This window comes from Runella zeae DSM 19591 (genome assembly GCF_000423565.1).
Classification (GTDB): Bacteria; Bacteroidota; Bacteroidia; order Cytophagales; family Spirosomataceae; genus Runella; species Runella zeae.
This window is the reverse complement of record NZ_AUIF01000029.1, coordinates 1-57,671: the sequence shown is the minus strand read 5'-3', so window position 1 is coordinate 57,671 and position 57,671 is coordinate 1. Positions and strand designations below refer to the sequence as shown.

Annotated in this window: 47 protein-coding genes (1 of these 47 running past the window's edge); 22 read left to right on the top strand and 25 right to left on the bottom strand. The window is 42.7% G+C overall.

Features of this window, described 5'->3' with window-relative positions; genetic code table 11:
* Both G563_RS0106505 and G563_RS33875 read left to right on the top strand, forming a co-directional pair.
* Positions 1–312 carry the final stretch of a sensor histidine kinase gene (locus tag G563_RS0106505; RefSeq protein WP_211235256.1) on the top strand. It extends 1,311 nt beyond the left edge of the window, so the window shows 312 of its 1,623 coding nt (coding positions 1,312–1,623); its start codon lies off the left edge, out of view; it ends in the stop codon at positions 310–312.
* Positions 313–318: 6 nt separating this feature from the next.
* Positions 319–1,008, top strand: coding sequence for a LytR/AlgR family response regulator transcription factor (locus tag G563_RS33875; protein ID WP_051210797.1), 690 nt, complete (start codon positions 319–321; stop codon positions 1,006–1,008).
* 39 nt (positions 1,009–1,047) lie between these two features.
* Here the strand turns inward: G563_RS33875 and G563_RS0106495 are convergent, their stop codons facing one another.
* Positions 1,048–2,286: a M16 family metallopeptidase gene (locus tag G563_RS0106495; protein ID WP_028664602.1), complete on the bottom strand. Its 1,239-nt coding sequence runs from the start codon at positions 2,284–2,286 to the stop codon at positions 1,048–1,050.
* A 129-nt stretch (positions 2,287–2,415) separates the two neighbouring features.
* On the opposite strand from G563_RS0106495, the gene G563_RS0106490 reads away from it, so the two are divergent.
* Complete coding sequence (locus G563_RS0106490) at positions 2,416–2,955, top strand: RNA methyltransferase (protein ID WP_028664601.1); 540 nt, start codon at positions 2,416–2,418, stop codon at positions 2,953–2,955.
* 156 nt (positions 2,956–3,111) lie between these two features.
* Positions 3,112–3,597, top strand: a complete 486-nt coding sequence (locus G563_RS0106485; RefSeq protein WP_028664600.1) for a hypothetical protein — start codon at positions 3,112–3,114, stop codon at positions 3,595–3,597.
* A 5-nt stretch (positions 3,598–3,602) separates the two neighbouring features.
* Here the strand turns inward: G563_RS0106485 and G563_RS0106480 are convergent, their stop codons facing one another.
* The 12 genes from G563_RS0106480 to G563_RS0106425 all read right to left on the bottom strand — a co-directional run bounded on the left by G563_RS0106480 (position 3,603) and on the right by G563_RS0106425 (position 16,866).
* The gene (locus G563_RS0106480; RefSeq protein ID WP_028664599.1) at positions 3,603–4,820 is read right to left on the bottom strand and encodes a 4Fe-4S binding protein; all 1,218 of its coding nucleotides are present in this window, start codon (positions 4,818–4,820) and stop codon (positions 3,603–3,605) included.
* A gap of 42 nt (positions 4,821–4,862) precedes the next feature.
* Complete coding sequence (locus G563_RS0106475) at positions 4,863–5,798, bottom strand: 1-phosphofructokinase family hexose kinase (protein WP_037326034.1); 936 nt, start codon at positions 5,796–5,798, stop codon at positions 4,863–4,865.
* Complete coding sequence (gene yihA / locus G563_RS0106470; protein WP_028664597.1) at positions 5,795–6,394, bottom strand: ribosome biogenesis GTP-binding protein YihA/YsxC; 600 nt, start codon at positions 6,392–6,394, stop codon at positions 5,795–5,797. Before yihA ends, G563_RS0106475 begins: the two co-directional genes overlap by 4 nt.
* A gap of 34 nt (positions 6,395–6,428) precedes the next feature.
* The gene (gene gloA2, locus G563_RS0106465) at positions 6,429–6,818 is read right to left on the bottom strand and encodes an SMU1112c/YaeR family gloxylase I-like metalloprotein (protein ID WP_028664596.1); all 390 of its coding nucleotides are present in this window, start codon (positions 6,816–6,818) and stop codon (positions 6,429–6,431) included.
* A gap of 15 nt (positions 6,819–6,833) precedes the next feature.
* Positions 6,834–7,715 (bottom strand): serine hydrolase, encoded by an 882-nt coding sequence (locus tag G563_RS0106460; RefSeq protein ID WP_028664595.1) that lies wholly within the window; start codon positions 7,713–7,715, stop codon positions 6,834–6,836.
* A gap of 98 nt (positions 7,716–7,813) precedes the next feature.
* Positions 7,814–9,652 carry a lectin-like domain-containing protein gene (locus G563_RS0106455; RefSeq protein ID WP_028664594.1) on the bottom strand — a complete coding sequence of 613 codons (1,839 nt, stop codon included), beginning with the start codon at positions 9,650–9,652 and terminating at the stop codon, positions 7,814–7,816.
* A 146-nt stretch (positions 9,653–9,798) separates the two neighbouring features.
* Complete coding sequence (locus G563_RS0106450) at positions 9,799–10,566, bottom strand: NIPSNAP family protein (RefSeq protein ID WP_028664593.1); 768 nt, start codon at positions 10,564–10,566, stop codon at positions 9,799–9,801.
* A gap of 80 nt (positions 10,567–10,646) precedes the next feature.
* Positions 10,647–11,693, bottom strand: coding sequence for a serine hydrolase domain-containing protein (locus G563_RS0106445; protein WP_028664592.1), 1,047 nt, complete (start codon positions 11,691–11,693; stop codon positions 10,647–10,649).
* A 107-nt stretch (positions 11,694–11,800) separates the two neighbouring features.
* A complete protein-coding gene (locus G563_RS0106440; protein ID WP_028664591.1) occupies positions 11,801–13,540 on the bottom strand; it encodes a patatin-like phospholipase family protein in 1,740 nt (579 codons plus the stop codon).
* Between the two features lie 183 nt (positions 13,541–13,723).
* Positions 13,724–15,127 carry an NAD(P)(+) transhydrogenase (Re/Si-specific) subunit beta gene (locus G563_RS0106435; protein WP_028664590.1) on the bottom strand — a complete coding sequence of 468 codons (1,404 nt, stop codon included), beginning with the start codon at positions 15,125–15,127 and terminating at the stop codon, positions 13,724–13,726.
* Positions 15,128–15,233: 106 nt separating this feature from the next.
* Positions 15,234–15,542 carry an NAD(P) transhydrogenase subunit alpha part 2 gene (locus G563_RS0106430; RefSeq protein WP_028664589.1) on the bottom strand — a complete coding sequence of 103 codons (309 nt, stop codon included), beginning with the start codon at positions 15,540–15,542 and terminating at the stop codon, positions 15,234–15,236.
* A gap of 196 nt (positions 15,543–15,738) precedes the next feature.
* Positions 15,739–16,866, bottom strand: coding sequence for a Re/Si-specific NAD(P)(+) transhydrogenase subunit alpha (locus tag G563_RS0106425; RefSeq protein ID WP_028664588.1), 1,128 nt, complete (start codon positions 16,864–16,866; stop codon positions 15,739–15,741).
* Positions 16,867–17,065: 199 nt separating this feature from the next.
* Between G563_RS0106425 and uxuA the strand changes: the two genes are divergently transcribed.
* Complete coding sequence (uxuA, locus tag G563_RS0106420) at positions 17,066–18,253, top strand: mannonate dehydratase (RefSeq protein WP_028664587.1); 1,188 nt, start codon at positions 17,066–17,068, stop codon at positions 18,251–18,253.
* Between the two features lie 60 nt (positions 18,254–18,313).
* Here uxuA and G563_RS0106415 read toward each other — a convergent pair whose 3' ends face one another.
* Together G563_RS0106415 and hslU are read right to left on the bottom strand one after the other, a co-directional pair.
* The gene (locus G563_RS0106415) at positions 18,314–19,747 is read right to left on the bottom strand and encodes a S41 family peptidase (RefSeq protein ID WP_028664586.1); all 1,434 of its coding nucleotides are present in this window, start codon (positions 19,745–19,747) and stop codon (positions 18,314–18,316) included.
* Positions 19,748–19,944: 197 nt separating this feature from the next.
* Positions 19,945–21,381 (bottom strand): ATP-dependent protease ATPase subunit HslU, encoded by a 1,437-nt coding sequence (hslU, locus tag G563_RS0106410; RefSeq protein ID WP_028664585.1) that lies wholly within the window; start codon positions 21,379–21,381, stop codon positions 19,945–19,947.
* Positions 21,382–21,477: 96 nt separating this feature from the next.
* Between hslU and G563_RS0106400 the strand changes: the two genes are divergently transcribed.
* From G563_RS0106400 to G563_RS0106390, 3 genes are all read left to right on the top strand, one after another.
* A complete protein-coding gene (locus G563_RS0106400; RefSeq protein ID WP_028664584.1) occupies positions 21,478–21,768 on the top strand; it encodes a hypothetical protein in 291 nt (96 codons plus the stop codon).
* 88 nt (positions 21,769–21,856) lie between these two features.
* Complete coding sequence (locus G563_RS0106395; protein ID WP_028664583.1) at positions 21,857–22,315, top strand: hypothetical protein; 459 nt, start codon at positions 21,857–21,859, stop codon at positions 22,313–22,315.
* A gap of 39 nt (positions 22,316–22,354) precedes the next feature.
* Complete coding sequence (locus G563_RS0106390) at positions 22,355–22,609, top strand: hypothetical protein (protein WP_028664582.1); 255 nt, start codon at positions 22,355–22,357, stop codon at positions 22,607–22,609.
* 65 nt (positions 22,610–22,674) lie between these two features.
* Here the strand turns inward: G563_RS0106390 and G563_RS0106385 are convergent, their stop codons facing one another.
* Complete coding sequence (locus G563_RS0106385; RefSeq protein ID WP_028664581.1) at positions 22,675–23,685, bottom strand: S1C family serine protease; 1,011 nt, start codon at positions 23,683–23,685, stop codon at positions 22,675–22,677.
* Positions 23,686–23,762: 77 nt separating this feature from the next.
* Between G563_RS0106385 and G563_RS0106380 the strand changes: the two genes are divergently transcribed.
* From G563_RS0106380 to G563_RS0106370, 3 genes are read left to right on the top strand one after another with little or no spacing between them, the layout of a single operon-like run.
* Positions 23,763–23,945, top strand: coding sequence for a hypothetical protein (locus G563_RS0106380; RefSeq protein ID WP_028664580.1), 183 nt, complete (start codon positions 23,763–23,765; stop codon positions 23,943–23,945).
* Positions 23,946–23,998: 53 nt separating this feature from the next.
* Positions 23,999–25,342, top strand: a complete 1,344-nt coding sequence (locus tag G563_RS0106375; RefSeq protein WP_028664579.1) for a sulfatase family protein — start codon at positions 23,999–24,001, stop codon at positions 25,340–25,342.
* A 60-nt stretch (positions 25,343–25,402) separates the two neighbouring features.
* Positions 25,403–26,806 carry a sulfatase family protein gene (locus G563_RS0106370; RefSeq protein ID WP_028664578.1) on the top strand — a complete coding sequence of 468 codons (1,404 nt, stop codon included), beginning with the start codon at positions 25,403–25,405 and terminating at the stop codon, positions 26,804–26,806.
* On the opposite strand, the gene cdaA is transcribed toward G563_RS0106370, so the two are convergent.
* Together cdaA and G563_RS0106360 are read right to left on the bottom strand one after the other, a co-directional pair.
* Complete coding sequence (gene cdaA, locus G563_RS0106365) at positions 26,803–27,609, bottom strand: diadenylate cyclase CdaA (protein ID WP_028664577.1); 807 nt, start codon at positions 27,607–27,609, stop codon at positions 26,803–26,805. The genes G563_RS0106370 and cdaA overlap by 4 nt on opposite strands.
* Before the next feature lie 33 nt (positions 27,610–27,642).
* On the bottom strand, positions 27,643–28,287 hold the full coding sequence (locus G563_RS0106360) for a DedA family protein (protein ID WP_028664576.1): 645 nt from the start codon (positions 28,285–28,287) through the stop codon (positions 27,643–27,645).
* Between the two features lie 216 nt (positions 28,288–28,503).
* Here G563_RS0106360 and G563_RS0106355 point away from each other — a divergent pair, with 216 nt between their 5' ends.
* Positions 28,504–28,911 (top strand): response regulator, encoded by a 408-nt coding sequence (locus G563_RS0106355; protein ID WP_028664575.1) that lies wholly within the window; start codon positions 28,504–28,506, stop codon positions 28,909–28,911.
* Between the two features lie 4 nt (positions 28,912–28,915).
* Here the strand turns inward: G563_RS0106355 and G563_RS0106350 are convergent, their stop codons facing one another.
* The 3 genes from G563_RS0106350 to G563_RS0106340 form a co-directional block, all read right to left on the bottom strand.
* Positions 28,916–30,784: an ABC-F family ATP-binding cassette domain-containing protein gene (locus G563_RS0106350; protein ID WP_028664574.1), complete on the bottom strand. Its 1,869-nt coding sequence runs from the start codon at positions 30,782–30,784 to the stop codon at positions 28,916–28,918.
* A 73-nt stretch (positions 30,785–30,857) separates the two neighbouring features.
* A complete protein-coding gene (locus tag G563_RS0106345) occupies positions 30,858–32,870 on the bottom strand; it encodes a tetratricopeptide repeat-containing sensor histidine kinase (protein WP_084650779.1) in 2,013 nt (670 codons plus the stop codon).
* 228 nt (positions 32,871–33,098) lie between these two features.
* Positions 33,099–33,800 (bottom strand): LytR/AlgR family response regulator transcription factor, encoded by a 702-nt coding sequence (locus tag G563_RS0106340; protein WP_028664572.1) that lies wholly within the window; start codon positions 33,798–33,800, stop codon positions 33,099–33,101.
* A 543-nt stretch (positions 33,801–34,343) separates the two neighbouring features.
* Between G563_RS0106340 and G563_RS0106335 the strand changes: the two genes are divergently transcribed.
* Positions 34,344–40,235 (top strand): SdrD B-like domain-containing protein, encoded by a 5,892-nt coding sequence (locus G563_RS0106335; RefSeq protein WP_084650778.1) that lies wholly within the window; start codon positions 34,344–34,346, stop codon positions 40,233–40,235.
* 216 nt (positions 40,236–40,451) lie between these two features.
* On the opposite strand, the gene G563_RS33870 is transcribed toward G563_RS0106335, so the two are convergent.
* Positions 40,452–41,807 carry a chloride channel protein gene (locus G563_RS33870; protein WP_037326031.1) on the bottom strand — a complete coding sequence of 452 codons (1,356 nt, stop codon included), beginning with the start codon at positions 41,805–41,807 and terminating at the stop codon, positions 40,452–40,454.
* Between the two features lie 158 nt (positions 41,808–41,965).
* Here G563_RS33870 and G563_RS0106320 point away from each other — a divergent pair, with 158 nt between their 5' ends.
* From G563_RS0106320 to G563_RS0106310, 3 genes are all read left to right on the top strand, one after another.
* Positions 41,966–43,198 (top strand): porin family protein, encoded by a 1,233-nt coding sequence (locus tag G563_RS0106320; RefSeq protein ID WP_028664570.1) that lies wholly within the window; start codon positions 41,966–41,968, stop codon positions 43,196–43,198.
* 92 nt (positions 43,199–43,290) lie between these two features.
* Positions 43,291–43,575 (top strand): GNAT family N-acetyltransferase, encoded by a 285-nt coding sequence (locus G563_RS0106315; RefSeq protein WP_028664569.1) that lies wholly within the window; start codon positions 43,291–43,293, stop codon positions 43,573–43,575.
* Between the two features lie 15 nt (positions 43,576–43,590).
* Positions 43,591–44,490, top strand: coding sequence for a pirin family protein (locus G563_RS0106310; RefSeq protein ID WP_028664568.1), 900 nt, complete (start codon positions 43,591–43,593; stop codon positions 44,488–44,490).
* A gap of 4 nt (positions 44,491–44,494) precedes the next feature.
* Here G563_RS0106310 and G563_RS33865 read toward each other — a convergent pair whose 3' ends face one another.
* Positions 44,495–47,611: a cyclic nucleotide-binding domain-containing protein gene (locus tag G563_RS33865; RefSeq protein ID WP_037326028.1), complete on the bottom strand. Its 3,117-nt coding sequence runs from the start codon at positions 47,609–47,611 to the stop codon at positions 44,495–44,497.
* Positions 47,612–47,779: 168 nt separating this feature from the next.
* On the opposite strand from G563_RS33865, the gene G563_RS0106300 reads away from it, so the two are divergent.
* The 3 genes from G563_RS0106300 to G563_RS38805 are packed head-to-tail and all read left to right on the top strand — an operon-like array spanning position 47,780 to position 53,616.
* The gene (locus G563_RS0106300; RefSeq protein WP_028664567.1) at positions 47,780–49,168 is read left to right on the top strand and encodes an ATP-binding protein; all 1,389 of its coding nucleotides are present in this window, start codon (positions 47,780–47,782) and stop codon (positions 49,166–49,168) included.
* 18 nt (positions 49,169–49,186) lie between these two features.
* Positions 49,187–51,391 (top strand): ATP-binding protein, encoded by a 2,205-nt coding sequence (locus G563_RS38810; protein ID WP_028664566.1) that lies wholly within the window; start codon positions 49,187–49,189, stop codon positions 51,389–51,391.
* Positions 51,392–51,423: 32 nt separating this feature from the next.
* Entirely contained in the window at positions 51,424–53,616 is a 2,193-nt protein-coding gene (locus G563_RS38805) for a sensor histidine kinase (protein ID WP_051210796.1), read from the top strand.
* Here the strand turns inward: G563_RS38805 and G563_RS0106285 are convergent.
* Positions 53,593–54,177, bottom strand: a complete 585-nt coding sequence (locus tag G563_RS0106285) for an HD domain-containing protein (protein WP_028664565.1) — start codon at positions 54,175–54,177, stop codon at positions 53,593–53,595. The genes G563_RS38805 and G563_RS0106285 overlap by 24 nt on opposite strands.
* Before the next feature lie 82 nt (positions 54,178–54,259).
* A complete protein-coding gene (locus tag G563_RS0106280; protein WP_028664564.1) occupies positions 54,260–55,726 on the bottom strand; it encodes an aminotransferase-like domain-containing protein in 1,467 nt (488 codons plus the stop codon).
* Between the two features lie 104 nt (positions 55,727–55,830).
* Here G563_RS0106280 and G563_RS0106275 point away from each other — a divergent pair, with 104 nt between their 5' ends.
* From G563_RS0106275 to G563_RS33855, 3 genes are all read left to right on the top strand, one after another.
* Positions 55,831–56,475, top strand: coding sequence for a pyridoxamine 5'-phosphate oxidase family protein (locus G563_RS0106275; protein ID WP_028664563.1), 645 nt, complete (start codon positions 55,831–55,833; stop codon positions 56,473–56,475).
* A 12-nt stretch (positions 56,476–56,487) separates the two neighbouring features.
* Positions 56,488–57,015 (top strand): DinB family protein, encoded by a 528-nt coding sequence (locus G563_RS0106270; protein ID WP_028664562.1) that lies wholly within the window; start codon positions 56,488–56,490, stop codon positions 57,013–57,015.
* Positions 57,016–57,183: 168 nt separating this feature from the next.
* The coding region (locus G563_RS33855; protein ID WP_037326025.1) for a hypothetical protein at positions 57,184–57,671 on the top strand (488 nt) is incomplete at its 3' end.

The following is a 57,671-nucleotide window of genomic DNA, read 5'->3' as shown; positions in this document are numbered from 1 at the left end:
GATTGCGATATAGAAAAAATGTCGATTGAAAAAGCACTTCCTGTAGGTCTTATTATTGTAGAGTTGGTTAGCAATAGCATGAAACATGCTTTTAAAAGGCGTTCTATTGGAGTGATTGATATTGCACTTACCAAAGAAGAGAACAAAAAAAATAAGTTGTATTATGCCGATAACGGTATCGGGTTTGATTTCAAAAAAAATAATGAAAAAGGACTAGGTATGGAAATCATAAAAGGTTTGATAGAACAATTGGACGCTAGCATTGAAAGTAGTCAGCATGGTGGCTTTGAACTTACACTCTCTTTTAAATAATTGCTTATGGAAACACAAACGGTTTTGTTGGTAGAAGACGATTTTCTTAATCGAAGACTTTCTAAAAAAATACTTTTAGAAAATGGATATAAGATTTTGGAAGCGAAAAACACGCATGAAGCTTTTGAAATACTAAAAAAAGAAGAGGTGCATATTGCGGTTTTGGATATTAACTTAGGCGAAAATGAACAAGACGGAATAAGCCTCGGAAACGTGCTTCATGACAAATATGATGTTCCTTTTATATATTTGACAGCTTACGATACTACCGATATTATTAAGAAGGCGGTAGCCACTGCACCAAATGCCTTTATTACAAAGCCTTTCAAAAATATTGATTTAATAACGGCGGTGACACTTGCCCTGCGTCAGGTTTCTAAACACCCTCGTAAGCCTTCTATTTTGGTGAAGGATAGAGAATATAATGTGGAGTTGTCAATAGAAGAAATTGACTATGTAGAATCTGAAGGAAATTATCTTTTATTTTATACTTCCAATAAAGTATATAAAAGTCGCTCTACTCTCAAACAAGTATTAGAGGTACTCCCCCCAACGATCTTTATACAAACTCATCGAGCCTATGTCGTGAATAAAACCAAAATAGAGAAATTTAGCCTTAAGAGTTTGATTATCAACAATAACGTTATCCCAGTTTCTAAAAACTATATCGATGATATAAGCATGGTTTATCAATAAAATCTATGTTTGGGCAAAAAGGCCTTAGTCAAACGGTTATTACTCAGCTTCGGGCAAAAATGTAAGAGTACTCCACTGCCGCTCGTCAAACATCTCTTGGGCAATGTCTTGTAGTTGAGAGGCTTGTACTGCTTCGATTTCGGCAAAGAGTTCGGGCAAAGAATCCACCTTGCCGGTATCTAAGATACTTTTTGCCATCATCAGCATAAAACTCTGATTCCCTTCTTCCGACATCGCTAGTTGCCCCATTAGTTGTACTTTTAAATTATGTAACTGAGTAGTAGTAAGGGGTTTTTCTCTTAGTTGGCGTAATTCGCGGTAGATGAGTGAGGTCGCTTTGTCGAGGTTTTTGGGTTCTGTTCCAAAAAATACTCCCAAAAAACCGGTATCTAAATAAGGTGAATAGTTGGCTTCTATCGAATAAACCAGCCCGTATTTTTCGCGCAGGGTCATGTTGAAACGCGAATTGAGACCCGGCCCACCGAGCAAATTGACCAGCATAAAAAAGGGAAGGCGCTTATCGTCCATGAGGGCATAAGAAGGTCGTCCCATTGCTACTTGGGCTTGGGTCATGCCACGGGCTACTTTCAATGATTGAGGAATGTAGATTTCGGGCGAAGTACGGATGCGGGTGGTGGTACGATATGGCAAATCATACAAGTATTTTTCGGCCTGTTTGATGGCTTTTTTGAAAGGCAAATTGCTGACCAATGATACCACAATGCGTTCAGTGTCAAGATTTTCGGAGATGAAATTCTGAAAATCTTCTCTTCTGAAAGAATTGACACTTTCGGGCGTACCCAGAATATTGCGTCCTAGTTGATGATTTTGAAAAACCACTTCATCAAACTCATCCTGAATCGCATCTTCGGGAGAGTCGTAGTACATGGCCATTTCTTCTAAGATAACTCCTCGCTCTTTTTCGATTTGTTTTTCGGGAAAAATCGAGTGAAATGCAATGTCAGACAAAAGCTCGATTGCTTTGTCGCTGTGCGATGCTAGCAATGAAGCATGAAAACATACTTTTTCTTTGGTAGTGTAAGCATTGAGCTCGCCGCCCACCGTTTCGAGACGATTGATGATGTGGTACGACTTGCGTTTTTGGGTGCCTTTGAAGGCCATATGTTCCCAAAAATGAGCTAATCCTTGTTGGTGTGCTTGTTCATCTCGACTACCAATGTCGAGCATAATGCCCCAATGGGCGATTTGGGTATGAGGTACTTGTTTATGTACGACACGTATGCCATTGGGCAAAGTGTGTAAGCGGTATTCTTCCATTCTACGTTTTTAATCACTAGTACAAAGGTAACAGTTTTTGACGGATGCTAGTTTCCGACTGTGATATTCTGCCTACTTTTGTAGCTTCAGACTCTGGGTCAGAATTTACTAACTTGTAATTTTTCAAAAATGTCTCCTCGTAAATTGTCCATGGATGACCTCAATCGATTGTCGGTTGAAGATTTTAAAAACGTCGAAAAAAATCCTTTTGTATTTGTATTAGATGATATTCGGAGCTTAAACAATGTGGGCTCGGTATTTCGCACCGCTGATGCTTTTAGGGTTCAGAAGATATACCTATGTGGCCTCACCGGAACACCACCACATCGAGATATTACCAAGACTGCCCTCGGTGCAGATGAGTCGGTAGAATGGGAACATAGCTCGGATGCGCTCGCCCTTGTCCAAAAATTAAAATCAGAAGGATACAAAATCGCCGCTTTGGAGCAGGCTGAGGGAAGTGTAATGCTCAATGATTTTGACCCACATGTGTCGGATAGATATGCTTTTGTGCTTGGAAATGAGGTGTTTGGAGTGAGTGACTCGCTTATTGAGCAATGTGATGTATGTCTGGAAATTCCGCAGTTTGGTACCAAACATTCCCTCAATGTATCGGTAAGTGCAGGGATTGTGGCGTGGGATTTTGTTTCGAAAATCCTGAAAAAATAAACTTGAAAATGAGTCTCTACTTTGGTAGGAAGGAAAAATAACGGAACCTTTGGCGATATTTTGCTTCACTTTTTATACTTTAACATCAATAAAAGACGCTGACATGTTTGGGGGTCAGGTTTTTTCTCAAAATCAATTACATAAAACAGTATCAAGATGAAATCAGACAAGAAAAAAAGCACGAGTGAGATTGCGGAGAAAATTGCAGCCGCGATTGTGGGCGAAAGCACCTCAAAAAAAATTGCAAAGGCTATCAAAAAGACTGCGGAAAAGTTGGCTAAAAAGTTAGAGAAAATAAAGAAAAAAGAAACCAAAAAAGCAGACCAAGAGGCTAAGAAAAAGGTGAAGCAAGAAAAAGAGAAGGAGAAAAAAGCCAAGGTCAAAAAAACAGATAAAAAAGCAAAGGAAGGGAAGGTGAAAGAAGTGAAGGAAAGCGCGCCTGTGGAGGTACCGACCAAAGCGGTGGAAGCAACTCCCGAAAAGGTGGAAGAAGCTCCCGTAGCCAAGCCTGCTCCTAGGCCAAAAGCCGCTAAACCAGCACCTGCGGCGGCTCCAGCTCCTAAGCAAGCAACTACTAGAAAAACACCGGAAGCACCCAAAACAGCACCTGCTAGCGAGCAAGAAACAAATCCTGAAGGGTAACCGGATTACTCTTCTTTTTTGGGCTTCATGGTAGGCTTAAACACCGGTTTAGAACGAGGTTTTTCTGGTTCTGAATCGGTGTTTTTATTTACTGCTTCCAAAGAAGATGCCTCCTGATTTTCAGTGCTTTTTGTTTCTGTTTCAGGTTTTTTAGGTACAAAAATAGGCTTTGGTTTTGGCGTTGCTTGTGGTGTGGCGTCGCTGTTTTCGACGGTATTTTCCGACGTAGTTTTTTTAGGTACAAAAACAGGTTTTGGTTTGGGTGCTGCTTGTGGCTTGGCGTCGCTGTTTTCGACGGTATTTTCCGACGTAGTTTTTTTAGGAACAAAAACAGGTTTTGGTTTGGGTGCTGCTTGTGGCGTGGCGTCGCTGTCTTCGACGGTATTTTCCGACGTAGTTTTTTTAGGAACAAAAACAGGTTTTGGTTTGGGTGCTGCTTGTGGCGTGGCGTCGCTGTCTTCGACGGAAGTTTCTGGTACCGACTTTTTAGGAACGAACGCAGGTTTTGGTCTAGGTGTTGCTGCCGGGGCTATTTCGTTAGTCTCCTCAGTCGTTTTACTTTCGGTAGTGGGAAGAGTTGGTTTAGGCGAAGGTCTAAAAGCGGGTTTTGGTTTGGCCGTTTCGTCCTCTACAGAAGTGACTTTGGCCGTAGCACTTTGTTTTTTCAACTCTTCTTTTTCCCTTACAAACTGCTCGTACAAACTCTTCTTCTCTTCTGCTTGTTCGGGCGTCAGATTAGAATAGTGATAATTCATGTCTTTGACATCAAACTCGCTGTAATCAAAGGTTTTGGTCATCGTAAGGCATTCGGTAGGGCATACGGTAGTACACAAACCACAATAACAGCATTTTGCCATATCGATGTCAAATTTGGCGGCATAGAGGCGAATCGGAGAGCCGTCGGATGCTTTCCCGATTTCGCTAGTAGCTTTGATAGGTTCGATATCAATACAATCTACGGGACATACCTTGGCGCATTTGTCGCATACAATACAGTCATCCATTTCGTTGTGAAGACGATAGCGACCATTGTCAGGAATGGGCATCGATTCAAAAGGATACTGGAGTGTCACCATACCATTTGACTCGTTGAAATAGTCGTCTTCGCGAATATTGTTTTGGCTACGACGGTGGCGAGCGTCCCACAAATGCTTGAATGTGAGTTTCATACCTGCCAAAGTGGTACGAATGCCTTCGCTTATATGTTGGAAATAAGTTTTCAATAGAGATGAGATTGTAAATACAACATCAAAGCAAGAAATAAGTTATTTCTTCTTGTTGAGTTTTTGAAGCCAACTTAGAAGTCGGTCGACATCGGCGCGTAAAAAGAGCTGAGTACCTTCGTTCATAGTGGCAGCAGATCCACATGCGACCCCCCACTGAAGCATCTCCAAATAAGATAACTCTTGGGTAAGTGCCCACGTCATGCCCGCTACCATACTATCACCTGCTCCTACCGTACTGCGCTTTTGAACGGGCGGAGCGGGTACGTGTTCGACTAAATCTTTGGTAACCAATATCGCACCTTTAGGTCCCATCGATACAATCACTACCTCGCACTTACCATCGCCGATGAGCATACGGGCGGCATCATCTACGTCGTCCATTTCCAGTTTGGAGGCTCCCACCAAAGCTTCTAGTTCGCCGATATTGGGTTTTAACAAAAATACCCCTTCGTCGCAGGCCGCTTTCAAAGGCTCGCCAGAAGTGTCCAGAATTAGCCGGGCGTTCATTTTTTTTGAAATCGCCGCTACCTTTTCGTAAAAATCTACTTCCATTTCAGGAGGAAGACTACCACTCGCCACCACGTAGTCGGCCTGCGATTGGGCTAAGGTATCTAAAAAGGCTTGTTTTTCGGACTCTGAAAGTGCAGCACCTGGCATCCCAAAACGATATTGGGCGTTGGTAGAAGTTTCGGCTACGATAAAATTTTCACGTGTCCATTGCTGAGTCGTTACTACTTTGGTCTCAATTTCCTCTTGTTTGAGTAGCTCTTCCAGGTGCTGACCTGTAGGCCCGCCTGCCGTAAAAATAGCTAAAGAATTGCTTCCCAATCTCCTCAAGCCTTTGGATACATTGATACCCCCACCGCCAGCGTCAAAACGAGGATTGTCACAGCGGAGTTTTTGCTCTGGAATGAGGCGGTCGATAGACGTACTTTTGTCAACGGCCGGATTGATGGTGAGGGTAGTTATTTTCATTTTGGTAATTGATTCCACTCATTGATTTGTTGGAGAATTTCTTCGCGGCCTTGATTAGCTACTGATGACGTAACAAAAATTTGGGGTAAATCTACCCAAGTTTCTAGCAAGGTTTTTTTATAATTTTCGAGATTGATTTTGAGTTGATTTGCCGTCAATTTATCAGTTTTTGTAAAAACCAACGCAAATGGAACGCCTTGAGTACCCAATTTTTCTATGAATTCAAGGTCTACTTTTTGAGGCTCAATACGACTATCTATCAATACAAAAGTACAGACTAGGCTTTCGCGTTTGAAGAGATAATTTTCAATCATTTCGCTCCATTTTTTTCGGTCGGCTTGCGAAACTTTGGCGTAGCCATAGCCGGGTAAATCTACCAAATACCATTCGTTGTTGATATTGAAATGGTTGATTACCTGTGTTTTACCGGGCTTTGAGGAGGTCTTGGCCAAATCGCGACGCTGAGTGAGCGAGTTAATCAAAGATGATTTGCCTACATTCGAACGCCCAATGAAAGCATATTCAGGGCGGTCAGGGGCGGGACATTGCTCATTGTTGGACGAGCTTTTGACGAAGACAGATGTTTTGATTTTCATAGCACAAAATTACGAATAATCTACGCGAGAAAGGTCAAATTTCGTAAAACTCAATCGGGAGGTCGTCGGGGTCAGCTATAAAAAAGAAGGATTTTTGGGTAAATTCATCTTGTCTTATTTCTTCACAGATCACTCCTGCATTGCGAAGCAAAGTATGGGTTTGATGAATGTCTGCTACCTTAAAAGCTAAATGTCGGAGTCCCGCAGCTTCGGGGCGAGAAGTACGAGCAGGGGGATTGGGAAACGAAAAAAGCTCAATTTGATACAGACCATTGACCGCCAAATCCAATTTATAAGAATCACGCTCAGCTCGATACACTTCTGCTATGACGGTCAATCCCAGTATTTCGGTATAAAAATGTTTGGAACGAGCATAATCGCTACAAATAATGGCTACATGGTGAATTCCCTGAAGTGAGAGCATAAATTAAAAAATAGTTTATTTCACAAAATTGTAAATCATTTCGGATACTTCAGCCATTGCTTTGACGCCTGCTTCGGGATTGGTTAGTTTTTTGGAAAGTAAAACCAACACGTATGCCTTACCGTTAGGTAAATATACAATCCCTGAATCATGCCTAACACCAGTAATAGAGCCAGTTTTGTGCGCCACTCGGACGTTGGAAGGAAGCTGTGCAGGAATGATTTCGTTGAATTTTTGGTCCAAAAGTATTTGAATCATTTTATCGGATGCTGTAGGCGATACTACTTTTTTTTGAGCTATTTTTTCAAAAATAAGCATCAAATCATAGGCCGTTGTGGTGTTGCTGAGGCCCTTTTCAAAGGCTTTGGTATCTTCTACGCCTCTCAGCACATTTATATCTTTGGCTCCCAATTCACGCATGAATTGGTTTGCCTTCTTGGCATCTACTAAGTCAATCAGAATATTGGTGGCCAAATTGCTACTCACAATCATCATCTGATACGTGAGGTCATAAATGGTCATTTTAGAACCGATTTTTTTATACATATCATCGGCGCTATCGTCACTGATGTCGAGCTTAAAAGGACTGCCATCCACAATACTTTTAAATTCATTTTTGACCAAAATAGAATCACTCAGATTGAATTTTCCAGCTTGTGCTTGTCTAAAAACTTCCATCATCACCGGCGTTTTCATGGTACTTGCCGCATGAAAATTTTCTTTTTCGTTAATAAACAACGTTTGCTGGGTTTGAAGGTCTTTGAATGCAACTGCAAAGTCACCTTCTATTTGGCCTAGTTTGGATACAATGCTTGTGCGCAGTTGATCGATAGTAGGTTTTTGGGCAAAACAAGGGAAGCCCATTCCTAGTAGCAAGTAGTATACAAGGTGTTTCATAAGTGATGAAGCATGTTTTTAAAAAATAAACATACTCAAGTTTAGCTCATGCTTGCAATTTATTTTGAGAAACTTGATAAATTTGACCTTAAACAACACTATCGCTGAAGCATAACAGAGCCGTAATGTTGCTGTATGTTGCTGGTTTTTAGGTTTTTATATTCAAAAATATAAGTATAGCTATCAAGAGGACATAGCGCATTTTTAAAGAAACCGTCCCATTGAGGTTTGGAGCTTTCTTCGTTGTAAATCGCAAGACCTAATCGATTGTAAATGGTGAGCTTATGGGGTGTTCCACCAGTGATAAACAATTGAAACGTATCATTGATGCCGTCGCCATTGGGAGTAAATACATCTGGAGCAAATACTCTTACGTCACATTGTTGTATCGTGACCTGTACCGAATCCGAAGCTGAGCAAGAGTTTTGAGTGATTCGCACGGTGTAAGTGCCCGTTTTGGACACAATGATAGAAGGCGTAGTAGCACCCGACGACCAAGCATAAGTATAAGGCACACTAGGATTTGGGCTGCTAATAAGGGGACTTAATACGAGGCTTTCACCTTCGCAAAGGGTAGAATCTCGCCCTAGTTTTACGGTAGGAGAAGGAGTCAATTCTATGGTGCGGAGAGCTTCGCAACCTGCTTCAGTACTTACCAAAACTTCGTACTTACCTGACTGAGATACCGAAAGGGTTGGGGTCGTTTCATTGCCAGGGTTCCAGAGATAGCGTAGATTTGGCTCAGAAGTACCTGCTTCCAACACAAGAGTCAATCCTGTAAAACATAATTGTTGATTGGGGGCTAGGGTAGGGGGCTTGCCTGCTATTACTTCAGTAGAGGTTTTGACGTTACAATTACCCTTAGAGAGCGTGAGGTCATATTGTCCGGGTTGATTGACTGTAATTTTGGGGATAGTTGCACCCGTCGACCATCGGTATCTGACGGCAGTATCTTGTGGCGTGAAAGTGGGTATGATATCCACTGTACGTTTAGGACAGACCTCTTTTGGAGTACCAAAATCCACTTTGGGAAAAGGGACTACTTCTACCCGAATCGTGTCTTTGACGGTGATTCCACAGTCGCTGCGGTAGCTGACTGTGTAGGTAGTGGTTTGTGTAGGACGTGCTATGGGGGTACGCGAGCTAGGAGCGGAAAGCGATGTGGTGGGTGTCCACTGATAAGCTCCGTCGGAAGAAGTGCGACCTGTGAGGAGTACTTCTTGGTTAGGACAAATGTCTTTGAATACATTTTTAAGAACGGCTTCTTTTTTCAGGCATACGGTTTGGATGTTGTAAGCACCGCCCGTAGAGCCTGAAATGCCCCACCACACTTCGGGTTTACCGCTAAAAATATCAGCTACAATGTCTTTTTTGAGTCTTAGACGTAGTTGACAATCAAAATACACTTCTAGCGTAAGTGTTTGGGAATCCCACCGAATGTTTACTAAATGATTTTTTCCGTCTTCGATATTGTTGCTAGTGGCCGAAGCAGTTACAGGGCCTTGTAGATTGTTGGGAGTAAGGTGATTGACGGAGCCATTTTGAAGAATCGCCATATGGTCGCTGGGGAGGTCGCCTACGCTACTACCATTATTATAAGTATCAAATTCGACTCCTAAAGAAGGTGAAATTCCAGTAAAGCCGAGTCCCATCCCCGAACCTCCAATGACATCTTTCCCACGGGATTGCATAATAAAAGCCATGCCATCTGCGCCAGCGTCGTTGCCGCCAAAATTGATGATAAATTCTAGGTTGAGAGACTGATTGAGATTTAATTTTTCTTCGTACCACACTACACCAAATTGACTGGGACGCGCATCTGTGACGCGATAGCATTCGCTGTCGATAGGGCGAGCATCTTTGTAGGTATAGTAAGTTTGGGCAAAAACAAAGAATGTGTTTAAATAAAAAAATACAAAGAAGATGAAGTTTTTCATTTTTGCCGCTCAGTTTCCGTTACACTTACCTGCCCATCAAAAATACGGAATCTGAGCAAAACCATGAAGTAAATAGGCGATTAAAAGGTTGATTGGCTCAAACTTTAAGCGAGAGTCAATCAACCTTTTTAAATATACCACCCCCTCTAAATCTGCGAATATGAAGTCGGTTCTAGAAAAATACGTTCAATCCGCGATACCGTATTGGCGTATTCGAGCGCTTGGGAGAGTTGTTTCCAGTCAGGGTCAGCGCTGAACTTGGCCCAATTGGCGTTGCGCTCTTCCATATCCTTGAAGGTAAGCATATAGGTAAGGCAAGGCAAACGATGTCCGATAAGTACTTCCCCAAAAAACACAATGTTGAGTTTAACTTTGCTGAAAATCGCGATTTCTCCCTCATTAAACATCTTGATTTTGCGTCTGACAGCATCTTCGCTGAAGCCCTCGTACGTCCGTAATTCCAAAATACGAGGCTCTTTGGGAGGAGTAGCTAAGGTAGGCATCCCGTCAAATGCCACCATCAGAGAACTACTGATGCGGTCATAAATAGCCTTGTCGGGCAAGGTTTGATGATAAGCTTCACTGGCTTTGAGGTATTCGGTATCGGTTTTGAGCTGTTGTTGAATTTGAAAATATTTCTCCTGAGAAGAGTGCACCAACAGTAGGTGAAGTTTGGCAGGTTCATCTTTTCCTAGTTCTTTAAAAACCCCTACCTGCTTCACCCCGAGGCGATTGAGCGCTGGAATGAGGGCGTTTTGGAGATAGGTTTCTAAACGAGGCATTCCTCCCATTTTTAGCTCAAATGAGCGCAGTTCATAGATTTCTTTTTCTTTTTTAGGAGAATGAGCTAACACAGGCGAGGCAGCCCCCAGTCCCAAAAGAGAGGATGTAGCAATAAACTTTCTTCTTTTCATGATGATTGTAGGTTATCTTAATCCAAAGTTTGGACTAGGCCGTCTTTACCTACACAATGCCAAAATCTATGAGATGAAGTTTATTTTTCTATGGCTTGGCGTATCAATTCTCTGATTTGAAGACTCGTAGCATTGCTTTGGCGAGGTTCGGTTTTGGTAAAAATAATTCCTGCGACTTTGTTTTTAGAATCCTGCCAAGGATGAGTTCCAAAAAGTCCGGGACTACTTGTTTCAAGGCCGTTGCCAGAAGCATCCACTACGTCGCGCCAATTGCCGATACCGTATCGCACCACGGAGGTAGGATGAGGCGAATATAGATTGGAAGGATAAGGCGTACCTTCTATGACCGCTCCTCGGGTTTGGTCTTTGAGCATTTCTTCGACGGCGCTTTCGCTCAACACGCGCTTGCCATTGTAAGTGCCTTTGTTGACAATCATCTCTAAAAATTTGAGATAGTCGCCTGCTGATGTCCAAACACCACCTGCGATGAGGGGGTTTTTGAGACTGCTAAGGATATAAGTGGCTTTCATATCGCAAGGAGTAGCGATTTTTTCATTGAATAGTGTCTGCCACGATTTGCCCGTTACGACTTCGGCGATGCGCCCGGCAATGTGCATACTTGCACTTCCATAATTGAAAGTAGTACCAGGAGCATGAATCAGCGGTGTATAGACGGCGATAGAATCTACGGCTTCGGCAAAAGTAAGATCTGTTCGGTATTCATACTTTTGGGGAGAGTCGCCTGCAAAGCCGGCAGTATGCGAAAACAACTGTCGGATGTTGATATGTCCTTTACCATACCGACTAAAAATGGGTAAAAACTTGCCGATTGTATCATCCAGACTTATTTTTTTATCATCTACCAACGACATCATCACTGCCCCCGAAAGCCATTTGGATGCAGAAGCTATCAGACGGCTATCGGTGGCAGTGAGGTTAATGCCTTTTTGATAAATGAGTTTCCCATTTTTAGAAACCAGCACGACCACATTGTTTTCATAAGCTTCTACGCTTTTTTCAATCAGGGCATCGACTGCCGAAAAATCGTAGGTGTCGGGCTGGATAGTATCCGTTGTTTTACAAGAAAAAATGGAAATAAGGAGAGCGTAAATCAATAACTTTTTCATGGTTGTATCTAAGCGTTAATAGAAAATTGAGTCAAGGCTTGGATACAAACACCTGCGTGAAGTTTAATGGTAGAGGTGTTTTTTGTAAAAATTAATAATTTACTCTTCTAAGCTATATCTACAGATGGAGGGCAATCAGAAATCAATCTATGGTCTTGTAAGTCTTTGAAAATCAGTATTTTTGTGGTTTTTACAAGAAAGTTAATACCTACTAGTTCAAGCAAGTTGATGACTATATTATCAGGGGTATTACCATCCCAAATAAGCTTAATACGGTCAGCAAGCATACCTTCATAGCTATCAATTTGGTCTTGAATGTTTTCGCTTATATCGGCAGGCCATTCGGGAAAAGGTTCGGGCTTTTGTTTTTGGCCAGTGGCGGGGTCTATATCGGGAATGATGGGCAGAAATTCGTCTTCAATAAGAAAGTTTTTCTTAGCCGCTTGACTATAAGCGCCTTCAAAACAGGGGTTTTGGGTATCGTGAGGGATTTTAAAGTGATTTTGTAAAAATCGCTGGCAGTTGAGCCTTCCCAATTGAAAATCATGGGTTCGGTATTTTAGTCTTAAAAATCCACTAAATCCTCCCAAAGCTCCGCTTGATACTGCTTTGGCACCTACGATTTTTTCGTGTATTTCGTCTTGTATATACCTTACTGGCGCGATTAAAAAACGGCTAAAATCATTGTTTGCTTCGGCAGCTATGAGGTCTTCTTCTTTGAAAAGTGGCTGCATTCTGAGGGCTTCATACAACCCTCCAATGATTTCTCTGAGCAGAAGTTTATTTTTAGGTGTTAGGATTTTGTTACGTTCTGTACTTGGAAAAGGATCTATCATCAATACCGTTCCTGTCATATCTTGGTGATTGCTATTAATGTGGATATTACGGTCGGTTAGGAGTTTTTTTGTGACGTCAAAAGGCTCATTATTAAGCATTCCGCCATCGGTATTTACAGTTTCAATGATTGCTTCATCGTCAAAGGTCTTTTTGTTGGGCGGGCCAATGAGCGGATTCTGATTAAGAAAAATGCCTTTCCGGCTCACTTTACGCCAACGCAGGCCAATAGGAAAAGCCCCCGTAGCCATTGCTGAGTCGCGCAGCGTTTTGAGATGCGGTGCATTGGAAGCGTTTTTCTTAAAACTTACCGGAATGCGTCCGTCGTTTTTGTAAGCGTTGTCGGTGATTCTAAACAGGGCATAATCGCGGTGGTTGTAAGAAATATAAGCACTGTCGTTTTCTAAAAGTTTATTTTTGTTTACAAAATTCAATGGAATGTTTTTGGCTTCATTATCAGCTCCTTGAAAGAAAATTTTGCTTATCATTCCGGTCAAATTACTGAGTGTGAGACATACTTCTGGTTCAGGAGCGATATACGATTTTTCGGAGAGTGGCTGATAGTGTTTCGAGGAGATATTGATAATCTTGTGGGCTATTTGGTCGATAAAATCCGAATTAAAAATCGACGTGGCACCATGTTCTGCAAAGTCAGTATCTGAAAGCATAATGCGCAGCATATCGTCGGCAATGAGTTTGACCCAAGCTTCGTAAAGTTTATTTTCTGCCGTAAAATTTTGATAGCCTCCCGTTGTTTCATTGACATGCACTGTTCGTTGGTCAGACAACGCTGCCAGGGCAATGGGAGCGGTCATTCCTCCAGCAGATGTACCTGCCAATACATCAATGACTACGGTATGCTGGGGAATATCGGGTAGGTCAAATTTTTTGGCTTCTTCCCATCGGTCGAGGGCTTCTAACAAATAATCCATAACGCCAGCGGTGTATGCTCCCGCCGAAATAGCCCCCGCCATACAAAGACCAATATGAAAGGTTTTATCTTGGGTTTTCATGAGATTTTGGGAAAAGGAGAAGATTAAAAATCAAAAAAGTTGTCTAATCAAATTTGCACAAAAAAATACCACTTGATAAGGAATATTTATCAAGTGGTAGAAATAAAAATGACAATAAGGTCTTAGTGACAATTTATCAAAAATGGCACAGCTATTTTGGTAAACGACTTTTGTATGAAATATTTACATTCCTTTCAACTCATTGACTACCTTGGTGATAGAATCTTTGGCATCTCCAAAAAGCATAAGGCAGTTTGGATAATAGAAAAGCTCATTGTCAATCCCTGCATAGCCAGCCGCCATGGAGCGCTTGCTTACAATTACGGTACGGGCTTTGTCTGCGTTTAGGATAGGCATACCGTAGATAGGACTGGCGGGATTGCTACGAGCGGCAGGGTTGACGACGTCGTTGGCACCTACTACAAATACCACGTCGGTAGTAGCAAATTGGTCATTGATTTCTTCCATTTCTACCAGTTTGTCGTAGGCTACATTCGACTCTGCCAAGAGGACATTCATGTGGCCGGGCATCCTACCTGCTACGGGATGAATGGCGTATTTGACTTCTACTCCACGGCCTTCAAGCAGGGCTTCGAGTTCGTGAATGACGTGTTGGGCTTGTGCTACAGCCAATCCATAGCCTGGCACTACGATTACTTTTTGGGCATAATTCATCAAAATGGCCACGTCGGAAGGGGTACTACTTTTAACTGCCCCTCCTGCAAAGCTGCTTGCGTCGCCACCGCCCTGACTACTACCCCCGCCGAATGAACCAAAAATAACATTGGTAAGCGAACGGTTCATGGCGTTACACATCAAAATCGTAAGCAGTGTCCCAGCCGAACCTACTAAAATTCCGCCTGTAAGCATGACTTGATTATCATACAAAAAGCCCCCAAATGCCGCAGCTACTCCAGTGAAAGAGTTAAGCAAAGAAATCACAACAGGCATATCGGCTCCGCCGATGGGAAGTACAAACAAAATACCATAAAGTAGAGACAATACAAATACGGTATAAAATAAAGCTGCTGAAGGATGCCCTATCGCAATATAAATGCTTAATCCTAAGATACTTAATAGTAGCACAATCGTCAATATGTTTTGAGCAGGAAGTTTGAAGGTTTTCTTCATGATTTCTTGCAGCTTGGCATACGCAATGATACTGCCCGAAAATGAAATACTTCCAATTACTAAACCTGCTACAATCGTGAGAATGGTAGCAGGAGAGGCATCATGGTGCATATGACCAAATTCAACTAATGAAATCAGAGCCGCACAGGCTCCTCCCATACCATTGAAGAGGCTTACCATTTGCGGCATGGCGGTCATTTTTACTTTCTTTGCCGAAATCCAGCCAACCACAGTACCTATGGCAATGCCGCCAAAAATCCAACCATAATTGCCGATGGATTCGCCGTCTTCGTTTTTGTGCATGAAAATAGTCCCCAAAATAGCGATTGTCATCCCTGCGGCGGCTAAAAAATTGCCATTACGGGCTGTTTTGGGGCCAGAAAGCATTTTTAATCCAACGATAAAAAAGACCGAACCTAAAAGGTAAATGAGATATAACCAATATTGTTGTAGCATTTCAGTTGTAGATTTGTCCACCATTGTCTTTTCTTTTCTAGGTTTGGAAAGGAAGTAAGAAAGTGGTTAGGTTTTAGGTTGATTTTGTGGAGAGAGGGACAAAAAATTATTTCTTTTTCTTAAACATTTCCAACATCCTATCAGTAACTACGAAGCCACCAACTACATTAAGTGTACCAAGAATAACGGCCAAGAAGCCCAAAATGAGCGCAGGCCAATTACCTTCTTCGGCATGACCCATGACTATAATAGCTCCAATGATAACCACCCCGTGAATCGCATTTGCGCCTGACATGAGAGGCGTATGGAGGGCAGAAGGAACTTTTGAAATGACCTCAATTCCGACAAAAATGGAAAGAATAAGAATATAAATCAGTTGGATATTTTCTCCAATAAAAGTGATGATAGAATCCATATGTTTGTGGCACGGGCATCCTGCCCGTTTTTAAAAATGATTTGATGACTAATAAAATATAATGAGAAACTTCATGTATTTGTGGCACAGGCATCCTGCCAGTTTTTAAAAATGATTTGATGACTAATAAACTTGGCACTCTGGTAGCTTGATTAGTTTTTTATTTGATGATGACGGACAGGATGTCCGTACCACATTAGCCCAAAATGCTTTTGGTGAAAGTGTGTATTAGTTCGCCTTTATGGGTGATAAGGCTTCCTTTGGTGATTTCTTCGTCAAGCTCCCACTTAAAACCATCTTTGTTCGCCAAATGCAACAAAAGAGTGCTGATGTTTTTGGCATATAAATCACTGGCGTTGGTAGCAAGTAAAGCCGGTAAATTGGATTCTCCAATGATTGTAACGCCATTTTTGACAACAGTTTGGTTGGGTTCACTCAAGGCACAGTTACCACCCGACTCTACCGCCATATCCACGATTACACTTCCTGTTTTCATGGATTTTACCATTTCTTCCGTCACTAAAATAGGCGCCTTTTTTCCCATTACTAGCGCCGTCGTAATGACCAAGTCAGCATCTTTGATGCGTTGTTTGATGAGGTCTTGTTGTTTCTGTAAAAATTCCGCCGACACTTCCTTTGCATAGCCTCCTTCCGATTTGTTGGCTTCCATTCCTTCTACACTCAAGAATTTTCCCCCCAGTGACTCGACTTGTTCTTTGGTTTCGGGGCGAACGTCTGTTACTTCTACCACAGCCCCTAGGCGCTTGGCTGTTGCAATAGCTTGTAAACCAGCTACGCCTGCTCCAAAAATCAAAACCTTAGAGGGCTTGATAGTCCCAGCGGCGGTCATCATCAACGGGAAAATTTTACCGAGGGCATTGGCACCTAGTAGTACCGCCTTGTAGCCTGCTAGATTGGCTTGGGAGCTAAGGGCGTCCATACTTTGGGCCTTTGTAGTACGAGGAACTGCATCCATGCTAAAAGCCGAAATCTTTTTTTGATTAAAAGCTTTCACTAAATCTGGCTGCGTATAAGCATACAAAAACGAAATAGCTACCGCACCTTCGCGCATTTGTGCCACTTCTTCTAGGGTAGGAGCATTGATTTTGAGAACCACATCAGCATCGCCTAACAGTTTGGAGACATCTACCATAACGGTAGCTCCTGCATTTTCATAATCAATGTCTAAAAGAGAAGATTTTTCGCCAGCGCCGCTTTGAACGGAGCATGTAAAGCCAGCTTTGAGAAGAGACTTAACAACATCAGGGGTGACCGAAACCCGCCTTTCAAAGGCTTTTGTTTCTTTTAAAATCGCTATTTTCAAAATCAGGATGGTTTTTAGGAATAAAATGCCAAAATATAGGACTTTATCCACTTAAACAACATCTGTACGGGGTTTTTTGCAAATTAATGTAGTATTTTTTTTGCGCACTAAGCTTTAATTTTCAGTTGAGAAAGCGTTTGGCGTTCTTGATGTTTTTAAAACTAAATTAACAAATAATGGTGCGAGGCACTTTGTAAATATGGCATTAGAACAAACATGGCGATGGTTTGGCCCCAATGACCCCGTGAGCTTGTTGGATGTAAAACAAGCAGGTGCGACAGGAATCGTGACGGCCCTTCATCACATCCCCAACGGACAGGTATGGACAACCGCCGAAATCCAAAAACGTAAAACCGAAATTGAAGAAGCAGGCCTGACGTGGTCGGTGGTAGAGAGCGTACCAGTTCATGAAGACATCAAAAAGGCATCAGGTAATTTCAAAGAGTACATCAATAATTATAAGGAGTCTTTGACCAATTTGGCGGCAAGTGGTATTGATACTGTTTGTTATAACTTCATGCCTATTTTGGATTGGACACGTACCGACTTGGAGGCTCCTATGTCGGATGGTTCTACGGGTTTGCGCTTTGATTTCAATGAATTTGCGGCTTTTGAATTATACATTTTGCAGCGGCAAGGAGCAGAAAAGCATTATACCGAAACCCAAAAGCAAAAAGCTAAAAAGTGGATAGATAATGCCGACGAAACTGACATACAGCGCCTTGTTCGTAACATCATAGCTGGTTTGCCTGGTTCGGAAGAGAGCTATACTGTAGAGCAGTTTAGAGATGTATTGGATACTTATAAAAACGTAGGCGATAAAGAATTGCGTACCAATCTGTATGCTTTCTTGCGAGAGATAGTACCCGTAGCTCAAAATCTGGGAATGAGGCTCTCGATTCATCCTGATGACCCTCCATATCCTATTTTGGGTCTACCACGTGTGGTAAGTACCGAAGCCGATGCTAAACTTCTTTTGGCCGCAGCCGATATGCCTGCCAATGGCCTTTGCTTTTGTACAGGGAGCTATGGCGTACGGGCCGACAACGATTTAGTAGGCATGGTAGAACGGATGGGTGACCGCATCCATTTTATCCATTTGAGAGCTACGCAACGCGATGACGAAGGCAACTTCCACGAAGCCAATCACTTGGAAGGAAATGTGGATATGTATAGAGTCATGAAAGCGTTGGTGCTTGAACAAAGACGCAGAAAAGAAGTAGGACGCAAAGATTTAAGGATGCCTTTCCGCCCTGACCACGGACATAGAATGCTCGATGATCTCAATGCCTCTAAAAAAACAAATCCCGGATACACGGCAATTGGGCGTTTACGTGGCTTGGCCGAATTGCGTGGCTTAGAGTTTGGAATAGAGCGCAGTTTGTAATTGAATCCCCCTGTGAAAGAACTTACTTCAACTGACACAGGGGGTACTTCCTAATTTATTTTAGTTGGGTAGTCTCCAATAATTTTGGACAAATTTAACCCAGTCTTTTTCATTGTCAGGAATGCGCACATCGGGCTGAAAGCCTACGTTGTCGATAGGGGCATAATCCACCCATCCTGTGCGGGTAGTAGGAAGCCGCAATTCAAAAAGAGGACACGGAAGCGGCATATTTCTTACATTGCCATAATCCATCATTCCGCCCGTGTTTTTGCCAAAAAGCGTTACTTTTTTACTTTGTTTAGCAAAATAGACGAAGTATTCGGCGCTACTGTAGCAGTGTTCGTTCATGAGGACAGCTACTTTTTTAGGGTTGGGGAGTACCTCTTTAAATTTTATATTTTCGGGGGCGTACTTCACCATTTTTCCTATTTGTTTTTGATTTTTAGCCAATGTCTCTTGCCAAGGTTTTGCTTCTTTTTCCGAAATCCACTCCTCCCTAATTGCCCTATCGATGATTGCCTTTTCGGCCAATAGATTATCTGCTGTACTTCTAAAGTGAGAATGAATATCTTTAAAATTATGGGTATTGAGGTATTTCAAAATTGCCGGGAAACTGCTGTTCATCCCTCCCCCATTTTCACGGATATCTATAATAAGATAGGGGCTGCGACGAATAGTCAAATCATGGGTTTTGAGTAAACTATCTACCGTAGCATAAGAAACACCAAAGGAAGGTATACGGATGTAAAAAGTCTGATTGTCAATAGGTTTTAGAGAGAAATCTTCTTCGGCTGCTTGGGATTTAGCAATCTCCAAAGGAGTAGCTTCTTGTGGATAGCGGCGTATCCAATAACCCGAGTTGGGGATGTTTAGTAGGTTGTTGTCCAACAAAAAGGTACGTTCTGAGGATGACAAATCACCTGCCCAATAGATACCTTTATAAGGGCTGTTGCCTTGGGCTTGCGCTTCAAACTTAATCATGCCAAGTTGCCACTGTTTGTTTTGACTTGAGAGTACAACGGCCACGATTTTGGTAGGGTGCTGTGGATGTCGCATCAGGGCCACTCGATAGCTACCGTCTGCGATTTCCCAAATTCCTTCAAGAGGGTGAAGTTGGGAAGTGTTTTTATCTAAATAAATCTTTACAGTGCTTTCGTCGATGTCGATTTTTTTGACCGCAATATTCACTTCTGGAGCATTGAAATAGAGCTGAAAGTGGCCATCACCAAAAAACTTCTTGTACTTTTTGAGGAGTTGAAAACAATTTTTGTCTCCTTCTAAGCCAGCCGCTGCTGCACGAAGGCTATCTACTAGAGCTTCATATCGAGGACGAGTTTTAGGGTTGACTTTGTCATAAAAACCGGCATAATTGTCTTCCGTTTTTTTGATAATTATATTTAAAGTAGAAGCACATTCGCAGGAGTTTTGGGCAAAAATAGCCAATGAATTCAAAAATAATATCCAAAATAATAAAATAGGATGAGGGGCTTTCATAGATGAAGGGTGTTTAAGTTTGGGTGGACAAAACTGCTTTATGGGTTTGTAGCGACCAACTTTTTTATATAAACTCCCTTATTAACCCGATGAAATAGCGGGTTTTATCCTAAGAGAAAACCCGCTTGGAAATATGTGTGTATCGGAATAGACGTCCCAAGAAAATCTATAAGAGCTTGTTAAGTTTATTTTTTAGCCTACAAAATATACTGACTCAAATCACGATTTTTGACTAAACTAGACAGGCGCTCTTGGACGAGTTCTTTGGTAACTACTACGTGGGCATTGGCTCCAATAACATCCGGTATATCAAACATGAAGTCGTTGAGCAAGGTACTCATTACGGTTTGTAAACGACGCGCTCCGATGTTTTCGACGTCTGAGTTAATCGTAAAGGCCAACTTCGCAATTTCGCGCAGGGCTTCGTCTTGAAAAGAAAGCTCTACACCTTCTGCCTCCATAAGGGCGTGATATTGACGCGTAAGAGAGTTGCGAGGTTCTTTCAGAATAAGATAAAAATCGTCTTCGGTGAGGCTTTGTAACTCTACCCGAATCGGAAAACGGCCTTGTAGTTCAGGGATTAAGTCAGAAGGTTTGGAGACATGAAATGCTCCCGCCGCTACAAACAAAATATGGTCGGTTTTGATAGGGCCGTATTTGGTATTGACAGTGGAACCTTCTACAATCGGCAACAAATCCCGCTGTACCCCTTCGCGGCTTACGTCAGGCCCGCCACCTTTCCCGCCCGAATTGGCGATTTTATCGATTTCATCAATAAAAATAATTCCCAAATCTTCTGCCTTGCGAATAGCCTCTTCTTTTACTTCATCCATATCGATGAGCTTGGCGGCTTCTTCTTCAAGCAATATTTTACGGGCATCGGCGATGGTTAGTTTACGCTTTTTGCTGCGTTTGGGCATCATGTTGCCAAGCATTTCTTGAAGATTCATCATCGACACATCGTCAATCGGGCCACCCATTACGCCAATGTTTGGCGAGGAAGAAGCTTGCATATCGATTTCGATTTTTCGGTTTTCTAGCTCCCCTGCTTTTAATTTTTCCCGAAAACGATTGCGAGTGCGTTCGTTGAGTTCATGGTCGGGCATGGAGGTCACAGGCGGCGGTGGTTGTACGACGTCGTTGTCATCTTTGATTTCAAAGCCCACATTGGAACGGGGAGTATTCTGGAATGAGGTATTGGGATACATGGGTGGAATCAGTACATCCAAAATCATATCTTCCACAATCTCTTGGGCTTTTTGCTTTACTTCCTCTTTTTTGGCGCTTTTTACCATATTGACAGCCTGCTCTACCAAGTCTCTCACCATGCTTTCAACGTCGCGGCCTACATAGCCTACTTCGGTAAATTTAGAGGCTTCTACTTTTACAAAAGGCGCATTGGCGATTTTGGCCAAACGGCGAGCTATTTCGGTTTTACCCACGCCTGTAGCCCCAATCATCAGGATATTATTAGGAATGATTTCTTTTTGCATTTCGGGAATGCTATTCATACGGCGCCAACGATTTCGAAGAGCAATAGCTACATTGCGCTTCGCATCATGTTGCCCGATGATATATTTGTCAAGTTCGGCGACTATCTCGCGGGGGGTCAGTTTGTCTAGTTGTGAGGACATAAATGCAATGAAATTTTTACAAAACAAACGTAGAAACGTTGGCAATTTCAAATTTGACCTCTATTTTTGTACAAATTTGATAAACGAATCTTGAAGATGAAACGTAACTTTCTGAAAATAAGTGCTTTGATGTTGGCTGTTTCTTTAGCCTCGTGTAAGTATCAAAAGAACAATACCATCGACCAACCAGATGTGCGTGCTGGCGATGAGTATGTTTATGGCGTGCACCCTGATTCGGCCGCTCGTCAGACTAAGATTAAATACACTGCAAAGCCTGAATTAGAGCAGCGTACCAATGCCATCCGTGAGAAATTGTTTGGCGGAGCTACCCCAGAAACTAGCGCTCCTGTGGCTGCTGTTGCTGACTCTGCGGCTAAAACCAACTAAGCATTTCCGATTTTAATATAATCTAACGAAGCGACGTTCATTAAAGCGTCGCTTCGTTTGTTTCTGCCTCCAACAAACTTTTAATCTCATGAAAAAAAAGCTACTTTTTAGTATGGTATTAATGGCCGTAGGAAGCCTTGCCTATGCCCAAAGTGCGGAAGAAAACGCGGCTAAGTTGCCAATTCAACAACTTTTTGAAGGGATGAAAAAAAGTGACTCTTCGCTGGTACGCCAAACGCTGATGGTAGGCGCAAAGCTCGAAGGAATCACTAAAACGCCAAGCGGTGAAATGTCGGTTCGCTCAGATTCTTTTGAAGGCTTCTTGAAAAGTATTGGCAAAGCCACTCCGGGCGATTTGGACGAACGCCTTTCGTCCATTGAAATTAGGATTGATGGTGACTTAGCAACCGCTTGGACTCCCTATCAGTTTTATTACAAGGGAAACTTTAGTCATTGTGGGGTAAATGCTTTTCAGTTGATAAAAACAGCAAAAGGCTGGAAAATCTGGAGCATCATCGATACGCGCCGCAAAGACAATTGTAAATAAAAAGTCAACTCACAACTCAAAGAAAAAAGTATAGACCTCATGCGTTACGTAGGAGATATTGCAAGTACTGATACTTATAAAATTGGGCTTTATACGTGGAACGGTAAATACATCGTGAAAGTAGAAGCAGGTTTGTATGAGCAAACTTACAAAATCAGCGAACTAGATTTTTTGGGCGATGAATCAGATATTCGGAAGATATTTACTGATGAAACCTTCTTAAAAACCATTTTTGCTCGTTTTCAACAAATGCACAATGATTTTCAAACTGTAGCACAGGCATCCTGCCTGTAAAAACTAATCTCAAATTTTTATGCAAGTTTCCCCGCTCAATCAGGGAAGCTTGCATAAAAGTCTTCTTACTTCAACTCACCCGGAATTACCGTTATTTTTTTCGCTAAATTGTTGCGTAATATCGTCACTTGGCTACGTTTTCCAATGGTGTCTTCGGTTAGTAGTTTGTGCAGATCATCGACTGAGCTCACGGGTTTTCCTTCAAAACCCACAATAATATCCCCCGCCTGAAACTCCGAATTGTAAGCTACGCCGTCGGCTTCTACACTGACAATGTAGATACCGGTTTTGGTTTGCAACTGATTGTATTGCATGATACGGTCGGTGAGATTGATGAGTTGACCACCTATCCCCAAGTAACCTCTACGTACCCGCCCTTTCATGATAAGTTGTCCTGCCACTTGGGCCGCGATATTGGAAGAGACCGCAAAACAAAGCCCCTGAGCTGGCAAAATAACGGCGGTGTTTACCCCAATCACCTCTCCATGAGAATTGACCAAAGGCCCTCCTGAATTGCCGGGATTTAAGGAAGCGTCCGTTTGGATGACATCATCAATCAAACGCCCACCTTCCGAGCGCAACGACCGACCCAAAGCACTAATTACCCCCGCTGTTACGGTATATTGAAAACCATAAGGATTTCCAATCGCAATAGCTATTTGTCCTACTTGTAAGTTTTTGGAATCGCCAAAAGAGACGGCTCTTAGAGCGTCACCATATATTTTCAAAACCGCAATGTCAGTAGCAGGGTCGCGGCCAATGACCTGTGCTTCAAACTCGCGTCCGTCTTGGAGCAGTGCCGAGATTTTGGTAGCTCCTGCTACTACGTGATTGTTGGTAATGATAAACCCGTCTGATGAAATCACAAAACCCGAGCCCGAACCTTGCCCTTCGTTGGGCTGCCGATTGCGAGGGTCTTTTTTGCCACTGACCTTGATTTGAACTACCGAATTGCTGACTTTTTTTGCTACATTTACCACCGTTTGGGAGTATGCGTCGAGCAGAGGCGCATCATTTTGTAAAACCGACGCGCCACCCTGGGTGGTGCCGGTAGGAGAATCGATGAATGCAATCATGGTGTTTTAGAGAATGAGATTGAGAGGGGTGTTCAATCCCTGTACCATCCTAAAAAAAGAAGACATTTTGACAGACAATGACCTTTGAAGAATACCTTATTAGTAAAAAAATAGACATAACGGCATTTCGGCAACACGAAGCCGAGCGTTTTAATGAGTGGGAAAGACTTTTTGCCCAGCTTCATCCCGAGAGCTTTACAGCTCAAAAAAAATTCCTGATTAATGATACTCGAAGAAAGTATCGGATAAAATTGGACTAATCAAGTTAGAATCAATGGTTTTGAGGTTTTTAGTAATAATCACCTCAAAATATATGACTTCCGTATTCATTTTTCTGCGTCGCGTTTCCTATCTCTTACTTTTAACCCATTTTGCTTTTGCTCAAAAAAAGCCAAACATCATCATGATTTTGGTGGATGATATGGGTTGGGGCGAAGTGGGCGTGTATGGGTCTAAATATTGCCAAACGCCTCACTTGGATGCCTTGGCCAAACAAGGCTTAAAGTTTAATAGCTTCTATGCCAACTCCACGGTTTGCTCGCCCACCCGCGCGGCTTTGCTATCGGGCAAATACCCTGATTTGGTAGGAGTACCAGGCGTCATCAGAGGGAATACTTTGAATAGTTGGGGGTATTTTAATCCTAAAGTAAAGACCTTACCACAATTGCTAAAATCGGGAGGGTATCATACGGGCATGGTCGGTAAATGGCACCTTGGCCTTGAACCCGAAAACCACCCCAACGAACGTGGATTTATGCACTTTCACGGGTTTTTGGAAGATATGATGGATGATTATTATACGCATTTGCGAGAAGGCAAAAATTGGATGAGGCTCAATAAACAGGTGGTTGACCCCAAAGGACATGCAACTGATGTGTTTACGGATTGGGCGATAGAGTATCTTGACAATCAAAAGAAAAGCCCTCAGCCCTTTTTTCTGTATTTAGCCTACAATGCGCCACATTTTCCGATGCAACCTCCTCGTGAATGGCTCGATAAAATCAAAAAGAGGAATCCAAATCTTACCGAAAAAAGAGCACTCTTGACAGCACTCATTGAGCATCTTGATGATAATATCGGGAGAGTGATGGCGGCCCTCCAGAAAAACAACCAAGCCGACAATACGCTCATTGTATTTAGTAGTGACAATGGTGGCCTCCTCTCTACCGAAGCCGACAATGGACCTTGGAAAGGAGGCAAGCAAACAATGTATGAAGGAGGTCTGCGGGTACCTACTATGGCCGTGTGGAAAAACAAAATCGTGCCCAACGCTCAGACCAACACTCCGGGATTGATGATGGATTTGCTGCCTACTTTCTGCGAAGTGGCGGGTGTCACGCCTCCTACGGATATTGATGGAAAGTCGTTGTTGTCAACGATGTTGGGAAAAAGCGTCTCTTCTTTTGACCGAACAGTGTTTTGGATGCGGCGCGAGGGTGGGGTTGATTATGGAGGCCAAGATTATTATGGAATGCGTGAGGGGCAGTGGAAGTTAGTACAAAACAATCCTTTTGAGCCTTTTCAACTTTTCGATATGTCGGTAGACTCGCTGGAGACGAATGACCTTAAGAAAACAAATAAAGAAATATATGAATCACTCAGTAAAAAAATGCGTGTTCATCTTCAAAAAGTAGGAAGCGTACAATGGCAAAAGTAGTTTGCTATGTGGTTGTTTACATAGAAAAACACAACTCCTAACCTTAAACTCTTTTCACAAATGAAACTTGTATTTGTTGGTTTACTAGCTTTTTTTGTAAGTACTGTTTTTGCCCAAAAAAGACCCAATATTCTTTTTTGCATCGCTGACGACTGGGGAAAACATGCCGGGGTGTATGGCGACAAAGTAGTCCAAACGCCTAATTTCGACCGTTTGGCCAAAGAAGGAGTACTATTTACCAATGCTTTTTGCGGCTCCCCCTCCTGTACTCCTTCACGTGCTACTATTTTGACAGGGCGTTATCCTCATCAAAATGAAGAAAGCGGGAATCTTTGGAGCACGCTTCAAATTAAGTTACCTAATTATGCTCAGCTACTCGCTCAGCATGGCTATCATGTAGGCTTAGAACGTAAAGGGTGGGGACCAGGTAATTTTAAAGTAGGAGGTTATGAACAAAATCCTGCTGGAAAAGGCTATCAAAATTTTGACGAATTTTTAGCAAAAAGACCTCAAGGCCAACCCTTCTGCTATTGGTTTGGCAGTCAAGACCCACATCGGGATTATGTAAAAGGTACTGGAAAAGCCGCAGGACTCAATCCGCAGCAAGTACGGGTACCAGCTTACTGGCCTGACCAGCTCGAAGTAAGGGAAGATATTCTTGATTATTATTATGAAGTACAGCGATTTGACCAAGAAGTAGGAGCGTTGATAAAAAAACTAGAAGCTATAGGGGAATTGGAAAATACCTTCATCGTAGTCACTTCCGACAATGGTATGCCTTTTCCTAGAGCCAAGGCCAATATTTATGACGCAGGTACCAATTTGCCTTTGGTATTTTATTGGAAAAATCAACTATCTCCTCGCAAGACGGATACTTTCATGAGCTTTGTAGATTTTGCCCCTACTTTTTTAGAAGTTGCAGGAGTACCGATTCCTAATATGGTGACGGGCAAAAGTTTGATGCCTTTGTTGCAAGGCAAAAGCCAAGTTCATCGGAAAGAGGTATTTTTAGAACGCGAACGGCACGCCAATGTACGTCGAGGTGATAGGAGTTATCCTATTCGTGCTATCCGAAATACCGATTATTTGTACATTCAAAATCTTTCGCCAGACCAATGGCCGGCGGGTGATCCCCAATTGTATTTTGCAGTAGGGCCTTATGGAGATGTAGACCCTAGTCCTACCAAAAAGTTGGTGCTGAGTGATACCGTCGCTTATGCTAAATATTATCAGTTAATTTTTGCCAAGCGTCCTGCGGAAGAATTGTACGATTTGAGAAAAGACCCAGAGCAGCTCAAAAATGTAGCCCAATCCCCCGCTTATCAGAAAGAAAAAAGTAAATTGAAAGCTCAGCTGGAGCAATGGCGTAAAGATACCCAAGACCCCAGAATGGCAGGAAAACAGCCTTTTGAATCTTATCCGTACTATGGCAACAACGCCGCTACCGAAAAGATGAAAAATTAAGCTTTGGTTTTACTTACTTCAAATAAGTATTTTTTGAGGCGTTCTTCTACTTCTGAAGCGGGGATATTGCTGTGCAAATCTCCCTCCACTGCCAACGAAATGCGACCAGTTTCTTCCGAAACCACTATCACGGCAGCATCTGTCACTTCGCTCATTCCCAACGCAGCCCGATGTCGGAAGCCCAGATTGCCGTAATCATCGCTATCAGAGACCGGAAGAATACAGCGCGCTGCTTTGATACGACCGTCGGCCACGATGACACCGCCGTCGTTCATGGGGCTGTATTGGTTGAAAAGCGCCAAAAAAAGGCGTTTGGAAAGTACACTATCTACTTCTTCGCCTGTTTGGAGGTATTTGTCAAGCTCATCGTTTTTCTTAATCACAAGCAGCCCACCCGTAAATTCCGACGACATCGCACGGATGGCTTCAATGATAGGTTTGATTTCGTTGATTTTGTCAGCGGGAGTCGGCTGACGCAAAAAACGCCCGATGAGGCGGTTGTTGGCAAAGGCAGTAGATTTACCTATAAAGAGTAAAAAGCGACGAATTTCTTGTTGAAAAATAACAATCAAAGCCACCGCACCCACTCCCATGAAGTATTCAAGGATTTTGGTAAGGAGCTCTAAACCAATGGCCCGTACAATTAAGTAAAAAAGATAAATCAGGAAATACCCTAAAAATACCCTACTAGCCAAACTGCCTCTTACTAGATAATAAATTTGGAATAGCAGAAAGGCGACTAGGAAAATATCTAATACATCTACCCATTCAATATTTAAAAAACCTATTTCAAACAAAAACATTATAATCAGCAGTTTGCAGTTTAGACAATCGGATTAGGCTTCATCTTGGCTCTTCACTTCTTTGCGTGCATTAAAATAACCCCTCACCACCGTAAATGTTGTAATGGCCAAGAAGAAAATCACTATGTAATGGACATAGTTGATAATCCACGGGAATTTTTCGCCAAAATAGTAACCTCCGCCCGTTAATCCAAAAATCCAAAAGGCTGCACCTATCACATTGTAGAGCATAAATCCCCCCCACTGCATTTTGACAAGACCCGCTAAAATGGGGGCAAAAGTACGTACTACTGGCAAGAAGCGACTAATTACCAAGGTCCTACTACCATATTTGTCAAAGTATTGGCGAGTGGTTTCGATGTGTTGTTTCTTAAAAAAAAGTGAATCGGGGCGATTTTGAATGCGATCTCCAAAAAAACGCCCCGTCAGATAGCCTGTCAAGGAGCCTAAGATAGCGGCGCCAAAAAGACATCCTAATAAGAGAAATATAGGAACATCAAGGATTTTGAGTGCAGAAAACACGCCCGCCAAAAATACCAGATAATCGCCCGGTAAAAAGAAAGCAAAGAAGAGACCATTCTCGGCAAAAATAATGAGTGTGATAAGTACCAATCCGCCCGTTCGGATGATTTCTTCGGAGTCTAATAAATACTGAAAAAAACCTGAAATTGAATCCATGTGTGTATCGTAGTATATACCTTAGCAGGAGTTTGCTACTGCCAAGGAAAAGAAAAAATAAGGGTTGTTAAGGTAGATACGCTTAACTACCTTCAAAATTACACAAAATCAGCCAAGTGCCATCTTTTAATAATTTCTTAAAGAATAAGTAGAGGCTAGATTGTTATTTAAAGGCAGAAAATGTTACTTTTGATAAAACCAGATTATCATGGCTTTATGAGTAATATTTCTATCCATATCCTCCTTGTAGATGATTATCCCCAATCACTTGAAGAATTAAAAGAAAAAACGGCTTCAATCAAAGGCATCAAAATTGTCGATTCGCTTATCGATAGCCGAAAAGTAATTCCCTTTTTAGCCCAGACTCCCAAAGTAGATATTATACTCTTGGATGTACATATGCCCTACCTTACCGGAGTAGATGTGGCGTATCAAGTGAAGGCTTTATATCCTTCTACGAAAGTTTTGTTTCTGACCACGACCGAAGATGAAACCAACATCGATGAAGCACTCAAAGCAGGTGTGAAAGGTCATATACTCAAAAGCGCGCCTCAAGAAGAATTTGAAAAAGCACTCTCGGCGTTAAAACAAAACAAATCTTATTTCAACGGCGAGAGTGTTTAGAAGTCTACATCAATTCGCTTAGCTCTAGCCAACGCATTTCTTTTTCTTCGAGTGAGGTATTGATGCGTTCGATTTGCTGCGCCCATTGCGTGATATCTTGGTGATTGTTGCTGCCACCATTAAGCTTTTGTATATAATCGGCCTTTTCTTGCTCTAGTTTTGCCATTTCGATTTCCAAACTTTCAAATTCCTTTTGCTCTTTATAAGACGCTTTTCGTTTGGTGGTAGAGGGAGCAGGTGAGGCCGTTGGTGCGGGGCGTTCGGCGGTATTCTTACTTTCTGCTTTGCTGATAGTGTTTTCGGCCAAAAAATTACGATAATCGGTATAGTTTCCCGGAAAATCGCGAATATTGCCCCTTTCTTCAAATACAAAAAGATGGTCGACCAGACGGTCAAGAAAATAACGGTCGTGCGAGACGATAATCAAGCAGCCTGGAAAATTCATCAAAAACTCCTCAAGTACATTAAGCGTCGTGATGTCGAGGTCGTTGGTAGGTTCGTCGAGGATGAGGAAGTTGGGCTCGGCCATCAAAACACGTAGTAGCTGGAGGCGGCGTTTTTCGCCTCCGCTGAGTTTTTCGATAAGCGTACCTTGCTTATTAGGCGGAAACAAAAAAGCTTGTAAATACTGCGAGGCTGTCACGGTTTGGCCCGTACCGAGCCTAATCACTTCTGCTACTTCTTTTACCCAATCTACTACTCGTTGGCCGTCTTTGTATTCAAGGTCGGTTTGTTGATAATATCCAAACTGTACCGTATCTCCTCTCACCACCTGCCCATTGTCGGGGCGAAGCGCACCCGTTATCATATTGAGTAGGGTAGATTTTCCAGCTCCATTTTTGCCAACGATTCCGATACGATCCCCTTTTTTGAAAGTATAAAGAAAATTGTGAACGACTGTTTTGTCACCAAATCGTTTGCCAATACTCTGTAATTCAACAATTTTACTTCCCAGTCGTGTTGATTTTACATTGAGTTCCATCTGATTGTCATATCTGCGTTGGCTGGCTTTTTCTTTGGTATCTTCAAAAGCATCTACGCGGTATTTGGCTTTGGTGCCTCTTGCTTTGGGCTGGCGCCGAATCCAATCTAGCTCTTTTCGATAAAGATTTCGAGCTTTATCGATTTCGGCGGCTTCTACGGCTTCTCGTTCGGCTTTTTTCTCCAAAAAGTAAGCGTAATTTCCCCGATAAGTATAAAGATTCCCATTGTCGAGTTCGACGATAGTGTTGCAGACAGTATCTAGAAAATACCTATCGTGAGTTACCAACAGCAGCGTGGTATTTTGGGTATTGAGATAATTTTCGAGCCATTCTACCATGCTCAAATCGAGGTGGTTGGTAGGCTCATCAAGAATAAGCAAGTCGGGACTTTCGATAAGAACTTTGGCTAAAGCGACACGTTTGCGTTGACCACCCGAAAGAGTGCCGATTTTTGCTTCGACGTCTGGCACGCCCAGTTTGCCCAAGATTTCTTTGACGCGTGCCTCAAAATCCCAACCTTGGAGTGAGTCTACGCGTTCGATGGCTTTTGTCAATCGTTTTTCATCGTCCAGCAGTAAGGCTTGTTCGTATTCTTTTACCGCCAATGCTACGGGATTGTTGCCCGAAAACAGCACCTCCATGACGGGGAACTGAGGGTCAAAATCAGGTGCTTGATCAAGGTAACCGACTCTAATATCTTTCCGAACACTCACTACACCTTGGTCTAAGGGTGTGATGCCCGCCAAGATAGTCATGAGGGTGGTTTTGCCAGTTCCGTTGGCTCCAATGAGTGCTACTTTGTCGCCTCGATTAAGGCCTATTGTCAAATCTTTGAACAACCATTTGTCGCCAAAAGACTTGGAGATATTTTCTGCGGAGAGATAATTCATGCCACAAAGGTAGCATGAAGAAAGTTTTGCTTGTGTTTTTTCTTAAAAAACGACCTTAGAAAATCAATAAGTGCTACAAGGAGACCTGGCCGGATTTGGTAGTTGGAAATGTGAGTTTTAGGGTAGTTCCTCCCTCCGTTGGATGGGGATAGGCTTTGATAGTGCCTTTGTTTAGTTTTACTAGCTCTGCACATACCAGTAGTCCTAAGCCTGTGCCTTTTTCGTTGTTTGTACCTATAGAAGTAGTGGTTTTGAAGGATGAGGTTATTTCTCCGTCCCATTCAAAGCTCTGTCCTGTGTTGTGGATAGTACACAAAACATGGGAGGGTTCGTCGGTGATAGTTATTTGAATACTCCCCCCTGGCAGCGAAAATTTGATAGCATTATGAATGAGATTGGAGAGGATGATTGTCAAGTGGTTTTCGTCTACATAGATGAAGTTTTGGGAAGATTCAAAAAGGAGTACTTTCAATTCTTTTTCTTTAATCATACCTTCAAGGGAAGGGAGTATGTCATTGATGCTATCTAACAAAACCAAATGTCGAGGATTTATACGTAAAGTATTTTGTTGAGAAAGAGCCCAGTAGAGGAGGTTTGTGAGCAAGTTTTCGAGCAATGTTAGTTTTTTGCGTAGGAGTGGTATCAAAAGATGCGTGGACATCAGATTGTGCTCGGCCAATTGGAGTGTATTGTTCATATCAGCTAGAGGACGCCGTAGGTCATGTCCCAAAATTCCGAAGAGTTTATCTTTGGTATCGTTCAATGATTGCAATTGTTTGCTACGCTCAGACAAAGCACGATTGAGGCGATTGACTTGATAATAAGACCAAAGCATAAAAAACAACAAGAATAAACCCACTGCCACAATTCCCCAGAAGAGTCCTTTATCTCTTTTTCCTTTTTCTAGTTCAAGTTCTTTTATTTCCAGTGTTTTACGAAACAACTCTTTTTCTTTTTCTTTCTTTTCTAATTGAAATTTAGCTTCAACAGTTTTGATGACGGCTAAATCATTTTTTTTCTTTAAGAGACTGTCGGTCTTATACATTTCCTCATAAACTTCTAAAGCTTCCTGATACTGCCCTGTAGCTTTTAAAATATCAATGAGAATCGTCAATACTTCAAGAAATTGTTGGCGAGGAGGAAGACCTTTCAAAAGTTTGTGGGCAGACTTGGCGTATTTCAGGGCTTGTTTGTGCTGGCGAGTAGCTAGCAATACTTCTGCTTTTGTCTGATAGACACTTGATAAATTAAAATGGCGATTAGGAGTGAGGTAGTTACCGGAGATGATTTTTTCTGCTAGATTGATTGTTTGTATCGCTTCGGAATATTTTTTCATATGGAGGAGGCTTTTGGCTATATAGGTTAAAATCTCTCCTTCCAAATCGGCACCTTCTTTGAATTTTCCTTTGCGTACTAAGTGGAGGGCTTTCAAATGAAACTCATGAGCATGTTGATATAGCTTTTTTTTGTCTAAAGCAGTTGCCCAAAGCTCATACGCGTATATTTTGTCAGAGTCTTTATTTTTCTTTTCTGCAAAATCTATAAACTTAAGCATGTATTTTTCTTCGTTTTTAGAATCCCCTAAATCTTGAAAATCAAGAGATAATAAGTTGTATACATGCCCTGTGTAAGTATCTACTTGGTGGAGTTCGTTATAGAGAAGGGTACTTAAGTATTGACTAATAGACTCTTCAAATTTATAGGTTTTTGAATGCAGCGTACCGATGCGGTACATCACAAAGGAAGCTTCTTCCCAATTTTTATTTTGATTAAAAATCTCAAATGCGCGATTTAGATACACAAACGAAGAATCAAATTGGGTTTGAGTTGTATGAAATTGGGCTAGTTGTACACACAAACGCCCGTGATACTGTTGTTGTGTTTTGAGCTGAGTGTTGGTCTTTATTTCTTGTTTTAGTAAACCCGATAGCGTATTCCATTGCTTTGGAGTGAGGGTATCATAAAACTCTAGAAGTTGCGAGTCGGCGCGGTCGGTAAGAATGAGTGATTGCAGATTCTGGGCCATTAAGGGCAATCCATGAAATTTTAATAATATCCCTAAAAGCGAGAGACGTAACCATTTCATGTCTTGCGTTAGCTGAGGTTTAGTACATTGTTAAGTAAAAAGTTTTGTTTTTTACCCGCAGGAGTCCGCTGAATAATACAAACGCAGATTCTCGCTAAAAAAAGCTTTATATAGTTTACAGTCTCCTATCTGCGGCTTTAAATCTGCGCTAATCGGCGGGGGAAGTTTAAAAAAATTAGCTAACAATGCTTTTGATGTATTGGGGTAATTGTATTGATTTTTAGGGGATTATTTAGGCTCTCCAAACCACCAAAAGTTTTTTAAAGTATCTCGATAGGCTGAACCAATCGGAATTTTGGTAGAGCCTACAAAAAGTGATTTGGAATCAAAACCACTTACTTTATCTAAATTAACAATAAAAGATTTTTGTACACGCGCAAACGAACGTTTGGGCAAACGCTCTTCTAAGGTGGAAATAGGTTCGTTTACAACCAATGTTCCTTGGGAACCTATGAGCTTAGAATATATCCCAAATGCTTCAATGTAGTCGATTTCTTCAAATAAAAATCGGCGTAATTGGCGGCCAGCTTTAACGAATATGCTATTTTGACTAGTGATACTATTGCCAGCTATTTTGATGGATAAAGCACGATTGATAGCCCTGACAGTTCGGGGAAAGTGCAAAGGTTTGAGCAAATAGTCTGCCACATCGTAGTCAAAGCTCTGAACTGCCAAATTGGGGTCGGCTGTTGTAATCACCACTGGAGGGGGAGTTACTATCATATTCAGTAAATCCAACCCCATAAAGTCTGGTAAATGAATATCCAAAAAAAGCAGGTCAATGGGTGAAGACTGAAGAATACCAAGCGCATCTATCGCTGATGTACAGATGATAGGCTTCTCAAAAAGAGGAAGTTGCTGCAAAAATGACTCTAATAGCGACGCCGAAGTTGCATCGTCTTCAACGATAAGGGGCAAATAGTTTCTCACAGGGTAAATCGTATGTAGTGGTATACCTTTTATGCAAAAATAAGCATATATCCTTCATAATGTGTGCCAATTTACACTATAAAACCATATACTAAATTGGTTTATATGGTATAAATGGAAGGTTTCATTCCTTAAATAAAAGTTTTCGTTGTATTTTTTTGAGGGTTTTGTTCTGGAAAAAAAATTTTCTCAAAATATCTAATTGGGATACTGATAACGACTTTCATGATATTAAATGGATGTTTTTGTGGTATAAATATTCCAAATAGGTTTAAAAAAGTTCCAATTGGGCAAAACTGGCAGGGTTGTTGTTAGTTTTTTAGGCAGTACTATCCAAAATCTTGTCCATGCCTAATCATTTACTAAGAACCCGATCCGAATAAGTGCAGTGCTTCTGAGCCTAGAAAGGCTGCTTTGCATCCCCTGATTTAGTAGTGAAAATCAGATTTTTTACTTCCTCTCGAAAGGGGGAAGTCGGGATGTTTATGTCCTATTTTTTGTAACCGTACACGCATTATCAATTTGTTTAAATCTATCAATCATATGATTAAACACTTTATGTTGAGTATTTTATGGCGCTTTTGCGACACCATTGGAAGTAAAGTTGTATACTTTCGAGCTGCGCTAGCAACTTTTGTGGGAGTATTAGGGTGGCTCTATCCTTCTTGGACTCAAGCCCAAATAGTAACCCCTACTATTTCTGCTTTAGAGTCTCGTTGTCAAGCCTCGGGAAAGGTAGTAGTCACTGGTGAGGCTACTTATCTGTACTCGCTCACGGGAGGAAATATCCCAGGACAACTTGGGCCTTTTGATGGGCCTAATGTCACGTTTGAACTTCTTGCTCCGGGTAATTATACCCTGACGATCATTGATCCTGCTACCAACGATGAGAAGACCTTCCCTGTATCAGTGACGGGCAACTATCAGCAAAACTGGACGTTTACCACAGCAGTGTCGTATTTGCCCTGTACGGGTACAGCCCCTACGGTAAGTATCGGTAGCCTGGCTATTACGGGCGCTACTGCTTCTCAACAGCGCCCCGATTATTTCTTTAGGATTTCGACTAAAAATGGGGCACTTCCTGCTGATGGTACAGTACCGCCTCCTTACGATACAACTTTAGCGGGATCGTTTCCGATTGTATATCCTGCCGGAATGGGCGGTACTTACGAAATACAAGGAAGAGACTCTTGTGGAAATTACAAAACTATCAAAGTAACCGTCCCTTCTTCCATACCGGCTCCTACGGCTTCGTCTTCTTTTGTGAAGTTTACCAATTGTAACGGCGATGCTGAATACAAAATCACCGCCAGTGGTGGCAATGCGCCTTATATTTTCAAAGTCAAATCAGGTCCTAATCAGGTAGGAAATGAGATTACAGATCCTACATCTGCTACTTTCACATTAACAGCAGGAGGCACTTACGTGATTTCTGTAACCGATCAGTGCGGAGGCGCCCGAGATGTGACTGTGACACCCAAAGCTTATACTTCGCCTACTACGTCGGTAGGGACTTCGGTGGGGATATGCGGTGCGCCTGGTGACAATGGAACCGGCTCTATTCGCTTGACTACTACCGCAAGTTCGGTAGGGATTGGTCCCCTAACTTATACGATTACGAGTGTCAGCTGTGGTGTAAACATCAGTGTTACTTCGTCTAACTTTGATACTACTTTCATCAATCTGCCTCGTCCTTGTACTTATACCGTAGAAGTAAAAGATGGATGTAATAAGATAAACACTCGTACGGTAGAATTGACAGGCCCAGGGCCTCATTCAATGGGTTGTAGTAAAACTATCCAATGCCCATCGGGAGCGTCTGAACAGTATCGCCTCCAAATGTCGGTAGCTGTAAGACCTCCTTACAATCCTACTCCCAACTACACTTTTGTTATAAAAGACAGTACTACCAATACCGTCGTTTATACTTCTACCCAAAGTAGTGCTTCTTATACTTCGTCGGGATTAGCACCGGGCAAATACTATTTGAGTATCACTGATGCTTGTGGCGCTATGTGTACAGATTCAATCATAATTGGTACTTATGCCAACCCTACTGTATCCGTAGATGCTACAAACCAATGTTTTGGATCAGGACAAGCCAATGTAATCGGTATCAACAACCGTGGTCCCGAAAACGGATGGAACAATATTTATACTTACCGAATCATCGCACCTTCGGCATCACGTGTCAACGAAGGACCTGAATCGGATTCGCCTACTCACACAGGACAGTTTTCAAGCCTAGTGTCAGGTGGTAGCTATACTTTTTCTTTCAATGATGGTTGTAAAACCGTAACTACCCAAGTGACCATTCCGACTTATACCCAGCCAACTTGGGAGGTAGGATTTGGCGCACTTTGTGGAAATGCAACGGTCGCCAACCTACAAATCATGAATTTGCAGCCTGAAGGTCAGGTAGTAGGTCCTTATAAGTGGCGTATCATTAGTACCGATTCACAGCTGTATGGTAGCACTGCGCCTTACAACGGTACATTGCCTTATCCAAATTCTATGGGGCAAGAAGATTCGGTATTTATAGGGCTTCCTGCCAAAAATTTGGCGGGAGAAGTGGCTACTTATCAAATCCTTGGTAATGATGGTTGTAAAAATTCTTATCAGGGTTCTGGAAAAATCGGAGCGCTTCCTGCTGAAACTTTGCTTTTAAATACTACTACAGTATGTGCTGATGGCTCTAGTTTGTTGAGGGCGCGTGTATCTACTCCTATTGTGGGGGGGACGTATCGCTACTATCGCAATGGGGTTAAAGTGGCAGAAAGCAATAAACTTTTTACCAATATTGTTCCGGCATTGCCAGGTACATATACTGTTAAAGTAGTAGCTAGTACTTTGCCTGATAGTTCTTGTGTACAAGAAGCATCAGAGGTAGTTGTTCAAGCATCTGCTACTTTGGTCACTACCGACCCCGCACCTGTGTGTCCAGGAGTAGCTGTGAATTTAACTAATACTACTGCTGGTAGCTCAAGCGGTACAATTACCTTCTACAGAGACAAGAATTTGACCCAAGAAGAAACAACTCCAACTGCCGTTACGACCGCCCAAACTTACTATGTAAAACTCGTACCTACTGGAATCAATAACTGTGTGTTGATTGACAGCGTAGTAGTAGCCAACAAGATATGTGTAGGTTCTATCGGGGATTATGTATGGAAAGATGCTAATGATAATGGGATTCAGGATAACAACGAGCAGGGCGTAGCGGGTGTTATTGTTCAACTTTTGAATGCTACTAACAACAACGTATTGGCTACGGATACTACGAATGCCAGTGGACTTTATGGTTTCCCAAATCTCCAAAGTGGTACTTACAAAGTCAAAATTTTGGTGAGCAGCTTGCCTGATACTTGTCAAATTACGCCAAAGTCAAATGTCAATACTGGTGGAGGAAATGATACAAATGACTCTGATTTTGACCCAATTAGCGGCGAAAGCCCCGTCATTACTATTGACGTTACGGGGTCGGGACTAAACAAAGATAATCCTACCATTGATGCAGGTTTGTATGTGCCTTGTGTAAAACCTTCCGCAGGAGCAAATCAAACTTTGTGTGTGGGTACGACTACTATCGACCTAAAAGATGCCTCGGCGCTAGAAGCTTGGAGTAAAGGCTCTCAGCCCGCAAGCACCAACGCTGCCATCAACCCTAGCTCGGGAGTAGTGACGGGACTTACGGTAGCAGGAGACTATTATTTTATTTTGACTTACAAAGGCCAAGCGGCCTGTAGTGATACCGTCAAAGTGACTGTTAATCCTCGTCCTGTAGCCAACGTAACTGCCAAGATACAAACGATTTGTCTGGGTGATGCCCCCTCAGCTTATACAGCTAGCCCAAGTGTGGGTGTAAGCTATGCTTGGTATGGACCTTTGGCCGATACTACTGCTAGTTTAGGAACGGCGATTGGAGGGCAAACTGCTGCTTCTTTCACTCCTAGTGGAGCCGCAATCAATACCGTTGGTACGAAATACTATGCAGTGATTGTAACTGACCCTACGACCTCATGTCAAGACACTGCTTTTACTACCTTGACTGTCAAGGCATTGCCAGTAGCTCAGGTAGCTGCCAAACAACAAAGCATTTGTTTGGACGAAACCCCCACAGCATACGTAGCTACGCCAAGTGTGGGTGTAAGCTATGCTTGGTACGGACCTTTGGCTGATACTACAACAAGTACGTTAGGAACGGCAATCGCTGGGCAAACTACGGCTAGTTTTACCCCAAGCGGTGCAGCACTTGAAGAAATAGGAACCCATTACTATGCAGTGGTCATTACGGATAATACTACTGCCTGTAAAGATACGGCTTATGTGAGTCTGACTATTTTTGACAAACCAGCGGTAGAAAATTCTCAACTAACAGTTTGTGAAAACGAGTCTGGTGCTGGAATAGGAACATTTAACCTTAGTAGCTTGAACAACACCGTTGGCGGAAGCAACAAAGTAGAGTGGTTTAGTAATGTAAAGCGTACCGCACCTATTACCAATCCCGCAGCTTACCTTAGTACTTCGGGCAACGTATATGTAGTCGTTACCAATGAAACTACTGGCTGCTCTGATACGACTTTTGTGACGCTTATTGTAAACACCAAACCCAACGCTGGCACCGATAGTACTGGAGTAAAGGCGATATGCAATGATATTGCTACCGTGAATTTGCCCGATGCTGCCGCTGGTGAGAGCTGGGCACAGCTGGGTTCTTCTCCCAAAGTCGTAACGATAAATCCTACTACGGGTGTAGTGACGGGTATGGATGCTATTGGTACTTATCGTTTTGTATTAACTAATTCAAACACGAACTGTGCTGATACAGTAAACATAGAAGTGAAAAACTGCCTCAAAGGTAGCTTGGGAGATTATATTTGGAAAGATACCAACGACAATGGTATTCAGGATGCTAACGAAGATGGAGTAGCTGGGGTGATTGTACAATTGCTCAATGGAGATACAAATGCACTCATTAGCACAGATACTACTGATACAAGCGGAGCCTACGGTTTTACGGGACTCGACAGTGGTAATTATAAAGTGAAAATGGTGCTTAGTAGTATTCCGGCAGCGTGCCAAATCAGTACTAAAAAAGACGTAGGTTCTCCTAACGACGATACCAAAGACTCTGATTTTGATCCGATTACTGGCGAAAGCCCCGTCATTGTCATCAATACCTTGAGTACTGGAATCGATAAAGACAACCCTACCATTGATGCGGCCTTGGTGGTGCCTTGTGTCAAGCCCACTTTTGCCTTGACAACCACTCCAACCTGCTCGCCTGATGTACAAACCTACAGCATAACATTTAGTGTAGCGAATAAAAACGGCACACTGAAAGTGGATAAAGGTATCATAAGCGGTAATAACCCTTATACCGTGACAGGGATTCCGTCGGGAGCGACCATCAAAATCACCGATAGCCTTAGTGCTATTTGTAAATTTGATACCCTGATTGTAGGGCCTAACTGTAACTGTAACCCTAATGTTCCGACCATTATTACGCCCAATTTGACCGCGTGCGAAGGAGATACCTTCCCTACGCTCAAAGCCATCGTGTTTGGTTTGGCTACGGTAGAATGGTATGCTACTCCTACGGGCGGCTCACTTCTTCACACAGGGCTTTCGTTCAAACCTGGAGGAATCGTTTTGGGAGATACCATCTTCTATGCGCAGGCTCGTAGTACTGATCCAGCTTGTTTGACCGACATCAGCTCGAGCAGGGTAGCGGTTACGATTGATGTCAACTGCCTTAAAGAAGTGGATTTGGCTTTGAAGAAATTGATAAGCAAAAAAGTCGCGGCCATTGGCGATACCATCGAATACAAACTTAAGGTATGGAATGAAGCGGATTTTGATGCTACAGGAGTAGTTGTTACGGATAGTCTCAATGCTGGGATTCAATACATAAGCAGTAGTGCTGTACGAGTAGCAGGAGGAAGTGCAGGTAGCTATAATCCAAGTACCTATCAATGGAATATTGGAAACATGGCCGCTAATGGAGATACGGTGGTCTTGACAATTCGGGTCAAAGTATTGGCGCAGGGTGTATGGTTTAATACCGCCGAAATCACCGCAACCAACGAAAAAGACCGCGACTCTACGCCGGGCAATGGCTCTGAAAATGAGGACGATTTGGATCGGCAGTGCTTTACGGTTCCCTTCAAGCTATGTGCAGGTGAAAAAGTAGAAGTAAGTGTGCCCGCCCAATACACCAATGTGCAGTGGTTTAAACAAGGCTCAGGGACTATTGTCGGAACAGGTAATCTTATTTTACTAGAAGAGCCAGGTACTTATACCTATACGGCGTCTAATTCAACTTGCCCCGCCGAGGGATGTTGCCCAGTGATTATTGAGCCTGGTGATAATTGTTGCCCCACCGAACTTTGTATACCTTTTTCTATCAAAAAGATTAAAAAGACTTCTCTCTAAGTGTATTAGTAGAGCCACTAGCTAGTTGTGGGTCTCTGAAGTAAGTTGACCTTCATAAATACACCGCCCGACGATAAATCACGATTCGCCGGGCGGTTGTTTTTTTATCAGTAACATCCAGTTGTTTACTATGTTTCTTGAAACCGCCGCTACGGTTTCTCTTTGTTTAATGCATTGATTTATAAAGAAATAGTTTTGTTTTCTATTAGGATAAAATCAACTAGCCTCACCCATAAATTTCTCTTTCAAATGTTCATAAAATGATTTACGGTCAACATAAAAACCTACTAAATTGGCGGTCATGGCAGCAAGCAATAAATAAAATATAGCCGAGTGGCGGTCGGTCATTTCTAGGACCAAAATAGCAGAAGTAAACGGCGAGCGTGTCACCCCCGTCAGGTATCCTACCATACTTACTAAAATGACTAAATTGTAATTGGTTTGTGTGACTTGCAGTACCTGGGCAATAAGTGCTCCTAAGGTGGCGCCAGCACTTAAAGAAGTCGCAAAAACTCCACCCGCACCTCCGCAAAGATAACTTAACACTGGACCCAAAAAACGCCCTGCAAATTCGTACCATTTGGCTTGTTTGTGATCCGTAAAAAGTAGACGATTCATAAGGTCTTTACCACTGCCACCCGTCTGAGGACCAGTGAGGTAGAGCAATGTAGCGAAAAGCAATCCTAAACCTAGCACAAATGCCACTTGTCGGGGTATGGATTTAAAATGCTTGTTTTTCCAATCACTCAAAAACAAAAGTAGTTTGGCCAGATAAGCCCCCGCCACTCCTGATACCATGCCTGCTACGATGATGACCCACACGAAAGAAAATCCAACAGGAGTGATTTTTGGGAAACCCAAATATAAATAAGGGCCGAGTAAAGCTTGGGCGGTCATACCCGCAATAATAACCGATGCAAAAACTGCGGTACGAAACTGAGTGATGTGGGTTTTGGTAAGTTCTTCTACTACAAACACAATTCCGCCTAAAGGAGTGTTAAAAGCGGCTGCCAATCCCGATGCCCCTCCCGTCACAAGCATGATGCGCTTCGATACAGGAGGCCAAAAAGAAGGTAGGAGACGGTTGACAAACCGAAAAATAGAAGCTGAAATCTGTAAAGTAGGGCCTTCTCTCCCAATCGCCCCATGTCCTAGCAGCATACTTAAACTGCTCGCGATTTTGACAATCGCAATTCGTATCCCAAGAAGCTTATCAACGCGTGTATCGTGGCGAGGATTGGCGAGTTCGATCGATGCCATGAGTTGAGGAATCCCACTGCCTCGGGCTGTAGGCGCAAACTGCCACACCAACCACCATGATAGCAAGAAAAAAACAGGAATAAAAACAAAACTCCACCAAGGATATTGAATCACCAACAAAGCACCTAAGTGCTCAAAAATAGAGAAAAGTTTTTCGTAAGCTACTGCTACAAAGCCTGTTAAGATAGACGCAATCCAAAAAGGAAGGGCTTGAAGCGTAAGCGTCCGTACTTCTTTATTAACAATTTTGTATTGTAGCCATTCGAGGCTATCTCTTAGTTTTTGGGTAAGCCAAGTGATTCTGTGATGCATAGCAATGAAGCGTGGAGGCAGTGTTTGAATTCAAATAACGAAAAAACGTTAGCAAACGCAATCGGTTATGAGAGATTTGTAAAATTTATGTTTTCAAAAAAAGTGAGTATGTTTGGCCTAAGTAGATAGTTCTGCACCACTTATTGTTCTAAATTTTTATGTATTCCACTACCAGAAGTACCATATTGATATATTTTTTGTTGAAAGCTTGTTTAGGTTTTTCTCAGACTAATTTTGTAAAAGGAGAAATTTATACTTCTTCAAAAGATACCATCTCAGGGTATATTGATTACCAAGAATGGACCCAAAGCCCGCTCAAAATTTCTTTTAAGAAATCTTTGGATAAAGAAATAGAGACTTTTACGACTTCCGATTTGCTGGGTTTTGAGATAATAGATACAAAAGAAAAATATGTATCTATGGATATCACACTCGAAAAACTCGTACGCGATATGGATCTAACGAAGTTTGGGACGATTGCTAAATATGCCAATCGTAAAAAAGACTTGAAGCTCAAATCTGCTTTTATGAGGGTACTATCGAGCGGCAAAATCACACTCTATCATTTTGCCGATAATGAAATGGGCGAACATTTCATTGTCAACAAAGACAATAAAATTGAACCTTTGATTTATCATGTTGCGATGATTGACGAGGGGGCGTTGCACATTACAACTTATCAAGACCAACTTCGATTACTGACTGCTGATGGCTGTAAGTCTTTGCCTATCAAGAATCTGTCTTATAAAATAGTGCAACTGAGTAAGGTGATTGATAGTTATAATGCTTGTTTTGCCTCATCAGAAGTGGTAGCGACTCAAACAAGAGAAAAAGGAAAATTAGAATGGGGAGTCATGGCAGGGATCAACGTCAATGCATTAAACCATACCATTTACAAAGACATTTCGGATGATGCTTCTCGTGACGAATGGCGTGCTTTACCTACTGCGGGAGTATTTTTAAATTACCAAGCGCCTCGCCTTCGGGGGAGATTGGCACTGCAAAATGAGGTTTATTTTTACCGTTATCAAAAAACTTTTACAACTAGGAATGGCGATAGAAGCTTTCATCATCTATTGAGCTATATCGGTATCAACAATTTGATTAGATATAGTTTCAAAATCTCAAATCCTACTTTTTATATGTTAGCTGGGATTTCAAACGGCGTTATGATTAAAAATGAAAGTTATGTTGGATTGTTAGGCAGTAAAAGAAAATTGGGGGAAGATTTTCGAAAACATGAAGTAGCAGTGGTGGCAGGAGTAGGGTCTCGTTTCAAAAAAATGGCTTTTGAAGCGCGTTTTACGCTAGGAAATGGGTTTACTCCTTATCCAGATTATCGAAGTATAAGCAAATCACTCTCTTTTATGGGGAGATATTATATAAAATAGGATGCTATGAGTGATCAAAAACCGTCAAACCAATAATCGAAAGCAAAGCTAGAAATCGCGGCTTCGCTAGTATTTTCAAATCATTTAATTTAATGGAAAACATTCAACATCAACAAAATGACAAAGGCGGTTCGTTTGATTATATTTTGAACGGACAAAAACTGGCCGAAATGGCTTATATCAAGGCAGGAGACACCAAAATCATCATTGACCATACGCAGGTAGATGACAGCCTCAAGGGGCAAGGGATTGGTAAGCGCTTGCAAACAGAGCTTGTCGCTTATGTGGGAGCAAATGATATCAAAGTGATTCCGCTCTGTCCTTTTGCCAAAGCTAATTTTCAAAAAATGCCCGAATGGCAAGATGTGTTAGCCTAAAAAAGAATCAATAATATGTCAAACGTTCAGATGATTATTGAAGAGCGTCCTGCCGATATTGGCAATTTTTTGGTAGGACGATTGTTGCCTTTTCGTGGCAAGAGAATGGTAGGCCCTTTTATTTTTATCGACCACATGGGGCCGGCTTATCTCAAAGAATATCAGAATATTGACGTAGGGCCACATCCTCATATTGGACTATCTACGTTGACGTATTTGTTTGAAGGCAACATCATGCACCGCGATACCCTCGGAACGATAGTAGAAGTAGCTCCTGGCGAAGTCAACTGGATGACCGCAGGGAAGGGGATTGTGCATTCAGAAAGAACCCCCGAATATCTGCGTCATTCAGACAAGCACCTGCATGGCTTGCAGATTTGGGTGGCTTTGCCCAAAGAACTTGAGCAAATGGAGCCTTCTTTTCATCATGTGGGGGCAAAAGAACTACCCACTTGGCAAGAAAATGGGGTTGAATATAAATTGATTGCAGGGGAGGCTTTTGGACATAGCTCGCCTGTGCCTGTATATAGTAAACTGTATTTGTTGGAAATCAAAAGCCCTACACGCCAAACCGTCCAGATTAGTCATGGACTTTATGGCGAAGCAGGTATGTATATTCTGGAAGGCAGTATCGAAGACGGAGGCATTAGCTACGAACCAAGACGAATATTGGTGGCCAAAAATCCACAACTTTGTGAATTTACAATTGAAGCCAATTCCACCGTATATGTGTTTGGGGGAGAGCCTTTTCTGGAAGAAAGATTTATTTTTTGGAATTTTGTAGCCACGAGTCAGGACCTCATCGACAAGGCAAAAGAAGACTGGCAAAACGACCGATTTCCAAGGATTGAAGGAGAAGGCGATCTGGTGCCTTTGCCTTCCCCTATTCCCAATTTAAAACCCAAAAAAACATAGACTCCTAACGGCTCGCAAGCGTACGTAGTTTGGTGTTTTGGTTGCGTATGCGTTGACACAGAATCTTGATGATATTTCTGAGTACTTCGCCTCGTTCATCCATAAGGTCATAGAAATCAGTTTGATCGATGCGGAAAAGGTGTACATCGCTGAGGGCAGAAACCGTCGCTGAGCGAGGTTCGGCATCGAGCAGGGCTAATTCGCCAAATACATCACCACGGCCAAAAGTGGCCAATTGGACATGCCCGTCATAGATACCTACTTCTCCGTCATAAATGACAAACATACTTGTTCCTAAGTCACCTTTCTGGAAAATCGTTTCTGCTTCTATGTAGCTTATTTCGCGCATGATAGGAGCAATACTACTGAGCACGTTTTCGGGGGTTTCGGCAAAAAGATCCGTGTTTTTCAGAACCATGACGCGTTCCGTAATCGAAACAGTAGCGGTGCTAGAAGAGTGACTCATGAGTTGTAAATCAGGATAATTAAATAGTTGGTCGAGCGGCATTCCCCTTAAAGTGAGACGAATCGTCCAGTCGGTAAAGATACGGGGGCCGTTTTGGAGAATGTAATTTTTAATGGATTCTTTGGCCGTAAAACTACCCATTTGCGCATCAATGAGGCGGATTTTATCGGCATCGGAAGCATTGTCGAGCAGCGCATACAAGCTTCCGTATACTTGGCGGGGGACGATATTTTCTAGTAACTCCAGCGAATTGGCGCGACGCTCGCGTGAACTATGCAAAATACTCGTTTGAGTACTTGAAATGGCTTCTGGGTCATAGAGCTGTTTCAAGAATCCAAAAATACGCTGTACGATAAGGTCTTGCTCGTAGGTAAGACTATTTTTGAGGTCTTGTTCGAGCGGTTCTATTTGGGCATGTAAGAGTCTTTGAGCTAAGATTAGTTCTTCTTGGAGGAGTTTTTTAAATAATTTTTCTTCCTTTTTGAACGAATCAAAATGATGTAATACTTGTAAGGCCGCCGTACGAACCGATACATCGGGGCGTTGCAACAATTCGATGAGCAACCCAAAAGCTTCGGGTGTTTTCATTTGGGCGCAGGCAGCTACCGCACGGCGCGCCGTAACAACATCGGCATCGGCAGAGAGGCGTTTTTGGAGCCAAGGTAGAGATTCTTTTTCGAGCAAAGCCAAGCTTCTAGCGGCAGCCCGCCAATGGCGTTTTTCGGCCAAAAAGTCAATCAATTTTTCTATCAATTCGGTAGCCGGAAAAACACTTGCTGTATGAATAGCGGCGTCAACCACCTCTTCATCTGAATGCTCAAATGAGAGCTTTACGAAATCTTGAAAGGAATTTAGTTGCAGCGTTTTTACGATTTCAAGTACCGCCAACTGACTCCTATTGTTGGGGTTTTGGCGCATTGCTTCAAGCGCCGTAAGGGCAAATTTATGGGTTGGGTTGGGCTTGAGCAATCCCAAAATTGCGCCCTTGCGTACCATTAAGTCAGGTTTGTAGAGAAGTTCTATTCCATTCTTTTCGGATTCTTTGCTGACGATACGCGCTGCTGTTTGCCGGATTGCAGGCGCCACATCCTCCAACGCCATTTGTTGTAATTGACTATTTTTAATCACCAATCCCAACTTATCAATTGCTTCCAATGCACTCAATCTCACTTGGTCGTGAGGATACGTGAGTAGCTCACCGATAGAAGTCTGTAGCCTGTCGGAGGAGACTCCATGCATACGATTTTGAGCGAGCCATTCGATGGCGTTTACTATTTCTTTAGGCTTCGTACTTTTGAGATTACGTAAAATGGCGTGAGTCGCTTCGTCCGGAATTGCCAAATCTTCTACGGCTACAAAACGCTTGCTGAGGGCATCTTGGAGGGTAGAGACGTATTGGCGATAAGTACGATACAAAAACCACAATGAGAATATAGCTCCCACGATGATTTCTTCTACCAAAAACCACTCGCTACCATGCCACAAATGATGACTCAAATAAAGCATCAGTCCACCGATACCAAGCCCTAAAGGTTCATAAAAACCCTTGGCTAGGGTATGTCCTCTGAGGCGTTGGTGGGTAGAAAGCGGCTGAAACAATACCAAAAATACGGGGTCAAACAATGCCCTACGTACTACCTCAAATCCTAAATATACAAAACAGTAAGCGATGAGTTGGATAGATTGGTCAAAATCGCCCAAAAACACCACCGTCAATCCCAAAGCCGCTCCTAAACCTCCGATGGGTAGCAAAGCGAGTACGCGGTTGATACCAAAATGCTCGATAGTCTGGCGCGACACTACAAGTTTCACAAACGTGGCGAGTAAGTAGGTAATTGCCAAAACACCGCCAAGGTATTTCATGACATCTGCTTGGCTGTGGAGCTTGTATTTGACATTGATAAAAAACGCGTATTCAACCCCCGTGGCCATAATCGCGACTGCCGTCAGGCTCAGACACATCGCAAATATCAGTTCGCTACCTCCAAACAACTGCGTAATAAGTCGCGGGAGAGGTTTGCGGTGAAGAGGCTCAGAGCCGTGTCCCGTAGAAACATGGTGTGAACGAAAAGTCAGAACCGCCGTGTACATCGCTGCCCAAAAGAATCCAAACGCCAAAAACAACAGTACTATTAGTTCTGTATGACCATGAATGAGTACCGCAAGCATACCCCCGAGGGCTTTGGCGGGCATGTCTCCGGCACTGATTACCCCAAAAAGTCGTTTACTTTGGCGTACATCAAATACTACGGCTGATACGCCCCAAAATTCGAGATTGGTCAGAAGATAAATAGCACGGTAGCCCACCATAATCGTCACTGCTGCCGCAATAGAATGTCCTACATTGACCAGTATCAAAATAATGGCAGTGAGAACAATCACCGACCAAAGTACCCTGATGACCAGTTTGTCGAGAAGCAAATGGTGCTCAAAATAAGTATAAAGCTTCCCAATCAGCATCATTCCCACTGCCGAAGCCATGTAGGCAATAGGAAGGCTCGTTTCGGGGTGATTTTCGAGCAAAATGACATTGGCCGACACATAAATAAGCATGGTGCCGAACCCCAAGAAAAAATGATGTAAAAAAAACAGTCCGACGGTTTTGACTTCATCGGCTCTGATTCCTAACGAACGATACAGTGGGTGAGGCAACATAAAAGACTCTCTAGCCGAGTACAGTCGGCGGGTTAAGTAAGCTAGTGTTTATGAAAAGACCGTTTAGCTTTTTCAGTTTTTGACAAAAATACGGATATTGGAGAAAAAACAACGGTAAGTGAGGTGTATCGCCAACGATTCATCATAAATCCTTAATATTTTTCGGCTATGAACTTTGTATATCCTTTCTTGGTGGCGTTTTTTCTTCTGCCGTTTGAGCAAAAATTTTTGAGGCTCAAAGAAACTCTTCCACACTGGGATAAACGATTAAAGTATACTCGACTCATTGGATTTGGGTTGCTAGGTTTCCAAGTTGTTTTTAGTATCAAATGGTTGGTTCCGCCCATTTTCTTTGGATTATTGGCGATGTCGGCTGTACCAGCCTATTTGCTTCGCAACGAAACCCCCAAAGCTCGTTTGTTGCTTTGGATGATTGGCCCTTTTGGGATTGTATACTTGATGGATAATCTTGCCAAATATTGGACGCCTAAATTTTACAAATCGCACGAAGAAATCTTTGACTCCGCTACAGGTATGGCGCTACTTTCGATGTTTGTGTTTGCATTGATGGCGCGCAACCAACAAAAAAGCTTTGATAAAGCCCTCAATGAAGAACGCCTCAAAAGAGAACAAGAGGAAGAAGCTAATCGTATTTTGGAAGCTAAAAAACTGGACTTGGAGTCGCAAGTGGCTGAGCGAACGGCTGAAATTTTAAAACAAAAGGAAGAACTCCAACATGCCCTCGACAATCTAAAAGCGACCCAAGAACAGTTGATTCAATCAGAAAAACTGGCCTCTCTGGGCGAACTTACGGCGGGAATTGCCCACGAAATCCAGAATCCGTTGAATTTTGTTAACAATTTTTCGGATGTATCAGTTGAGTTGTTAGAAGAGCTGGAAGAAGAAAGGAAAAAAGAGGCCACTGAGCGAGATACTGAGCTTGAAGAAGAAATTTTAAATGATTTGATTCAAAATTTACAGAAAATCAACCACCACGGTCGCCGAGCCGCAAGTATTGTATCGGGGATGCTCCAACATTCGAGAGCAAATACGGGCAAAAAAGAAATCACAGATATCAATGTTTTGGCAGATGAATATATGCGGTTGAGTTATCATGGATTAAGAGCCAAGGATAAGTCTTTCAACGCCAACATGGTCACTGAGTTTGATCCTACCATGTCTAAGTTAGAAGTAATACCGCAGGATTTGGGACGGGTTTTCTTAAACTTAATCAACAATGCTTTTTATGCGGTATACCAGCATTCGCTTCGGCCCGAGATAGCAGGCAGTGGCTATCAGCCTACGGTTTGGGTAAAAACCAAAAGGCAGCCAGAATCTGTCGAAATTTGCATTGAAGACAACGGCATGGGCATCCCTGACGAAGTGAAATCTAAAATTTTTCAGCCTTTTTTTACCACCAAACCCACCGGACAAGGCACCGGCCTAGGGCTATCGCTGGCGTATGATATTGTTACGAAGGGGCATGGGGGTACCATTGAATTAGAAAGTACGGAAGGAAAAGGTACTAAATTTATTATTAATTTACCGATTGGTTAGTTTTTAAAACATTATTGCATGAAGTATTTTATTTTACTTTTAGTGGTTTTGTGCAGCTTTGGTAGCTGGGCACAAAAAAAGTTAGAACCATTGGATGAATCAGAGAGCTCTGGTACCACTTTATCAAAACATTGGAAGTGGCACGGTGGCGACAATCCCGCTTGGGCAAACCTCGCCTTGGTTGATTCTACTTGGGAGGCTTTTTCTCCTACCACATCTATTCACAAACTACCTTCCCTCAGAGAGGCCCAAATCGCCTGGTTTAGGCGTCCTATCAAGATTACACAGGCGCTCGTTAATAAGCCTTTGGCACTGAGTATCGATCAGGTAGGAGCGTCGGAGATATATATAGATGGCAAACTCCTGAAAAAATTAGGAGTAGTCAGTATTGATTCCAAAAAAGAAGTGACACATTCGGTAGAGAAGTTTATCCCTTTTAGCCTGCCCGATACCAATCTTCACGTGATTGCGGTGAGGTTTTCTTACACCAAATCTAACTTCTACTATCCTGGTACCAATCAAGAGACTTTCGAGCTTAGGTTTGACCAAGTAAGCAATATCGGGGAGATTGTGTACAACAGCGGCATACGCAAGTCAGAGATATTTTATTTGGCGATGGGGATTTTCTTGGTGTTTGCCGTTCTCCATTTTTCTTTTTATGCCTCTAATCGTGCCCGCAAGGTAAGTCTTAGCTTGGGTTTTACGATGTTGACTTTTGCCCTTGCGTTTTTACTGGAAAATCTCGAACAGCATCAATCAAACTCCTCTTTAAGACAAGTTTATCAACTTGTGGAGCTGATAGCAGTATATGCTGGGTTTATACTAATTAATACATCGCTTTATTTGTACCTAAGCCAGCCTTTTAGGGTGTTTTTTTTCCTACAACTAGGGCTGATAGTAGGGAGCTTGATATGCCTGATATTTGGTTATGAGATGCCCATTGCCGTACAAGTATGGCTTGCCCCTTTACTGATTTTTGTGGATTTTATAAGGGTGAGTCTCCTAGCCGACAGGCGTAGAGATCCCAATGCCAAAGTACCCATTTATTCGCTAATAATAGGCGCTGCTTTTTTTGCATTGGCTATCATGATTGTGATAGCTGGTAGCATGATGGTCGATAATTATAACTACGCCAAAAGCTCAGGCTTTCAAATGATAATCATCATAGCAATCGTACTTTGGGTACTCATGTTTTTTAGTATTCCAGTTGGGTTGTCATTTTCGTTGGTAAAGGAATACTCTCGCACCCACCAAGCACTGCGCAAAAAACTTCAAGAAGTAGAAAAACTCTCCGCCCAAAACTTGGCTCATGAGCAAGAAAAACAGCAAATATTGGCGGCTCAAAACGAAATACTTGAACGACAAGTAGCGGAGCGTACGGCCGAATTACACGAGTCGTTGGAAGAGCTAAAAGCGACGCAGGCACAATTGATACAGTCAGAAAAATTGGCCTCTTTGGGTGAATTGACAGCGGGTATTGCGCACGAAATCCAGAATCCTTTGAATTTTGTTAATAACTTTTCTGAGCTTAGTATAGAGTTGCTGGAGGAGTTGCAGGAAGAAAAACGTAAAATCAACATTGCCATAGAAGAAGATTCTCTAGAAGAAGAAATTTTTGGGGATTTGGTGCAAAATTTGGAAAAAATCAACCATCACGGCAAACGAGCAAGTAGCATCGTCAAAGGGATGTTAGAGCATTCGCGGAATCATTCTGGTACCAAAGAAATGACCGATTTGAACAACTTGACCGACGAATATCTTCGGTTGGCTTATCATGGAATGAGAGCCAAAGACAAAACTTTTAATTCGGACTTTAAAGCCAATTTAGACCCTTTGATTCCCAAAATAGAAGTAGTAGGACAAGATATAGGACGGGTGATATTGAATCTAACCAACAACGCTTTTTATGCTGTACATCAGAAAGCCCTGCAAAAATTACCTTCTTACAAACCATTGGTAGAAGTATCTACGCAGCTGGTGAGAAATGCGGAGGATGAGCAGTGGATAGAGGTCCGGGTCAAAGACAACGGTACGGGAATTCCTGATACTGTAAAGAATAAAATCTTCCAGCCATTTTTTACAACCAAACCTACCGGCCAAGGCACCGGGCTAGGCCTGAGCCTTGCGTACGATATTGTGACCAAAGGGCATAGCGGAGAAATGTCGGTAGAATCTCAAGCCGGAGAAGGTACTGAATTTATCTTTAGGTTACCAGTATCATAATGGACTAACATACGTCAAAACAGCCTTCTAAAATGAAAAAATTCGGTCTATTCATCGTTTTGCTTTTATACGTCAGTCAAGTTTGGGGGCAGAGTATCATTGGTATTGACTCTATTCCCTTGAAGGGGTTAGTCCTTGAAAAAAACTGGCGATGGAGCGCAGGCGATAGTCCCGAATGGGCCAATCCCGAATTTGACGATAGCGCCTGGAAAGAAGTGAATCCTACCCAAGACCTTGCCAATATCCCTAATCTTACTACCAAAGGAATAGGCTGGTTTAGGGCTACCTTAGAGTTTTCGCCGTTGGTAGCGCAGCAGCTCAGTACCTTACAAATCAGCCAAAGCGTAGCGTCGGAGATATACATAAACGGACTTTTGGCGCGTAAAATCGGCGTTGTCAGCACTAATCCAGAGCAAGTGAAAGCTGTCAATTTGTTTAACCATTACAATATTGGCTTGCCTTATTCGGTAAGTTATCCTTATGTTCAGATTTCAATTCGGGTGGCTTATGAGCAAAACCCTTTTTACAATCGTGTAGGCTTCAACCAAAGCCACTGTTTTAAAGCTACCGTTGTCGCTACCGAACATGCAAGTACCATTAGCCGAGCCATACGTCAGCAGACTTATTACGGGTGGTTTCAGGTAGGGGTATTTTTTATTCTTACCTTTTTGCATTTGTCGTTTTTCTCGTTGTATCGTACGCAGCGCGCCAATCTCTATTTTTCACTGACTACCTTGTGGTTGGGAATTGCGTTTTTGTGTATCCCGCTTACGTTAGATTATTTCGAAAACTTGACGGAGTATTTTCTGGCCGAATTTGTGCAAACAATCGCATTTCCTATTGCGTACTTGTTTTTGATACGGGCTATTTATGAAATCTACCATCAGCCTACGGGAGTACTTTATTGGATGATAGTGGTGTTTGGCATATTGGTTGTTATTTCACTCTTCACTCCTTACTCGTTGGGTTCGGTATGGGCTGAGCTAGGTACCGAACTCCTCATGACTGCCGAAGTAATCAGAGTGACGGCCTTGGCTTTGCGGCGGCATTTGCCCGGTGCAAGGCTTATTATGATTGGGATGGGAGTGTCGTTGGTGATGTTTCTGGTTTTTTACGTAGATATTTTGCTCAAAAACTATGGCTTCAGCCCAATGATTGAGAGTGGATTGGGGGGGGTTATTACTTACCAAATTGCGGTATTGTGTGTGCCTTTGTCGATTTCGTTGTATTTGGCGATTAGCTTTTCGAAAACCAATAAAGAACTCATCGAAAAACTTCAAGAAAACAATGAACTCAGTAAGCAAAACCTGCGGCAAGAGCAAGAAAAGCAACAGCTTTTGGCAGCTCAAAACGAAACCTTGGAGTGGCAAGTAAAAGAACGAACGGCACAGTTGGAGCAATCTTTGGAAGAATTGAAAGCGACTCAAAATCAGCTCATTCAGAAGGAAAAAATGGCAAGTTTAGGAGAGCTTACCGCTGGGATTGCCCACGAAATCCAGAATCCGCTCAATTTTGTGAATAATTTTTCGGAGGTCAGCATGGAACTCGCCCAAGAACTCGCCGAGGAGCTCGACCGCGAGCCTTTAGACAAAGATTTGCTGAAAGAATTAGCGGGTGATTTGACCCAAAATCAACAAAAAATTAACCATCACGGAAAGCGTGCGAGTAGTATCGTGAAAGGAATGTTGGAGCACTCACGCAACAATACCGGCGAGATGCAGCTTACCGACCTCAACGCGCTCGCCGACGAATACCTCCGCCTGAGTTATCATGGATTACGAGCCAAAGACAAGACCTTCAATGCCGAGTTTAAGGGGGAGTTTGACGAGAAGCTACCTAAATTGAAAGTGATGCCCCAAGAAATTGGGCGAGTACTGCTCAACCTTCTCAACAATGCCTTTTATGCTGTTCATGAAAAAGAACGCCTAAAAATGCCTAACTATCAGCCTTTAGTGACGGTTTCGACGCGTCATCGGCAAGACGGCAAGCAAGGAACGTGGGCCGAAATTCGGGTCAAAGACAATGGAATGGGCATCCCTGATGCTATAAAAACGAAGATTTTTCAGCCCTTTTTTACCACCAAACCCACTGGTGAAGGCACAGGGTTAGGGTTGTCGTTGAGCTATGATATTGTTACGAAAGGGCATAACGGCACTTTTTTAATGGAAAGTAAAGAAGGCGAAGGTACAGAATTCATTATTTCATTGCCTTATCATCTCATTTAGTTGATCTAGGTATTGTTGTTTTTGGGGTTTGCGCCAACGTTGGGCAGTGGCTGTCCAATATTGATGCGACGACAAAAACTTAACTTGGATTTGATTCCAAGCTTCAAGATTGGTAATCATTTCACGCTGGCGGAGTTCTTCGTAAAGAGAGTGGGCGATGGGCCAAAAATCATCACGACCGAGATAGTCTAGGTCTGCATCGGCGATGATTTGTTCAAGATGATTTTGTGGGTTTTGAGGAATTTTGGTAGCCATAATCATCCCACAAATTTTTTCGATTTGTGCTAGCGAATACCCAAAAGCGGGTAAGGTAAGGTGGGCAATACGGCAGCCTTCCTCTTCATGGCCTCGATAAGTAGTAATAAACCCCAAATCATGGTAAAACGCCGCAGTTTTCAGTAATACCAAGGATTCTTCATCTTCAATTCTTTCCGCTTTTGCAATTTCAAGAGCAGCGTTTACTACATCAAGCGTATGATGAAAGCCGTGATAAGTCAGGGTAGGTGACAGGTTTTTTTGTAGCTTTTCTACGATGTAATTTTCTACGGCTTGGATGTCCATTTGAATAAAAGATTATGGCACAATTTTCAAGAAAAGTTTGAAATTTCCAATCATTACCCAAAGTTCATGTGGTAATATGTGCTTACTGGGATAAGATGCATCGTTTCAGTGTCTCCACACATTCCTCTAATTCTGAAACAGTAGAAGAGGCAAAACCCAAACGGGTATGATGCGTCAAAGGAGCGTGAAATTTACCATCTGCAAAAAACAAACCTTTTTTGAGGGCTTCAGTAGCGAGCATTTCTAGGTCGATACTTGCGTCGAAACGTGTCCAAACGGCCATACCTCCGTCGGGGATTTGAAATTGGAGATAGGAGCTTAAATGAGTCGAAAGCAACTCACAAAATGCGTCGCGTCGGGTGCGGTATTCGCGAAGAGACTTGCGGAGATGTCGCTGAATGACTCCGTTTTGGAGCAATTCGGCAAAGGAGTTTTCGAGCATCAAATCGCCTTGCCGGTCGATGATGCGTCTCAGTTGAGACAAATGATGAATTGCATTTTCGGAACCTACCAGATAACCTACTCGAAAAGCGGGCGAAATCGCTTTTGTAAAAGAACCACAGTACAACACCATCCCTTGGCGGTCGGCACTTGCCAAGGGGAGAAGTGGTTGACTTAAATAATGGAAATCGTAGTCGTAATCATCTTCAAACACAATAAACCGATACGCTTCGGCCAAACGCAGCAGTTGAAGCCGACGGTCGGCGCGTAGCGCCACAGTAGTAGGGTAGTGGTGATGCGAAGTCACATATACCATCCGAATGGGCTGCTGTTGGCAGAGCTTTTCGAGGGCTTCGATGACCAAGCCGTGGGTATCTACGGGGATTTTGATGAGCTCGGCTCCTGCTTGTAAAAAACTCATGTTGGCCCCTCCCCAGCTCAATTCGCCTACTACGACTTTGTCGCCTTTTTTGAGCAAACCTGTACTTGCTAGATAAAGCCCCATCACGGTTCCACGGGTGATGAGGATATTGTCGGCGGTGGTTTTGAGGCCACGGGTTTCGTTGAGATAAGCCGATAGCTCTCGCCGCAGCCATGCCGAGCCTTTGGTATCATTGTAGCCCAGTTTTACATAAGGATTGCCGTGTAGAAGTTGGGAGCGATACGCCCGTGACAGTTCGGCTAAGGGCGCTAAACGTGGGTCAGGGAAGCCATCGTCGAGGTGGAGGTGAGGCGAAGCCCCCAATACGCCACGAGCCAAATGAGGTGCATTTTCTATCTTGAATCCTGCCGTTTTGGCGGGATTGCTGTTCTGATTTTGATGTTTTTCTAAAGGTGTTGGGTTGATTTCTGGTAAATTTTCTACCACATACGTACCACTTCCCGTGCGGGTTTCGAGCCATCCTTGTATCAGTAGCTCGTCGTAAGCCTCAACGACGGTTTGTCGGTGGATATTCAATAGCGCGGCCATTTGTCGCGAACCTAGTAGCTTTTGGCCTGCCCGCAGTTCTCCCCCTCTGATGAGCCCCATGAGCTGATTGGCAAGTTGTAGATAGGCGGCTTGCTTGGCGGTTTTGTCAATGCGAAGGAGGGATTGGTAAGCTACCATAGGCGGTAAAGTGGACTATTAGATTTATGAAAAGTGGACACTTCAAGCAATCCAGTAAAGGTATAATTTTGTATCAAAATCAACAACATTCATTTTTTCAACCCATGCAGCCCACTTCCAAAACTACTCCTAGCCGCTTGGCCAAACGCACGCGGCACGATGAAGAAGCTATTTACGCGATTTTAGACGAAGCTTTGTTTTGTACCATAAGTTGTGTTATTGACGGTCAGCCGTTCGCGATTCCGACGGCTTTTGCGCGTTATGGCAATTATGTGTATATCCACGGTTCGGTAGGTAGTCATTTTATACGTTCTATCGAAAATGGTGCACCCGTGTGTATTTCGGTAATGCTTACCGACGCCCTTGTGGTGGCAAAGTCTGCTTTTTCTCATTCGGTCAATTACCGCTCGGTGATTATGTTTTCGAGCGCCGAAAAAGTAGAAGCTTACCATCCCAAAGCAGAGGCTTTGAAATGGATTACGGAAAAAATAGTACCCAATAGTTGGGATTATTTGCGACCCATGACCGAAAGCGAAGTAAGAAAAACAACCGTTTTAGCTTTTAAAATAGAAGAGGCATCGGCCAAGTATCGTACGGGTATGCCCAACGACGAAGCTGAAGACAAAGCACTGCCGATATGGTCGGGATTGATTCCGTTGCGCACTATTCGCGAAGCTCCCCTTGCCGATGATAGCAGTCTGTCGTTACCTTTGCCTGCGCATTTGATTCCCATTGAAATTTCAATTTAACCCCCTATTTCCATGAAACGCTCCGGTATTCGGCATATGCCGCAGTTTTTTGACCGTTATATTTTGTTGGTAGATGATATTGATGTTATCGACGGCTTGGAACAAACGGCCTCGCTTTTCGAAACCCCTTCGGTCAAGCAGGTACTTATTGCCCTTGGCGACCAAGTGTATGCACCGGGCAAATGGACTGCCAAGGATATTTTGCAGCATTTGATTGATAATGAGCGCATCATGTCGTATAGAGCGATGCGTTTTGCGCGAAACGACCAAACCGCTCTTCCGGGTTATGATGAAGACCTTTTTGGTGCCAATACCACCGCTTCTCAGCGTAGCATCGACGATTTGTTGGACGAATTTGCCGTAGTGCGTCGCTCAACCCTCGCTCTTTTCAAGAGTTTTAACGACGAGATGCTTCATCGTGAAGGCATTAGTTTCAACCAACGTATCTCTCCTTTGGCCTTGGGTTTTGTATTGATAGGACATCCGATTCATCATCTTAGGGTACTTCGCGAACGTTATTTCCCGTTGGTACAGGGTTGAGAGAAACAACTGCTAGCAAAAATCCCCTTCAAATCTTGAAGGGGATTTTTGCTGTAGTACACTATAGAGTCAAACATTCGCTTAATAAGCAAACAAGATTATTTGAAATCATGTAATTCTTTGTTAAATCGGTCATTAATTTGACATCCTTTTGTTATTTTTTGCCAAATGAGCTACAAACTGTTAAAAGTCTTACCTTCTACCGACCATCAGTATTGGGTAGTGGATGAGGAGCATTTTTATGTGAATGCCACCGAAGAACAAGTCTTGTATGTTTACGATTTACAGACTTTAGAGTTGAAAAGCCAAATGGATTTCAAATTTTGTAATTCGCTTAAAAAAGTTGGTACCCGATTAATGACCGACAAAAGAGTTAACGGGACTCCCTATACTCACTTTGTAGATTGGGAAACAAAAACCTTTGAACCCTGTGTCTATGATGGCCTATCTATTAGTTTTTCTAATCCCTTTTTAGATAATACTTCTAGTGTGGAGTATATGCAAGGAGAAGAATATTTTGCAGGTGTTTTTGATTGGGGTTTGCAAGAGATATTGTGGATCAAAAGTGGTTTTGGACCCATGACCTTGTTCACCTCATTGTATGTACTAAATACAAGTAGTATCGGCGGGGTGATCAATGGTTATCTAACCTGCTA

Excerpts from the sequence above, each read along its gene's own strand:
- G563_RS33875 (WP_051210797.1), top strand. The coding sequence starts at position 319 with ATGGAAACACAAACGGTTTTGTTGGTAGAAGACGATTTTCTTAATCGA.
- G563_RS0106495 (WP_028664602.1), bottom strand. The coding sequence starts at position 2,286 with ATGGAAGAATACCGCTTACACACTTTGCCCAATGGCATACGTGTCGTA.
- G563_RS0106490 (WP_028664601.1), top strand. The coding sequence starts at position 2,416 with ATGTCTCCTCGTAAATTGTCCATGGATGACCTCAATCGATTGTCGGTT.
- G563_RS0106485 (WP_028664600.1), top strand. The coding sequence starts at position 3,112 with ATGAAATCAGACAAGAAAAAAAGCACGAGTGAGATTGCGGAGAAAATT.
- G563_RS0106475 (WP_037326034.1), bottom strand. The coding sequence starts at position 5,798 with ATGAAAATAACTACCCTCACCATCAATCCGGCCGTTGACAAAAGTACG.
- yihA (WP_028664597.1), bottom strand. The coding sequence starts at position 6,394 with ATGAAAATCAAAACATCTGTCTTCGTCAAAAGCTCGTCCAACAATGAG.
- gloA2 (WP_028664596.1), bottom strand. The coding sequence starts at position 6,818 with ATGCTCTCACTTCAGGGAATTCACCATGTAGCCATTATTTGTAGCGAT.
- G563_RS0106460 (WP_028664595.1), bottom strand. The coding sequence starts at position 7,715 with ATGAAACACCTTGTATACTACTTGCTACTAGGAATGGGCTTCCCTTGT.
- G563_RS0106455 (WP_028664594.1), bottom strand. The coding sequence starts at position 9,652 with ATGAAAAACTTCATCTTCTTTGTATTTTTTTATTTAAACACATTCTTT.
- G563_RS0106450 (WP_028664593.1), bottom strand. The coding sequence starts at position 10,566 with ATGAAAAGAAGAAAGTTTATTGCTACATCCTCTCTTTTGGGACTGGGG.
- G563_RS0106445 (WP_028664592.1), bottom strand. The coding sequence starts at position 11,693 with ATGAAAAAGTTATTGATTTACGCTCTCCTTATTTCCATTTTTTCTTGT.
- G563_RS0106440 (WP_028664591.1), bottom strand. The coding sequence starts at position 13,540 with ATGAAAACCCAAGATAAAACCTTTCATATTGGTCTTTGTATGGCGGGG.
- G563_RS0106435 (WP_028664590.1), bottom strand. The coding sequence starts at position 15,127 with ATGCTACAACAATATTGGTTATATCTCATTTACCTTTTAGGTTCGGTC.
- G563_RS0106430 (WP_028664589.1), bottom strand. The coding sequence starts at position 15,542 with ATGGATTCTATCATCACTTTTATTGGAGAAAATATCCAACTGATTTAT.
- uxuA (WP_028664587.1), top strand. The coding sequence starts at position 17,066 with ATGGCATTAGAACAAACATGGCGATGGTTTGGCCCCAATGACCCCGTG.
- G563_RS0106415 (WP_028664586.1), bottom strand. The coding sequence starts at position 19,747 with ATGAAAGCCCCTCATCCTATTTTATTATTTTGGATATTATTTTTGAAT.
- hslU (WP_028664585.1), bottom strand. The coding sequence starts at position 21,381 with ATGTCCTCACAACTAGACAAACTGACCCCCCGCGAGATAGTCGCCGAA.
- G563_RS0106400 (WP_028664584.1), top strand. The coding sequence starts at position 21,478 with ATGAAACGTAACTTTCTGAAAATAAGTGCTTTGATGTTGGCTGTTTCT.
- G563_RS0106395 (WP_028664583.1), top strand. The coding sequence starts at position 21,857 with ATGAAAAAAAAGCTACTTTTTAGTATGGTATTAATGGCCGTAGGAAGC.
- G563_RS0106390 (WP_028664582.1), top strand. The coding sequence starts at position 22,355 with ATGCGTTACGTAGGAGATATTGCAAGTACTGATACTTATAAAATTGGG.
- G563_RS0106385 (WP_028664581.1), bottom strand. The coding sequence starts at position 23,685 with ATGATTGCATTCATCGATTCTCCTACCGGCACCACCCAGGGTGGCGCG.
- G563_RS0106380 (WP_028664580.1), top strand. The coding sequence starts at position 23,763 with ATGACCTTTGAAGAATACCTTATTAGTAAAAAAATAGACATAACGGCA.
- G563_RS0106375 (WP_028664579.1), top strand. The coding sequence starts at position 23,999 with ATGACTTCCGTATTCATTTTTCTGCGTCGCGTTTCCTATCTCTTACTT.
- G563_RS0106370 (WP_028664578.1), top strand. The coding sequence starts at position 25,403 with ATGAAACTTGTATTTGTTGGTTTACTAGCTTTTTTTGTAAGTACTGTT.
- cdaA (WP_028664577.1), bottom strand. The coding sequence starts at position 27,609 with ATGTTTTTGTTTGAAATAGGTTTTTTAAATATTGAATGGGTAGATGTA.
- G563_RS0106360 (WP_028664576.1), bottom strand. The coding sequence starts at position 28,287 with ATGGATTCAATTTCAGGTTTTTTTCAGTATTTATTAGACTCCGAAGAA.
- G563_RS0106355 (WP_028664575.1), top strand. The coding sequence starts at position 28,504 with ATGAGTAATATTTCTATCCATATCCTCCTTGTAGATGATTATCCCCAA.
- G563_RS0106350 (WP_028664574.1), bottom strand. The coding sequence starts at position 30,784 with ATGAATTATCTCTCCGCAGAAAATATCTCCAAGTCTTTTGGCGACAAA.
- G563_RS0106345 (WP_084650779.1), bottom strand. The coding sequence starts at position 32,870 with ATGAAATGGTTACGTCTCTCGCTTTTAGGGATATTATTAAAATTTCAT.
- G563_RS0106335 (WP_084650778.1), top strand. The coding sequence starts at position 34,344 with ATGATTAAACACTTTATGTTGAGTATTTTATGGCGCTTTTGCGACACC.
- G563_RS33870 (WP_037326031.1), bottom strand. The coding sequence starts at position 41,807 with ATGCATCACAGAATCACTTGGCTTACCCAAAAACTAAGAGATAGCCTC.
- G563_RS0106320 (WP_028664570.1), top strand. The coding sequence starts at position 41,966 with ATGTATTCCACTACCAGAAGTACCATATTGATATATTTTTTGTTGAAA.
- G563_RS0106315 (WP_028664569.1), top strand. The coding sequence starts at position 43,291 with ATGGAAAACATTCAACATCAACAAAATGACAAAGGCGGTTCGTTTGAT.
- G563_RS0106310 (WP_028664568.1), top strand. The coding sequence starts at position 43,591 with ATGTCAAACGTTCAGATGATTATTGAAGAGCGTCCTGCCGATATTGGC.
- G563_RS33865 (WP_037326028.1), bottom strand. The coding sequence starts at position 47,611 with ATGTTGCCTCACCCACTGTATCGTTCGTTAGGAATCAGAGCCGATGAA.
- G563_RS0106300 (WP_028664567.1), top strand. The coding sequence starts at position 47,780 with ATGAACTTTGTATATCCTTTCTTGGTGGCGTTTTTTCTTCTGCCGTTT.
- G563_RS38810 (WP_028664566.1), top strand. The coding sequence starts at position 49,187 with ATGAAGTATTTTATTTTACTTTTAGTGGTTTTGTGCAGCTTTGGTAGC.
- G563_RS38805 (WP_051210796.1), top strand. The coding sequence starts at position 51,424 with ATGAAAAAATTCGGTCTATTCATCGTTTTGCTTTTATACGTCAGTCAA.
- G563_RS0106285 (WP_028664565.1), bottom strand. The coding sequence starts at position 54,177 with ATGGACATCCAAGCCGTAGAAAATTACATCGTAGAAAAGCTACAAAAA.
- G563_RS0106280 (WP_028664564.1), bottom strand. The coding sequence starts at position 55,726 with ATGGTAGCTTACCAATCCCTCCTTCGCATTGACAAAACCGCCAAGCAA.
- G563_RS0106275 (WP_028664563.1), top strand. The coding sequence starts at position 55,831 with ATGCAGCCCACTTCCAAAACTACTCCTAGCCGCTTGGCCAAACGCACG.
- G563_RS0106270 (WP_028664562.1), top strand. The coding sequence starts at position 56,488 with ATGAAACGCTCCGGTATTCGGCATATGCCGCAGTTTTTTGACCGTTAT.